Genomic DNA, 55,570 nt, shown 5'->3' with positions numbered 1-55,570 from the left:
ACCCGTCGGCGGTGTTCTACATGAACAAGATCGCCGTCGGCCCGGCCGCGAAGGGCGCGATCGACATCAACCAGTCCACCGAGTGGAACATCAATTCGGTCGCCGCGGCCAAGGGCATCGACGTCGCCGACCTGACCGTCGTCGTCCTCGACCGTCCCCGCCACGCCGAGCTGATCCACGAGATCCGTGAGGCCGGCGCCAAGATCCGGCTGATCTCCGACGGCGACGTGGCCGGCGCCATCGCCGCCGCCGGCGATTACAGCACCGTCGACATGCTCATGGGCATCGGCGGCACCCCCGAAGGCATCATCAGTGCCGTCGCGATGAAGTGCATGGGCGGCGAGATCCAGGGCAAGCTGTGGCCCAAGGACGACGCCGAACGCCAGAAGGCCGTCGACGCGGGCCTGGACCCGGACATGGTCCTGACCAACGACATCCTGGTGCGCGGAGAGAACTCCTTCTTCTGCGCGACCGGCGTCACCAACGGCGACATGCTCCGCGGCGTCACCTACCGTCCCAACGGGGCCACCACCCGCTCGCTGGTCATGCGCTCCAAGTCGGGCACCATCCGGACCATCGAGGCGGTCCACCAGACGTCCAAGCTGCGCGAGTACGCGCGCCTGGACATCTGATCCCCGCGATCGACCCCCGCGATCGACTGACCCCGGCCTCGCACCGAGGACCGACGATGCCCCTCGACTCCATGAGTCGAGGGGCATCGGTGCGTTCGGTGGGGAACGGCAGCGGTGTCAGACCCCGACACCGGCCAGCAGGGCGCCGTCCTTCATCTCCAGCACTCCGTCCACCCCGGTCACCGTCTGCAGATCGTGCGTCACCAGCAGGGAGGCGATGACGCGGTCTCGCGCCAGTTCGGTGAGCAGTTCGACGATCTGCGTTCCCCGTGTCGAGTCGAGCGCGGAGGTGGGTTCGTCGATCAGCAGCACCTGCGGTCCGTTCATCAGCGCCCGGGCGATGTTGACCCGCTGCCGCATTCCGCCCGAGAGCTGTCCGGGCCGGCGTCCGAACGCTCCGTCGAGCCCGACGGCCGAGAGGAGTTCGCGGGCCTGGGCGCGGTGCCGCGACGGCCGGCGACCGGCCACATGCGCCGCGAGCAGCAGTTGTTCCTCTGCGGTGAGTCCGGGTACCAGGTTGTCGTTCTGGAAGATCAGTCCGATCCGTTCGCGCCGGACGCGGGCCAGCGCCTCCGCGTCGAGGCCGTCGAGGCATCGGTCGCCGATCCGCACCGTCCCCGAGTCGGGCCGGATCAGTGCGCCGGCCACCGCGAGCACGCTCGACTTCCCGCATCCGGAGGGGCCGGTGAGCGCGACGGTGGTGCCCGGCTCCACGTGCAGGCTCACCCCGCGCACCGCGCGCACCACGCTGTCGCCGTCGGGGTAGGTCAGATCGATGTCGGTGAGTGTCAGTCCCGTGTCAGTTGCAGATCCCATGTCAGTTCCCATCAGTAGTCATCGGTCGGATCGGAGAAGTGTCAGCGGTTGAGGGCGACCAGCGGGTCCACCTTCACCAGGGGCCGCAGCGCCAGCGCCGCGCCCACCAGTCCCAGGACGGCCATGCCTGCGAGGACCGTCGCCCCGGCCGCCGGGTCGACGACCACCGGCGCCTTGCCCGACAGCAGCGAGGCGAAACCGACCGCCAGTGCCGCGCCGAGTGCCAGGCCGACCACCAGGACCGAACCGGCTTGGGCGAGGCCGTCGCGCAGCAGGTACCAGCGTCCCGCGCCCATCGCCCGGACCACCGCGAGCGAGCCGATGCGCTGACCGGTCCACACGGCGAAGAATCCGCAGACGACGACCGCCGAGATCACCACGAGCAGCCCCTGGATCAACAGCAGCGACATGTGTTCGGACGAGAAGCCCGGGACCAGGTCGGGCAGATCGGCGTGCGCCACCCGGACCAGGCCCGCCGGAGCCGCACTATCGGAGTCGACGATCAGTGCGTTCACCGAATCGCGGTGCGTCACCTCGCGCCATTCGCCGACCGGCATGGAGATCACCTGCTGATGGGCGTACTGACCGACGTCGGCCACGCGGTCGACCCGCACCGTCGTGGATCCGAGCTGGATCGAGCCGCCGGGGACCACGCCCAGCGTCTTCGCGATGTCCGGCGACACCACCACCTCGTGAACGTCGCCGCGGCCGAACACCGCGACCGTGGAGTTGGCTCCGTCATGGCTGGCACGCAGCGTCGCCACCCCCAGTTCGGTGCCCTCACCGGCGGTGCGGGTGATCTCGCTGTCCGACAGCAGCGCGGGCTTGTCGCCGTCCTCCTGCACCAGCAACGCGGCTCCGGGGAGCTTCTCCACGGCCGACACCGACTGCTGGCGGAGCCCCTCGGTCAGCGCCGACAGCGCGACCACCATGAACGCGAGCAGTGTCACCACCCCGACGACGAGCGCGAACCGCCCTGCTGCAGCGCGGAACTCCCGCAATCCCAGATACACGCGTCCTCCTGTGAACAGCGGTGCGAAACCGCTCGACCAACGTGCTTCCAGCCTGTCGGGAATCGGGCGCCGGAACATCGTCTGGGCACCTCAGATCTGCATCCATCCGGCGGCGCGCGGGCATCCATCGAAAGTTGTAGACGCCATGGTCGGTGGCGGCGGGGCGGTGATACTGGAGGCTATGACGCACGATCGACCGGCCGAGCGCTATGCGGAATGGGGCGGCCACATCCTGTTCCTGGCGCTTCTGCTCGCCGGAATGGCTCAAGCTCTGGCCGGCTCGGCGCCCATCGTGTTCGGCGGGGCCGCCGCGGTGATCGCCGGTGTCGCCGTCGTCGGCGGGTGGTACCTGCTCGGCGTGTGGTCGCACACGCGCGGCCGGGGCCTCGACACGGGCATCTGGGTGGTGATCCTCACCCTGCTGTGGGTCGCACTGGTGCTGCTCTCCCCCGGGTTCGTCTGGCTGGCCTTCGTCCTGGCCATGCTGTGCTGGTACTTCCTCGAACCGCCGGTCTCGGTGGTCGCCGAGGTGGTGATCGTGACGACGTCGATCGGCTCCACGCTGCTCCACAGTCCCGAGCTGATGGTCGGCGGCATCATCGGTCCGGCGTTCGGCATCGCCACCGCGGTCGCCGTGACTGAGATCTTCCGTCGGATCATCGCGATGGTGGACGAGCGCGACGAGCTCGTCGCCGATCTCCTCGCAACCCGAGAACTTTTGGCCGCCAAGGAACGTCAGGCCGGGATCCTCGCCGAGCGGGAGCGCCTGGGCGGGGAGATCCACGACGGCACCGGGCAGAGCCTGGCGAGCATCGTGCTGCTGCTGCGCTCGGCCACCAACGATGAGACCCCGGGCGATCAGCGCGACGTCCAGGTCCGCACCGCGCTCGACACCGCACAGAAGGCGCTCACCGAGTCGCGACGCTTCCTTCGCGGGCTCGACGGGCCGGACCTGCGCCCGGACGGCCTCACCGACGCCCTGCGCGAGGAGGTGGATCGGGTCTCCCAGAGCGGGTTGCCGGCTGAACTGCGAGTGCACGGCGACACCGTCGCGCTCCGGCCGGAGACCCGCAACACGCTGCTGAGAACGGCGCAGGAGGCGCTCACCAACGCCGCCCGCCACGCCCACGCGACCCGGGCCACCGTGACCCTGACCTATCTGCCCGACGAGGTGCATCTCGACGTCGTCGACGACGGAGTCGGCTTCCCGGCCGGCCGGCGACCCCCGCGCAGGTCCGACGGCTCGGGCTTCGGCCTGCGCGCCATGCAGAATCGGGTGTCGGAGGCGGGCGGGAGCGTCAGCGTCGAATCGGAGCCCGACGACGGTACCGTGATCCACGCCCGGCTCCCGATCGGAGGGCAACCGTGATCCGCATCATGCTGGTCGACGACCACCCCGTGGTCCGCGCAGGTCTGCGCGCCGTCCTGGGCGCCTCCCCCGATCTCGACGTGGTGGCCGAGGCCGGTACCGCCGACGAGGCGATCGCCCTCGCCGGCGAACTCTCCCTCGACGTCGTCCTGATGGATCTGCGCCTGCACGGGACCGAGACGCACGACGCGGACGGCGTCTACGCCACCCAATCGATCCGCCGGCTGGCCGATCCGCCTCAGGTGCTGATCCTCACCACCTACGAATCCGATGCCGACATCGTCCGATCGGTCAGTGCCGGTGCCGTCGGCTACCTGCTCAAGGACGCCGCGCCCGAGACCCTGATCAGCGCCATCCGGTCGGCTGCCGCCGGCGAGACGGTCCTCGGCCCAGCGGTGGCGGCGCGACTGCTGACCCGCGTCACCGACAGCAGGCCGGCCCTCACGGCACGAGAGCTCGAGATCGTGGAGCATCTCGACCTCGGCCTCAGCAACCGCGAGATCGCCAAGCGTCTGTTCATCTCGGAGGCCACCGTCAAGTCGCATCTGGTGCACATCTTCGACAAGCTCGGCGTCTCGAGCCGCAGCAAGGTGGTTGCCGTCGCACGTCAGCGCGGACTGATCGGCTGAGCGCACCCGCCGGACGGGATCGCCGGTTCCGCGTAGCGTGACTCGCATGAGCCTCACCACGTTTCCCACGGACTGGTCCACCGCCCTCGTGCTCGTCGCACATCCCGACGACCCGGAGTACGGGATGGCCGCGGCCGTCGCGCGCTGGACATCCGAAGGCAGACGCGTCGTCTACGGCCTGGCGACCAGCGGAGAGGTCGGCATCGAGGGGATGGCCGCGGCCGAGGCCGGGCCGCTGCGAGAAGGTGAGCAGATCGCCTCGGCCGCCGTGGTCGGCGTCGATGAGGTGGAGTTCTGGGGCTTCCCGGACAGCGAGTTGCAAAACACTCCGGAGCTGCGCGCGAAGATCACAGAGGCGATCGAGCGCGTGTCGCCCGACGTCGTCCTGGCGACGTACGGCGGCCCCGAGTGGGCGCCGGGCTTCCCCAATCAGCGCGATCACATGGAGTTCGCGGCGGCGGTGGTCGACGCCTACGACGAGCTCGCTGACCCGCCCTCGGGATTGTTCTGGAACGGCCCGCACCCGACGCACGCGGTGGACGTGACGGGCTTCGTCGAGGCGGCGGTCGAGTCGCTGTCGTGCCACCGCGTGTACCTCGAGGTGCTCAATCCGTCTACACCGGTGGCCGATCAGGCCCGCAATCAGGTGGAGTCGTTCACCGCCGCGATCGACGGGTTCGACGCCGCGCACGCCACGGGTTTCGAACAGATCCGGCCCCGCTGAACCGGCCTGTGGTGCCCCCGAGACAAGCGCCGGGGCCGCACGCGTCGTCGCATGCGGCCCCGGGTCCAACCGATGTGGCTTGGGTGCGTGTCAGCGCATCGCGCCGCTGAGCAGGTTCGGGATCAGCGTGGCGAGATTGCCCAGGACTCCGCCGATGAGATCGGCACCGGGCATCTTCTGCTCGGCCGGAGCCTCCTTCGGCGCGTTGACGTTGACGCCGATGGTGATCTTCGGGTTCTTGGCCGGGTCGAGCCACTTGAGGATCTCGACCATCTTGTCGCGGTCGATCGCGACGCAGCCCTGCGTCGGTTCGCCGTTGGTCACGTGCAGGAAGATCGCCGACGCGTCGCCCGGTGTGTTGGTCGGGTTGTGGTTGATGTTGACCGCGTAGTCGTACACCGGTCCGCTGTTGTACAGGTTCTCGCTGTCGCCGCCCGGGCTGGTGGCCGACTTGACGTGCGTGTTGTAGGTCGGCGACTTCTCGTTGGAGTCCCACCAGTCCTGCGTGGTCGCCTGGAAGTACGGCATCTTGGTCCCGGGATTCGCCTGGCGACCGAAGGCCTGGTCGAGTCCGAACGTGCCCTCCGGAGTCCGGTGCACGTTGTCCTGCGCCTTGCCCATGCCCTTCTCGCCGAGGAAGGCCTTGGTCGGGCCGATGACCGGCTTCCACTGACCTGCCGCATCCTTCTCGAACGCGGTCAGCGTCGCGGTCTGCGACGACGCCACCGGCGCCGTCACGACGATCATCTGGCTCGTCTCCTGCGCACCGGGCACGGCGGGGGTACCCGGTTCCTTCATCCCCTTGAGCAGGTTGTCGATCAACGTCGTGATGCTGTCGGATCCGGTCTGCGGAGACCCTGTCTGCGGCGCGGTCTGCGGGACCGCGGACGCCTGTCCGGCACCCACGACGAGTGCTCCGAGGAGCGCAGTAAGCGCAAACCCCACTTGCAACATTCGCCTCATCAGTAACTTCAGCACCATGCCAGTGTGCCAGTCGTTCGCTCGTGGCTGCCACACCTGGAGACCATCGTCACCTTTCCGCAACTGTTCTGTGAGCTGCCTGCGGAGGGTTCGCCGACGGCGTCCGCACCGAGGCCCGGCCCCGCACCCATGCCGCTGACCTGTGGCTCCGGCTACGGTGGAGGCCATGACCCCTGCTCCCCGATGGATCACCGACACCGCGCCCGGCCACAGTGAGTGGTACATCCAGCGATTCCGTGAGATGGCGGCGAACGGCGACGATCTGTTCGGGGAGGGTCGACTCATCGATGCGATGGTCGCCCGCTCGGCGCGGGTCCTGGACGCCGGTTGCGGACCCGGCCGGGTCGGCGGCTACCTGCACGGCGTCGGTCACCGGGTCACCGGCGTCGACGTCGATCCGAAGCTCATCGAGGCAGCGCAGACCGACTACCCCGGCCCCCGCTGGCGCGTCGCCGATCTCGCCGAACTCGATCTCCGCCGGCCGGACGGAACGCGCGAGCAGTTCGACGCAATCGTCTGCGCGGGCAATGTGCTGGCCTTCGTGGCGCCGAACACCGAGGCGGTCGTGCTGCAGCGCTTGTCCGACCATCTGCTGCCCGACGGCTTCGTCGCCGTCGGGTTCCATACGGCGAAACTGGCGGTGGAGACCTTCGACGCCGCCCTGACCGAGACCGACCTGTCGCTCGACCTCCGGCTGTCGACCTGGGACGTCCGCCCGTGGCACGACGACGCCGACTTCGCCGTGTCGATTCTGCGGCGCGCATGAGGTTGACGCCTGTAGACGAGGAGCAATCGATCCACACTCGCGCTCCCGCGCGGAGGAAACCCGGAACGCAGTTCCCGAAGTGCGCATCATCTGCGCATGAACGCGATCAGATCCGGGGTGTACCCGTACCGAGAGATCGAACGGATGATCGGCCGCGCCCGCTTGAACGACCTGATCCGGCGCGGCCACGCCGAACAGCTCCGTCGGGGCTGGTACCGAATCGGTGAGGCGCGCAGTGACGACGTCGCCGCGGTCCGCCGCGGCGGTGTAGTGAGTTGCATGTCGGCCCTCAGACGCCACGGCGTCTGGGTTCCCGCCGACGACCGGCTCCACGTCCGCGGCAACTCGTGGGCGGTGCAGCACCTTCGAGGACCGTTCTGCAGGCAGTTCGGGCGGCCCGTTCCGGAGGCCGACGCAGTCGACGACCTCCCGACCGCACTGCGACACGCGGCTCGCTGCCTCGATGCGGAGGGATTTGTGGTCGTTTGCGATTCGGTGCTGAACCTGCGACTGATGCACATCGAGGAGCTCGAGTACCTGTTCCGCGACGCTCCGAAGTCCGTCCGACTGCTGATCGATGAGTGCGATCCGAACGCCGAGTCAGGCCCGGAGTCGATGGCTCGCCGACGACTGCGCACTCACCGCGTCCCCGTGCGAACGCAGGTGAAGATCGACGGAGTCGGCCGGGTCGACCTCCTCATCGGCGACTACCTGATCATCGAGATCGACGGCTGGGAGATCCACGGCGACCGGCCGCACTTCCAGTCCGACCGGACGCGCGACGCGACCGCCTTCGACCTCGGCTATCACACGCTCCGCTTCACCTACGACGACATCGTCTTCCGATGGACGGCAACCCTCGCGAAGATCATCCGGGCCGTCCGCAACGGCACTCACATGCGTCCGGCGCAGCGCGCACAGCATTGACCGCTCACGCGTGTCGCCCGAACTTCTCGGCCGGAAGCCGCCGAATCGGTCAATGCTGTGCGCGAGCCAGGAGTCACACCCCGGCGCCCGGCGCGAACTCCTCCAGCATGTCGGTCACCAGCGCTGCGATCGGCGACCGCTCGCTCCTGGTGAGGGTCACGTGTGCGAACAGCGGATGGCCCTTGAGCTTCTCGATCACCGCGGCGACACCGTCATGGCGGCCGACGCGCAGGTTGTCGCGCTGCGCGACATCGTGCGTCAGCACCACGCGCGACCCCGACCCGAGCCGCGAGAGCACCGTGAGCAGCACGTTGCGCTCGAGCGACTGCGCTTCGTCGACGATCACGAAGGAATCGTGCAGCGACCGTCCGCGGATGTGCGTCAGCGGCAGAACCTCGAGCATGCCCCTCGACAGGACCTCGTCGACCACCTCGGTCGACACCAGTCCCTCCAGCGTGTCGAAGACGGCCTGCGCCCACGGCCCCATCTTCTCGGCCTCGCCTCCGGGCAGGTAGCCCAGTTGCTGACCGCCGACCGCGTACAGCGGGCGAAAGACGACCACTTTGCGCTGAGTGCGACGCTCGAGCACCGCCTCCAGACCCGCGCACAGGGCCAGCGCCGACTTGCCGGTGCCGGCCTTGCCGCCCAGGGAGACGATCCCGACGGATTCGTCGAGCAGCAGGTCGAGCGCCACGCGCTGTTCCGCCGACCGGCCGCGCAGGCCGAACGCCTCGCGGTCGCCGCGGACGAGCTGTACCTGTTTGGTCTCGGTGACGCGGCCCAGCGCACTCTGCCCGTTGCCGACCATCCGCACGCCCGTGTGGCAGGGCAGTTCCCGCGCCTCGTCGAGATCGATCAGCCCGTCGGCGAACAGGGCGTCGATCGCCGTGTCGGCGACGTCGATCTCGTCCATTCCGGTCCATCCCGAGACCACCACGTCCTGGGCGTGGTACTCGTCGGCGGCGAGGCCGACCGCGCCCGCCTTGACGCGCAGCGGGGTGTCCTTCGAGACCAGCGTGACGTCGCGGCCCTCCGCACGCAGATTGAGCGCGCAGGCCAGGATCCGCGAGTCGTTCGTGTCGTTGCGGAAACCGGCGGGCAGGACCGTCGGGTCGGTGTGGTTGAGCTCCACCTGCACGGTTCCGCCCTCGTCGCCGATCGAGATCGGCAGATCGAGACGTTCGTGTCTGACTCGCAGGTCGTCGAGCAGGCGAAGTGCCTGACGCGCGAACCAGCCGAGTTCGCTGTGGTGGCGTTTGCCCTCGAGTTCGCTGATGACGACCAGCGGGAGCACTACGTGATGCTCCGCGAAGCGGGTCACCGCCCACGGGTCGGACAGCAGGACGGAGGTATCGAGGACGTAGGTGCGAACGGTCACGTCGGACTCCTAGTCGCCCGTGCAGCCCCGCACGGAACGAGTTTGTCTGAGCAGCCGGTCGGCTCGTGCCTGCTCGATCTCCACCTGCCGGCGGTCAACCGAAGTCGGCGAGAGCCGGGGCCGGCCCTCTCGTGACACCTGTGTCGTTCACGAATCGAACCTCCCGAACGAACCGCTTCCCCGCGGCCCGTTAAGGCCCAACGTACGCTGCGTCACATCTCCGAGTGGCCAAGCGCAGTCGGCGCGTCGGTGAAGGTTGAGTTACCGAACGACGACGCCGAGCGATCTCTCGTCACACCACGGATCAGCGGCAACTTCAGCACCACGACAGCGGTCGACGGGCGTCGCGCCCGTCGACCGGTCACCAATGGTGGATCGACCGCCGCCGGGAGGTGCGGGGCGGTTCGCCGCGCGAAGCCTTACGGACGCGGGTGTCTGTGAATCGGCTCGGGCCGGGAACGACGATCTCCCGGACCCGATTCCGGGGCCTGCAGGGAGTCAGTGCCCGGCAGCCTTCGCGAGAATCCGGGCACGCGCGGACTCGGCCTCGGCGCTGAGCTCCTGAAGGCTCTCCAGCTTGAGCTCCGAGGCCAGCTTCGCCGCGATCGCGGCGTCGGTCGAGACGTCTTCGAAGTCCGAGATGAAATCGCGCTGCGCGTCGAAGTCGGCGATGTCGGAACCGATGTGCTCGATCCCGGCGAGCGCCTTGTCGACGGCCAGGACGGTGGACTCCTGGTCCGCTACCACGCCCGCCATCAGGAAGGCCTGGAACGTCGCGGCCTGCACGGCGTCGTCGGTCTGGATCTTGGTCAGGATCTGAGTCAGGTTCTCGTCGTCGACGTAGCCCAGCAGCTTCTCGATGAACGTGACGCACTGGTTCTCGTGGACCGCGAGCAGGGCCAGGACGTCCATCGGTCCAAGGTTCTCGATGGCCTCGGGCGACTGCCGCCAGCCGGCGACCACATGGATGCGACGACGGTTCTCGGCCTCCACCGGATCCACCGCCCGGGTCACCACCAGGTAGTCGCGCAGGACGATCGAGTGACGATTGTCCTCGGCGGTCCACACGCCGACCAGCTGTCGCCAATCGGAGAACGCGGGGAAGTGCATCGCGAGGACGCGATGGAACGAGGGCAGATTGTCCTTGGTGAGCAGCAGCGCCTGGAGTCCGGCCGCGGCGGTCTCGGGCAGCGTGGAATCGGACGGCACGTAGTCGTCACCGCCCAGGAAGGCGAAGTTGCGGCCCAGGTCCCAGGGGATCCAATCCGACGGCGTCCACGAGATGGCACCTTCGGCGTGCTCCTCCGCGATCTCCGGGAGCGCCTTCTCCAGCGCGTTGATCAACTCGTCATTGCTCAGTACAGCCACGACACCCACCCTAAACGACGGACGGCCCCCACCGAAACCAGGTCGACGCCGGCCGCTACGGGACCGGCGTCGCCTGGATTTCGGCTCGGATCAGGCCTGCGCGCTCATCAGACCCCAGTCCTCGAGGCCCTCGTACAGAGGCAGATCGAGAGCGAGCTTGCTGACGCGTGCACGAAGGGCCGAGACGTCGGCGCCCTTGCCCGCGGCGAGCGCGGTGCCGATGATGTCGGCGACCTCGGTGAACTCGGCGTCGCCGAATCCGCGCGTCGCGAGCGCCGGGGTGCCGATGCGCAGCCCGGAGGTCACCATCGGCGGGCGGGGGTCGAACGGCACGGCATTGCGGTTGACCGTGATGCCGACCTCGTGCAGCAGATCCTCGGCCTGCTGGCCGTCGAGGTCGGAGTTGCGCAGATCCACCAGCACGAGGTGGACGTCGGTGCCGCCGGTCAGGACCGAGACGCCGGCCTTGGTCACGTCGTCGGCCGTCAGGCGCTCGGCGAGGATCTTGGCGCCCGACAGGGTGCGGCGCTGGCGCTCGGCGAACTCCTCGCTCGCGGCGATCTTCAGCGCGACGGCCTTGGCCGCGATGACGTGCATCAGCGGTCCGCCCTGCTGGCCGGGGAACACCGCGGAGTTGAGCTTCTTGGCCCACTCCTGCTTGGCGAGGATCATGCCCGAGCGCGGACCGCCGAGAGTCTTGTGGACGGTGGTGGAGACGACGTCGGCGTGCGGCACCGGGCTCGGGTGCAGCCCGGCCGCGACCAGACCGGCGAAGTGCGCCATGTCGACCCAGAGGTGTGCGCCGACCTCATCCGCGATCTCGCGGAACGCGGCGAAGTCGAGGGTGCGCGGGTACGCCGACCATCCGGCGACGATCACCTTCGGACGGGTGTCGAGCGCGATCTTGCGCACCTCGTCCATGTCGACGCGGAAGTCCTCTTTGCTGACGCCGTAGAAGGCGTTCTCGTAGAGCTTGCCGGAGAAGTTGAGCCGCATGCCGTGGGTCAGGTGGCCGCCGTGCGCCAGATCGAGTCCGAGGAGCGTCTCCCCCGGTTCCATGAGAGCCTGCAGCACCGCGGCATTCGCCTGCGCACCCGCGTGCGGCTGGACGTTGGCGAAATCGGCGCCGAAGAGAGCCTTGGCGCGGTCGCGGGCGATGTCCTCGATCACGTCCACGTGTTCGCAGCCGCCGTAGTAGCGGCGTCCCGGGTAGCCCTCGGCGTACTTGTTGGTCAGCACGCTGCCCTGCGCCTGCAGGACGGCCCGGGGAACGAAGTTCTCCGACGCGATCATCTCCAGGGTGTCGCGCTGACGCGACAACTCGCCGTTCATGGCGGCGGCTACATCGGGATCCAGGTCGGCAAGGGACTGCGAAAACAGGCTCATGGCGCCCGATTCTACCTGCGTGTCTCCGCTCTCCACCGCGTCGGGTTCACGGGCGAACCGGCGGCCCGCTACGCGGCGAGTTCCCTGCGCAGCGACGCCGGGATCAGCGGCTCGTCCAGCAGTCGGCCGAACCGTGCCAGACGTTCCGGACCCGAGGGGCCGGCCCGATCGAGCCAGGTCTCGAGCAAGGCGTAGCCCTCGACGTAGGTGGAGATGTACGCGCGCCAGAGCGGCGAGGTGAGGAACCGGAGCATCTGGCGGGCCCGGTCAGGAGCCACGAGCAGCCAGCGCTGGAGGAAGGCCGCGACATCGTCGATGTCGTCGCCGCGATCGTGCAGCGCCAGGGCCGCGTCCTGACGCACCCGGATCAGACCGGCGGCCGCGGCCCCGACCGCGCGCGCCCGCTCGGGGTCGAAACGCAGCCCGAAGTCGGCGTAGATCTCCGCGGCCCACTCGTGCCACCCGGTGCCCTTGGCCGCCGCGAGCGCGTGGTCGGCGAGCCCCTCGGCCATCAGACACTGGGGCGTGTTGACCAGGAACACGGTGTGTTCGAGTTGTCCCGATCCGACCAGACCCTGTTCCTTGCGGCAGTGCTCGGTGTGGTGTCCCGGGTAGGCCTCGTGAGCGATCAGCCCCGGCAATGAGGACATGTACTGCGGCAGATCGGTGTTCACCGCGACCTTGGAACGGTAACCGCCCAGGTAGTAGTTGAAGCCCGACCACGGTTTGTCGCCGACCACTTCGAACTCGACGGTCTCCGCATCCGGCAGCGGGAAGGCGGTGCGCACCGTCTCGCGCAGACTGCCCGAGAACTCCGCGATCAGTTGCGCCACCGCGGCGGCCGGGATCTCGTCGGCCCGACGGTAGGCGGCGTACGCCTCGCGGAGCCGGTCGCCGGTCGCCCCCGGCACCCCGAGCGCCTCGGCCATCCCGGCGTGGGCCTCGCGGTAGACGGCCTCGTCGCCGGGCTCGATCCGGACGTCGAAGTACGCCTGGACCTCGTCGACGAACCCGACCTCCTCGCCCGCGAACTTGCGGGCCGAGCACTCGAGTGCACGCAAGTGGGCCCCGACGAACTCGGCCCGTTCGGCGGGCAGACCGGCCGGCAACTCGCGCTGCAGCGCGCGGGCGCGGTCCGCCAGCCCGGCCGGGTGCGGCGCGGGCGCGTTCTCGACCTCCACGCGCAATGCGGGATCACCGGTGTAGGCGTCGACGAATCCCTCTTCGAGGCGGTCGAACGCCAGCCCCAGCCGCAGGTACTCGGTCACCGGATCCGCGGACATGCCACCTGTCATGTGACCAACGCTACCGGCGACGCCCGGCTATCGTCTCCGCGACATCGGCGTCCCTGTAGCCTTACCCTCCATGGCGCGTCTATCCCACGACCGCGACCCCGGCCTGTACCTGGAACTCGACCGCAAGCAGTGGCGTGAGCTGCGGCAGTCGATGCCCATGGTGCTGAACGAGTCTGAACTCGACAAACTCGTCGGCCTCGGTGAGCAAGTCGATCTCAACGAGGTCGCTGAGGTCTACCTTCCGCTGTCCCGGTTGATCCACCTGCAGGTGGAGGCCAGACAGCGACTGTTCGCGGCGACGTCGACCTTCCTCGGCGAACGTCAGCGGAATCGACAGGTGCCCTTCGTGATCGGCATCGCCGGTTCGGTGGCCGTCGGCAAGTCGACCACCGCCCGCGTCCTGGCGACGCTGCTGTCGCGGTGGGAGACCCACCCGAAGGTCGACCTCGTCACCACCGACGGATTCCTACTGCCGACGGCGGAGTTGGAGCGGCGGGGCATCATGCACCGCAAGGGCTTTCCCGAGTCGTACGACCGCCGCGCGCTGCTGCGCTTCGTGACCGAGGTGAAGTCGGGCACGCCCGAGGTCACGGCACCGGTCTACGACCACGTCAGTTACGACATCGTGCCCGGCGTGGTGCACTCGGTGCGCCAGCCCGACATCCTGATCGTCGAGGGCCTCAACGTCCTCCAGACCGGTCCCACCCTGACCGTCTCGGATCTGTTCGACTTCTCGATCTACGTCGACGCGAAGACCTCCGACATCGAGAAGTGGTACATCTCCCGATTCCTGCAGATGCGCACCGGTTCGTTCGCCGACCCCGAGTCGCATTTCCACTACTACTCGTCGCTGACCGACGAGCAGGCGACGATCGCGGCGCGCGACATCTGGACCTCCATCAACCGCCCGAACCTGATCGAGAACATCCTGCCGACGCGACCGCGGGCCACCCTCGTGCTGCGCAAAGACGGCAACCACGCGATCAACCGGGTGCGGCTGCGCAAACTCTGACGCCGGCCCGATGCCGACGAGCGCGGCCTCAGGCCGTGATCGGCGCGATCTCCGCGTTCGTCGCGGTCACCAGGTCGGCGGGAGCCAGCCGGATCTCCAGGCCGCGGCGGCCCCCGCTGCACAGCACCGAATCCCATTGCAGCGCAGACTCGTCGACGACGGTCCGCAGCGCGGTCTTCTGGCCCAGCGGCGACACACCGCCGAGGACGTAGCCGGTGGAGCGGGTCACTCTCGCCGCCTGCGCCATCTCCGCCTTCGGCGCTCCGAACGCCTTGGCCACCGCCTTCAACGACAGTTTCTCCGGCACCGGCAGGATCGCCACACCGAGTTCGCCGCCGAGGTCCACCACCAGGGTCTTGAGGATCTGCGCGGCGTCGACGCCGAGGGTCGACACCGTGACGGCGACCGCCTCGTCGCCGTAGTCGCCGCGTCGGCGGTCGTGTTTGTACCGGTGGACCTCGAAGGGCAGGCCCGCGCGCTCCAGCGCCGCGATGGCCGGCGTCGCCGCTGCCATCAGCGCCTCGCCAGCCACTGATCGAAAGTCGTCTCGGTGATCGCATCCGGGTGGTCCGGGACCAGGCCGCCCGAGCGCAGACCGGGTCCGCCGTAGTTGACGCCGAACACGAATCTCGGCGAACCCTTCTGCGCGGCTATCGCTTTGGCGGCGTCGGCCAGATCCATGACGGCCGGTCCGGCCACCGTCACACGGGCCGGTCGCGCAGTGTCCAGCACGACGTCGGCGAACACCTCGGCCACATCCTCGACCGCCGCGGGACGGCTGAGCATCCGGGGTGCTGCACCGATCGGACCGAAGGTGAGCATCGAGAGGAACTTCTGCGCCAGTGAGTACCACTGCGTCGACAGCACCGCGGTGGCCGTGCCGCCGAGGGTCTCGGCGTACACCGTCTCCTGCTCCGCCTTGCCGCGGTAGTGCCCCATCTTCCTGTTGACGACCGGGTCGGACGCACCGTAGATCGACAGGAACACCACTGCCGCGCCCGCAGCCTCCGCGGCGATCGAGATGTTCCGGGCCACGGCACCGAAGAATCGCACGGATTCGTCAGCGCTTCGGGACAGCAGGCTGGTGGCGTCGACCACGACGTCGGCGCCCTCGCACGCCTGCGCCAGGCCCGAACCGGTGACCGCGTCCACGCCGGTCGCCCGATGCGCTCGGGTCACCTGCGCACCGCGGCGTTGCAGTATGTCGCTGAGCACCGAACCGAACTCCCCGCTGGCGCCGACGACGGTGACTCGCATGCTCTCAACCCTCTCGTGGATTCTCGCCGCCGATCGACTTCATTTGCCGAAGCGGCGGTTACGTGCCGTGTAGTCCCGCAAGGCGCGCAGGAAGTCGACGCGCCGGAACTCAGGCCAGTAGGCGTCGGTGAACCAGATCTCCGAGTACGCGGACTGCCAGAGCAGAAATCCGCTGAGGCGCTGCTCGCCCGAAGTCCGGATCACCAGGTCCGGATCGGGCGTCCCACTGGTGTAGAGGTGGGAGTCGATGCCCTCGACGGTCACCGCGTCCACCAGTTCCTCGGAGGACGCGCCCGCCGCCAGGGCCTCGATCAGCAATTGCTGTACCGCGTCGACGATCTCCTGCCGTCCGCCGTAGCCGACGGCCACGTTCACGGTCATGTCGGCCGCGCCCTCGGTGCGATCGGACGCCTCGCGCAGCCGTTGGGCGACCGCGGTCGGGAGCTGATCGAGGTTTCCGACGATCCGGACGCGCCAGTCGGCGTCGACGTCGGAGATCTCGTCCACGATGTCGGGGACTATCTCCATGAGCGCATCGAGCTCGTCCGAGTCGCGCGTGAGGTTCTCGGTCGAGAGCAGGTAGATGGTGACCGCTTCGATGCCCAGTTCCGAGCACCACCCGAGCATGTCGGCGATGCGCTGTGCGCCCACCCGGTGCCCGTGGCTGACGTCCTCGAAGCCGGCTTCCCGCGCCCACCGCCGGTTGCCGTCGCAGATGATCGCCACGTGCCGCGGAATGCGCTCGGGATCCATCAGCTGTACAAGCCGATGCTCGTAGACGCGCAGCATGCCTCCGCGTAGCCGGTCTGGGAGCAGTTTCACAGCCGTGATCCTACTCCGCCGGTAAGTTACCGGAGCGAAACTTACGGTACCGTAGGTTTCATGACGGACTCCTCGACGCCTACCAGGCCCGCAGGCCCCGCCGCCGGGGTCAAGCCCGTGCTGCGCGGAGTCATCCACACGTACGCCGCCTTCGTCGCGGCGGCCGTCGGCGTCGTGCTGATCGTCGGCACGGCGATGCACCGGAGCGCCCCCGCGGTGGTGGCAGTGGTCGTGTACGTGATCACCATCTGCGGGCTGTTCGGCACCAGCAGCGTGTACCACCGGATCGACTGGCGGACCCCCAGGGCGAGGATCGCCATGAAACGCGCCGACCATTCGATGATCTTCGTCTTCATCGCCGGCACCTACAGCCCGTTCTGCGTGATGGGTCTCGATTCGCCGACACGCTGGTGGGTGCTGGGCGTCGTGTGGGCCGGCGCCGTCGTCGGAGTGGCTCTCAAGATGATCTGGCCCGCCTCGCCGCGCTGGCTGGGAGTGGTGCTCTACATCGTGCTCGGGTGGGTGATCATCGCAGTCTCGCCGATGCTGGTCCACAACACCGGCGTCGCGGTCATCGTGCTGCTCGCCGTCGGCGGCGTGTTCTACAGCCTCGGCGGCGTTCTCTACGCCCTGCGCTGGCCCGAACCCTGGCCCGGAGTATTCGGCCATCATGAGGTGTTCCACGCCTGTACCGCCATCGCAGCGACCCTGCACTACATCGCCGTCTGGCTGGTGGTGATCGGCTGAGGCCGCCGGGCTAATCTGAGCGGGTGAACACGCCGATCCGCCTCTCGCGCCTGCGTGGCGCAGTGGTCGGCGGAACGTCCGCCGTCACCGGCGTGCTCGCCCACGCGACCGCGCAGGGCATGCTCCCCGAGACGTCGGTACTTCTGATGGTCGGAGCGGCCGCGGTGGCCGTGGGCATCGGCGTCCGCGCCGCGCCCAGCGTTCGGGCACTGCCCGCACTCGTGGCCGGCCAGGCACTGGTCCACCTGCTGCTCGTGCTCACCTCGGGTCATCACCATGACCTGTTCACCGCGCCGATGGCCGTCATGCACACCGCGGGCACCATAGCCGCACTGCTGCTGCTGTGCGGAGCCGAGATCCTGGTGCGGGCCGTCTCTGCGCTCGCCGTTCGCGCGAGCAGTCTGCGGCTGCGGCCCCGGACCGGCTACGCCGCCGTCGTCGTTCCCGCTCCCCCGCAAGCCGCACCGGCCGCGCTCGTCTTCCTCGGCGCCGTCGGACGCCGAGGCCCGCCCTTTTCGGTCTAGCAACCCACGTCATCACATCGCGTGCCGTCGACGGCGCGCGATGACTTCTGCTTGACCGAAAGGCACACCGTTGTCCACCACTCTGTCTTCGGCGACCCCGGAAACTCCGGACTCGCCGCCGAGACCCGCATCCACCCGCGCGACCCTCATCCGCCTCGTTCAGCGACTGCACTTCTACGCCGGCGTGCTGATCGCTCCGTTCCTGCTCATCGCCGCCGTCACCGGCGCTCTCTACGCCGTCTCCCCGTCGGCCGAGCAGTTGATCTACCGGCACCAACTGCACACGGACTCGTCCGGTCCGGCCAAGTCGGTCGCCGAGCAGGTCCGCGCCGCCCAGGCCGTACGCCCCGATCTCCAGGTCACGGCGGTGCAGCCGGCCACCGAACCCGGTGCCACCACTCGCGTGCTCTTCTCCGACCCGTCGCTCGGCGAGTCGGAGCGACTCGCCGTCTTCATCGACCCGGTGACCGGTGAGTCGCTCGGCCAGCTCGCGTCGTACGGGTCGTCCGGCGCGCTCCCGGTCCGTACGTGGATCGACCAACTCCACCGCAGTCTGCACCTCGGCGAACCGGGCAGGATGTACTCCGAGCTGGCCGCGTCGTGGCTGTGGGTCGTCGCGCTCGGCGGTCTGGTCATGTGGGCGGTCCAGGTCCGCAAGCGCCGCCGTGCGACCGGCAGTGGTTCCATGCTGCGCGGCCTTCCCCGCATGCGCGGCCGAGGCCGAACCATCAGCAGACACGGCGTCATCGGCACCTGGATCGCCGTGGCGCTGCTGTTCCTGTCGGCCACCGGCCTCACCTGGTCGACCTACGCGGGCGAACACGTCACCGAGCTGCGGTCGGCGCTGAATTGGACCACTCCGACCGTCGACTCGTCCCTCACCGGCACACCGCAGGCCGCCGGAGGCGAGCACGCCGATCATCAGATGAGCGGATCGGGCTCCATGTCCGGTGCCATGTCCTCGGCCGACGAGGTCGCGGGAATCGACGGCGCCATCGCTATCGCGCGCGCCAACGGCATCGGCGGGCCGGTGGAGGTGACGATCCCCGACAACGCCTCGACAGCCTTCGTCGTGGCCCAGAATCGCGTCCCGTGGCGGATGTCGACCAGCTCCATCGCCGTCGATCCGTCGCGCGACGCCGTGGTCGACGTCAACGACTTCTCCGACTGGCCGCTGGCCGCCAAGTTGTCCGCGTGGGGCATCCAGCTGCACATGGGGCTGCTGTTCGGCCTGGCCAATCAGCTCCTGCTGTTCGCGGTGATGATCGCGCTCATCGTCGCGATCGTGCTCGGTTACCGGTCGTGGTGGCAGCGGCGGTCGCGCACCCGCCGGATCGGTGCGCCCCCGGCACGTGGCGCGTTGCGGGAGCTCCCGTTGCCCCTCACGCTCGCGATCGCGGTGGCAGCGGTGGCCATCGGTTGGTTCATCCCGCTGCTCGGCTGGCCACTGCTGGCATTCCTGGTGGTCGACACAGTGATCGGCGCCGTCCGCACACGCGGTCTCGAATCAGCCGCATAGCTGATTCTCCGTCTACCCGGAACGGGCGAAAGGCGGCGAGGCATGGCGCGCCCGTACCCCGCTCCGGGTAGTCGCCGCTGAGGGTAGGGGTGCCGCTCGGCACCCCTACCGCGCGGCGCGCGCCAACCGGGCGAGCACTTCGGCCGACGCGTCCCATCCCATGCACTTGTCGGTGACCGACTGCCCGTACACCAGGTCGCCGCCGAGCGACTGCGCTCCCGGCACCAGGAAGCTCTCCAGCATCACACCCGAGAGCACCTGGTCCTCGCCCGCACGACGAGCCGCGGCGAACATCTCCGCGACCTCCACCGCGACCTCCGCCTGCCGCTCGTGATCCTTGCCCGAGTTCGCATGAGAGCAGTCGACCATCACCTTCGGCGACAGACCGGCCTCCGCGAGAGTCTGAACCGCGGAGTCCACCGAAGCCGCGTCGTAATTCGGGCCGGGCGTGCCACCGCGCAGGATGATGTGGCAGTCCTCGTTGCCCGAGGTGTGGACAACGGCGCCGCGACCGAAGTCGTCGACCCCGAAGAAGACGTGTTCGGCCGCCGCGGCCTTGACGCCGTCGATCGCGACCTGGACGTTGCCGTCGGTCCCGTTCTTGAAACCGACCGGCATCGACAGTCCCGACACCAGCTGGCGATGCACCTGCGATTCGGTGGTGCGAGCGCCGATCGCGCCCCAGGCGACGGTGTCCGCGATGTACTGCGGGCTGGTCGGCTCGAGGAATTCGCAGCCCACCGGCAGTCCCAGATCGATGACGTCGAGCAGCAGCGCGCGGGCCGTCCGCAGTCCGCGCTCGACGTCGAACGATCCGTCCATCCCGGGATCGTTGATCAGTCCCTTCCATCCCACGGTGGTGCGCGGCTTCTCGAAGTACACGCGCATCACGATCTTCAGCGCGTCGCGGTACTGCTCGGCGAGCGGCGCGAGGCGACGGGCGTAGTCGAGCGCGGCGACCGGATCGTGGACCGAGCAGGGCCCCACCACCACGATCATCCGATCGTCGTGGCCGGCGAGGATCGCCGCGATCTCCTCCCGATCGCGCTGCACGGCTTCGGCGCGACGCGCGGTCAGCGGAAGCTCACTGCGGAGAGCCTCCGGAGACGGGATCGGCGAGAACGCCGTCACCCGCCGGTCGGAGGTGGACGAACTCTGCCCACTGTCGGTGGTTGCGGCGTCGGTGGTGGTAGTCAAGGAAATGCCTTTCAGGTGTCATCCGCGAATCGGGCTGGTCCGCCGCTTCCGGATTCACGCCTGAGGCGCTCTGAGATACTCCCGAAACGACGAGAGCAGCGACCATCAGGTCACTGCTCAGGCTCCGGGAAGGTTGATGCGTGCGCGCGTTATCGCTTCATCTCGGCCCCACCCGGAGCCTTGATAAAGAAACGCCAATAGCGTGCGGACTGCATCACGCGACCGAGGCTAGCACAACCGCTTCCCCGGCCGCCAAATCGGCGGTCGGGGGTCACGGGATCGCGGCCAGCACGGTCTCCGCGTCGACGGCGGGCAGATCGCAGACGGTTCCGCGGCACACGTAGGCGGCGTCCAACCCGCCGACCGGTCCTCGATCCTCCAACAGCGGCAGCGAATCCCGTTCGCCGGCGACCACCACCACGCCGCCCGGCACGCCGCGCCGGATCTGCGCGGCGAGTTCGCCCGCGCTGTCGGCGGACTGAGCCACCGCCACCTGGACGGGCCCGGCCACTCGCGCGATCGCCACCGAAAGCCAATGCCCGGCCGAGCGCGGCGCCTTGGCGAGAATGAGTCCCGAGCGGCTCAGGGTCGCGTCGAGCAGTTCCCCGTAGCGTGCGGCATCGTCGACGGAGGGGACGAGAGTCGACGCCAGAAGCAACGCCTCGGCGGCCAGCGAGGCACCCGCCGGGGTGGCCCCGTCCACCGGATCGCGCGGACGGAGCAGCAGGCCGGTCGGATGGGCGTCGTACCAGGCGCCGAACGAATCCGGGTCGGCGAAGACCTCGATCATCTTCTCGATGACCGCCGACGCCGTTGTGCGCCAGCCGATCTCACCAGTCACCTGGTGCAGCGTCAGCAGCGCCGTCGCGAAGGCCGCGTAGTCGTCGAGACCGCCGAGGGGCGCCGCCGGCGTCCCGTCGAGCGACGACCGTCGCAACTCGTCCCCGACCAAGTGCACCTCGGCGAGGACCCGCGCGCATTCGGCGGCTCGCGCCACCCACCGCGGTCTTGCCAGCGCGGCGCCGGCCTCGGCCAAAGCCGTCACCGTCATCGCGTTCCACGCGGTCACCACCTTGTCGTCCCGGTCGGGCTGCGGTCGCCGGTCCCGTGCGGCGCGCAGACGCGACCGCACCGAGGCGTAACGGATCCGGTCGCCCGGGTCGCGGAGCAACTGCAGCGTGGAAGCCCCCTGCTCGAACGTCCCCCGATCGGTCACGGTGAACAGCGCCGCGGCCCACGCGCCGTCGTCGGGTCCGAGCACGTCGATGAGTTCGCCGGGGCGCCAGACGTAGGTGAGCCCTTCGACGCCTTCGGTGTCGGCATCGAGCGACGAGGCGAATCCCGACCCGGTCCACAGGTGCTCGTCGAGGAAGTCGGCGGTCTCCTCCGCCACCCGCAGCGCCAGCGCGTCACCGCGCCTCGCTAGATGGGCGTACGCGCGCAACAGCAGAGCGTTGTCGTAGAGCATCTTCTCGAAGTGCGGAACCACCCAGTCTGCGTCGACGGCATAGCGGGCGAAACCGCCCGCTAGCTGGTCGTATATGCCTCCGCGCGCCATCGCGTGGGCGGTGCGCGTGGCCACGGCACCTGCTTCGCCGAGACCCAGCAGTTCATCGGCGCGCAACAGTGCTTCCAGCAGGGCGGTGGGCGGGAACTTCGGCGCAGCGCCGAATCCGGACGAGCGCGGATCCTCGTCGGAACAGATCGCGCGGACCGCGTCGGCGAGCAGTTGTGCGTCCGGCGGCGGCCCGGTCGGCAGTGAGGCCGCGTTGGCGCGCAGGTGTTCTGCGATCTTGGTTCCTGCGACGATCACCTCGTCGCGCCGGTGATCCCAGGTCCGGGTGATCGCGTCCATCACCTCGGAGAATCCGGGCTGCCCGTTGCGGGGCGTGGGCGGAAAGTAGGTGCCGCAGTAGAACGGATCGGCGTCGGGTGTCAGGAAGCAGGTCATCGGCCACCCGCCCTGGCCGGTCATCGCGACCGTCGCGGCCATGTAGATCGCGTCGATGTCGGGACGTTCTTCTCGGTCCACCTTGATGCAGACGAAGTCCCGGTTCATCTGCGCGGCCAGCGTCTCGTTCTCGAAGGTCTCGTGCGCCATCACGTGACACCAGTGGCACGCGGCATACCCCACCGACAGCAGCACCGGGACGTCGCGGCGGCGCGCCTCGTCGAAGGCCTCCTCACCCCACTCCTGCCAGTGAACCGGGTTGGCGGCGTGCTGGCGCAGATAGGGGCTCGACGATTCACCGAGCCGATTACGAGCGCTATCCGCGGTCTGTGGATCCTCCACTGTTCTGGCCTCCATTGTCGTGGCCCGTGTTGTTCCGGTGTCCGTCACCGGCGCCGTTCTCGGCCTCGGCCGGTGTCGTCGACTCGGGTAGCCCGGCCGGGTCGTCGACTCGGTCGGTGCCGTCGTCGAAGGCCTGGTCCGGTGCAGGATTGTCGGCGTCGAAACTCTCGGGCAGCTTCTTGAGCTGCTTGTTCATCGACCGGATCAGCAAGAAGACGGCGATCAGCAGCAGGATGATGATCAGCAGGCCGATCGGCGACGCCTTGCCGAATTCCGGGCCTTTCGCCGGCTCGTCGGCCAGTAGCATCACCGCGTCAGAGGACAGGGACAGGACGTTCATTGCTGCTCAATTCCGGCGAAGAGATCGTTCTCCGGGAGGTCTGTGTGCACCCGGGTCTGCGCCAGCTCGAATTCTTCGGTCGGCCACAGTCGCTGCTGCCATTCCAGCGGGACAGCGAAGAAGAAGCCGTTGGGGTCGATCTGCGTCGCGTGTGCGCGGAGTGCGTCGTCGCGCTGCACGAAGTAGTCGCTGCACTCCACCTGGGTGGTGACGCGGCCCATCATGTCGCCTTGGTTACGGCGCCACTTGCTGAGCCATTCCTTGAACGGGTTCTCCTGACCGGCCTTCTCGAACTCGTCCGAGAACGCGAGGATCCGATCGCGGATGAAACCGTGCGTGTAATAGAGCTTGAGCGGCGTCCACGGATCGCCGGCCTCGGGGAACTGTTCCGGATCACCGGACGAGTCCCACGCCGCCATCGACACCTCGTGGCACTTGATGTGGTCGGGATGCGGGTAGCCGCCGTTCTCGTCGTAGGTGATGATCACGTGCGGACGGAACTCGCGGATCACCTTCACCAGACGCTCGTTGGCCTCCTCGAGCGGTACCAGCGCGAAGCATCCCTCCGGCAGCGGAGGCAGCGGGTCGCCCTCGGGCAGACCCGAGTCGACGAAGCCGAGCCACCGGTGCTGCACGCCGAGCGCCTTGGCCGCGGCAGCCATCTCGTCACGCCGGATCTGTGTGATGTTGTCCATCACTCCCGGGCGGTCCATCGCCGGGTTCAGGATGTCGCCGCGCTCCCCGCCGGTGAGGGTGACGACCATCACCTCGTGCCCCTGCGCTGCGTATTTGGCCAGAGTCGCCGCCGCTTTGCTCGACTCGTCGTCGGGATGTGCGTGCACAGCCATGAGCCGCAGCCCGTTCGCGCGTTCGGTCACGCTTCCTCACCTTCGCTTAGCTCCTACCCAACATGGTAGGTATTGACGCGTGAGCACATCAGACGGGGGCGCCGACCAGCAGAAGCCGCGCAGTGGCCCGCGGGCGACCTATCCGGCAGATCGGTCGCGGAGCAGCAAGCGCCGCTGGTTCTACGGGCTCGCCGTGCTCGTCGTCGTCGCGGGTGTCGGGATCGCATACCTCGGTTTCCGTCAGTTCGGCGATCCGGACGTCTCTGGACAGGCGACGGGTTACGAGCTCCTCTCGTCCGACCGCGTCGCCGTTCAGTACACCGTCAACCGCAACAGCCCGGACGACGCCGTCGTCTGCATCGTCCGCGCGCGCGCCAAGGACGGCGCCGAAGTGGGCCGCCGCGAGGTGCTGGTCCCCGCGGGCACCGAGGTGCAGGTCGGCGCCCGCACCGAGGTCGCGACGTCTCGGCCGCCGGTGATCGGCGAGGTGTTCGGCTGCACGCTCAACGTACCCCCCTACCTCTCCCCGAACGCATGACGCACGCCGGGCAGGCGGTCTTCGCCAAACTCGCCAGTCCGTACTACCCGGCGCTGACGGCGCTGTTCGTCGGCATCATGCTGATCAGCAACATCGCCGCCACCAAGGCCGTCGTCCTGTTCGACGACTGGCTGCACTTCGACCTCGGCCCTCTTCACGTCAACGGCCTGGTGACCGACGGGGCCTTCTTCCTGTTCCCGCTGAGCTACGTCATCGGCGACGTCATCAGCGAGGTCTACGGGTTCCGCGCGATGCGCCGGACCATCGCCTCCGGTTTCGCTGTGATCGTCCTCGCGTCCCTGTGCTTCTGGGTGGCGATCGAACTGCCCGCCGCAGACTTCTACGACGGCCAGTCCGGGTTCGAGTCGGTCCTCGGCACGGTTCCGCGGATCGTCGCCGCCGGGCTCGCCGGTTACGTCGTCGGCGAGCTGCTGAATTCCTTCGTGCTCGTGAAGATGAAGGAGCGGGCCGGGGAGCGGCACCTATGGGCCCGGCTGATCGGGTCCACCGTGGTCGGCGAGTTCTTCGACACGCTCGTGTTCTGTTCCATTGCCGCCACGGCGATCGGAATCAGCACGTGGTCGGACTTCATCAACTACGTCGTCATCGGTTTCGTGTGGAAGACGCTGGTGGAAGTGGTCGTCATGCCGATCACGTACGCCGTGGTCCGCTACCTCAAGCGGGCCGAGCCGAGCTATGCCGAAGCGCTCGCCGATGTTAGCCGAGTCACCTCGGATGTGCCTTAGAACACAGGCGCTGCTATCATTGGCTGTGCACGGCTCCGCGAGGGGCCGTGTTGCTGCATTTAGAGCAGTCCAAGCGGACAGATCGTCCAGTAGCGGACAGCAAAGGAGACCACAATGACCGATGCGGGTGTGACTTGGTTGACGCCGGAGTCGTACGAGCGCTTGAAGGGTGAGCTCGATTCGCTTATTGCGAATCGGCCGGTCATTGCCGCCGAGATCAACGAGCGCCGCGAAGAGGGCGACCTCAAGGAGAACGGCGGCTATCACGCAGCGCGCGAGGAGCAGGGCCAGCAGGAAGCGCGTATTCGCCAGCTGCAGGATCTGCTCAACAAGGCGAAGGTCGGCGAAGCCCCGAAGCAGTCGGGTGTGGCGCTCCCCGGCTCGGTCGTGACCGTCTACTACGACGGCGACGAGTCGGACAAGGAGACTTTCCTCATCGCCACCCGCGAGGAGGGTTCGGGCGACATCGAGATCTACTCGCCGAGCTCCCCGCTGGGCGCGGCTCTCATCGATGCGAAGGTCGGAGAGACTCGGACGTACACGGTCCCCAGCGGCGCCGAGATCAGTGTGACGCTGGTCAGCGCAGAGCCGTACCAGCCGTAAGTTCAGGCCGGAAAGGGCCGATCCGCACAGCGGATCGGCCCTTTCTCATGTCTGGACCCACTCCGAGGGAACGTCAGTACCGCCGGCCCGGAAAGTCGTCTGGGCGGGGCTCATCAGGCCGGTCGGGCGTCGTCTCGTCCGACTGCGCGAACTCATCCGCCAGCAGCCTCAGTAGCTCCGCCTCGACGTCGGAGAGCGCGTGGTTGGTCTCCTGCTCGGCCGCCCGCATCCCCGGCCGCGTATCAGCGCCGGGCATCAGATAGGTCGGTGGAACGTCGAGCGCCCGAGCGAGGCGGTACACCGTCGACATCAGCGGGTCGGCGATCCCCGACGCGCTGTTGCTGGTCGCTCGCTCCAGATTCGATACCGCGTTTCGGTGCAACCCGCACCGCTCCGCGAGCTCTTCCTGGGACAGGCCGCGCGCCTTCCGGACGGTCACCAGACGATGACCGAACGCGAACGCATAGGTATCCCACTCGAGGGATCCACGGTCGGCCGACAGCACAACAACCAATCTGACGACTGCACACCAGAATGTCCGCACACCACCGTGTGCGAGTGCCGTGACCTGCGGCTACGCGGCGAAATTGGTTGTCACAAAGGCATTTTCGAGATCGTCGCGCGAGTGAAGGCCAGTGCACGGTCGCAGATCTCGGAGGGCGGCGGCGGGGTGGGCCCGACGTACATTGCGACGGTGTGGACGCCTGCTCGACCTGACTGCACGTACGTATCGCAGTCAGCGAGTTGTGCTGAGCGATGCAGTCCGACAACCCGTCCGTTGATTGAGAGGTCGGCCAGCCAAATGTCATCCCCCGAACGGAACTTGGCTTTGTCCGCTGCGAGACTCGCGGAGTTGCCAACGAACTGTGCGATCGACCAACCACTGTGTTTGCCCGTGATGTACCGCCATCGACAACCCCTCAGCGTCTGACCGTCAGTCCCGGCCGCATCGGTAGCCGTCGTTGGATCAATGCTCAATCGCGCAAGTTCTTCGAGCCCGACCGCTGTGCATGGCTCGAATACCGTTCCGTCGTTCGCGCCGTTCCATCGCCGCGAATGGGACGTCTGGAAAGGCAACGTGCGTCCTGAATCATCGACCTGCCTTACTTTGCTGCTAAGCGCCGAAGGAACTACCGGCTGTCCATCTTCATGGGTCGCACATCCTGCGAGTAGGGCTAAGACCAGAGGCACCAATGGAAGTACGCTTCGTATCTCACTCGCCAATGCTCGGCGGTGTCAACTCGTGGAAGCAACGTTGTCCTTCAGTAGGCGTTCGAAGACTTCCCGTGGAGTGTAGAAGCCCAGGCACTGCCGTGGCCGCTCGTTGAGCTCGCGGGCGATCGCTTCGAGGTACAGCTGATCGGATGGGATTTCGGTGCCCTTGGGCAGGTACTCGCGGATCAGGCCGTTGGTGTTCTCATTCGTCGGGCGTTCCCATGGCGAGCGGGGATGAGCGAAGTAGATCGGCAACTCGGCGGCCACGGTGACGCTGGCGTGCTCGGCCATCTCGGTGCCTTGATCCCACGTCAGGCCCTGTCGCATGAACTCCGGCAGTCCTCGCAGGTGATCGATCAGCACATCAGCAACGCCGGGTGCTTTCTTCCCGTCCGGCAGACCCAGGATCAGCGTGTACCGGCTGGTGCGCTCGACCAAGGTCACCGCCGCGGACTGGCCGGCCTTCCCGACGATCAGATCTCCTTCCCACCAGCCCGGCACCCGCCGATCGGCCGCGGTCTCGGGGCGGTCGTCGATGCTGACCATGCCCACGATCCGCGCCGACCGCTCACCGACTGACTTGCGGGGTTTACGCGCGGTGCGCTTGGACTGCAACAGGATGCCCTGAGCAGCCAACTCTCCCTTCGGAAGAGCATAAATCCACCGATAGATCGACTCGTGTGACACGCGGCGGCCCTGCGCGTTCGGTGAACCCGTCATGGGATCCACTGTGGGGTCTTGGGCCTCGAGCTTCAACCTCCCCGCGATCTGGCGCGGCGTCCGCGACCTGCGCAGGTCGGACCGTACCCGGTCGGCGAGCACCGAGTCAGCATCGATCGCCCTCGTCTGCGGACGGGCCCGCCGTGCGCGGGCGTGCTTGTCGGCGTGCACCACCTGATACGCGCCCGTCTTGGTGGCATTGCGTTTGATCTCGCGAGACACCACCGACTTGTCGCGCCCGATCTGCTCGGCGATCGCCGTGACCGTCATCCCCGCACGCCGTCCGACCGCGATCTCCGTCCGGTCCGCCACCGTCAACATCATCCGTCCCAGCCCCACCCAGGGTCTCCTACCGCGCTACCCGCAACCCCTCGTGGCCTGCAGTGTTGCTACGACGGTATGACACCGCCCTCTCCTCCGCATCAGCAGCCTCCATCTCCGCGATCGCATGCTCGGAGGCAGTCGCGAGAGACGCGGCATCGGTAGAGCTACGCGCAAGTGATCTACTGCCACCACGCAGGACTCTAGTCAGAGCGTCGAATAGGAGATCCCCTTCGACACACCCGCTGCCGAAGTAGTTCGCCCTCAGGACGTAGTTGAGCGCCGTCGCCAACTCCCCCAACTCATCGGCGCACTCTTGCGCGACCTCCGCCCGTTTTCGCCAGAGTTCCTGCACGTAGACGAGTTCGCTCACTATGCCCTCCGGTACGCCGACGCGATGGAACGACATTCCGTAGCGGAGACCGTCACCCCCCAAATCGAGACGGTCTCCGCTCCGGAATCCCCTTCGCCATCAAGTCTGTTTTCGTGTTCATGAATTAGACGCACCAAACGCCCGATCGGTTCCACTTTTGCGCGAGAATTCTTTTCCAGCAACCGTTTTCGCTGGTCAAGAGACCAGCCAGAACAGCACCGGCGTGTCGGCGCACGGCTACACTGCGTACCCATGGCCTACGACCTGCAACCGTTCGACGAGTTCTACTTCGACACCGCGCCGATGAAGTACACCATCGATGTGCACATCCCCGTCGCTCCCGAGACCGCGTGGGCCGAGTTCACGCGCCAGAACACCCTGGACTGGTGCCGTGCACTGAACTCGGTCACGTACACATCGCCCGCGCCGTACGGCGTGGGCACCACACGCTCGGTGGCACTCGCCCCGGGCGTCGTGAAGATGGACGAGTACTTCTTCCTGTGGGACGAGGACTCCGAGACGTCGACGTACAAACACGGCTTCCACGGCGTGCGGGCGAACATCCCCGGACTCAGGAAGTTCGGCGAATACACCGAGGTGTCGCCGACCGAGCACGGCTCACGCCTTGTCTGGAAGTTCGCGATGGAACTCGGCGGCACCGGGCTGCCGCCGTTCCTGTCCGGTCCCATCGCCAACGGCGCCTTCGGCACGGTGAAGACCGACACCGTCAAGCATTTCGCGACCTTCAACGGCTGACACCGCGAGCCGTTCGCCACGGCTCACGGCGTCGTCCCCGTTACGCGAGCGCCTGGCGCACGTCCTCGAGAAGATCGTCGGCGTCCTCGATTCCGACCGACAGTCGGACGAGGTTGTCGGGCACCTCGAGCAGAGAGCCGGCGGTGGACGCGTGGGTCATCGCTCCCGGATGCTCGATCAGCGACTCGATGCCGCCGAGCGATTCGGCGAGGGTGAACACCTTCGTCCGCGCACAGAAGTCGAGCGCAGCCTCACGACCACCGGTCAGCTGAACGGAGATCATGCCGCCGAAGCGCCGCATCTGCTTGGCCGCGACCGCATGCCCCGGGTGGTCGGCCAGCCCCGGATAGAGCACCTTCTCGATCTTCGGATGCGCCGAGAAGAACTCGACGAGCTTCTCGGCGTTGTCGCAGTGCCGGTCCATTCGCACGGCGAGTGTCTTGATGCCTCGCATCGTCAGGTAGGCGTCGAAGGGCCCCGGAACTGCGCCCGCGCCGTTCTGGAGGAAGGCGATGTCGGAGTCGAGCTGCTCGTCGTTGGTGACGATCGCTCCGCCGACCACGTCCGAGTGTCCGCCGAGATACTTGGTCGTCGAATGCACGACGGCATCGGCGCCGAGCGTCAGCGGCTGCTGCAGGTACGGAGTCGCGAAGGTGTTGTCCACGACGAGCTTGGCGCCGGCCGCGTGCGCGACCTCGGCGACAGCCGCGATGTCGCCGACGTTGAGAAGCGGATTGGTGGGCGTCTCGACCCAGACGAGCTTGGTCGCGGGGGTGATCGCCGCACGGATCGCCTCGACGTCGACGACCGGCGCCACCGAGTAGGTGATACCCCACTCGGTGAATACCTTGTCGATCAGCCGGAAGGTGCCGCCGTACGCGTCGTTCGGGATCACGAGGTGGTCGCCGGGACGCAGCGTGGCGCGCAGCAGCGCGTCGGTGGCCGCCATGCCCGACGCGAACCCGCGACCGAACCGTCCGGCCTCGATGGCCGCGATATTGGCCTCCAGCACCCGTCGGGTCGGGTTGCCGGTACGCGCGTACTCGAACCCGTCGCGCATCCCGCCGACCCCGTCCTGCGCGAACGTGGAGCTCGCGTAGATCGGCACGTTCACCGCACCGGTGCGCTCATCCGGATCCCAGCCCGCGTGAATTGCCTTGGTCGAAAATCCCTGCTCGGACACTACTTCTCCTCCTGCTGACGGATGGCGATCGGGTGCGTGCTCGCGAAGGCGAGCAGGTCGTGCCGGGTGATGACGCCGACCGGCTTGCCGTCGTCCACCACCATCAACGCGTCGGAGGTGCTGAGAGCTTCCATCGCGGCCGAGACGGGCTCGCCCGCACCGATGAGCGGAAACGCCTCGCCCATGTGCGCCGACACCGGGTCGGCCAGATTGGCGCGCCCCTCGAAGACCGCGCTGAGCAGGTCCCTCTCGGACACCGCGCCTGCGACCTCGCCGGCGGTGATGGGCGGTTCGGCGCCGACAACCGGCATCTGCGAGACGCCGAACTCGCGAAGAATCTCGATCGCGTCGCGGAGCGTCTCCTGGGGATGCGTGTGCACCAGATCAGGCAGCGTGCCGCCCTTTCCTCGGAGCACATCGCCGACACGCGATTCCGTGCGCGGAGTGCCGTCGAGCGGCGTGCGCAGGAACCCGTAGCTGCTCATCCAATCGTCGTTGAAGATCTTCGACATGTAGCCGCGACCGCCGTCCGGAAGCAGCACCACGACCACGGCGTCCGGCCCCTCACGCTCGGCGATCTTCAGCGCGGCCACCACCGCCATACCGCACGAGCCGCCGACCAGCAGGCCCTCTTCACGCGCCAGCCGCCGGGTCATCTCGAACGAGTCGGCGTCGGACACCGCGACGATCTCGTCGGGGACGGTGGGGTCGTAGGCGTCCGGCCAGAAGTCCTCGCCCACGCCCTCGACGAGGTACGGACGCCCCGATCCACCCGAATAGACCGAGCCTTCGGGGTCGACGCCGACCACCTTCACGCGCCCGTCGGAGACCTCCTTGAGGTAGCGGCCGGTTCCGGTGATGGTGCCGCCGGTGCCGACGCCTGCGACGAAATGGGTCACCTTGCCCTCGGTGTCGCGCCAGATCTCCGGACCGGTGGTCTCGTAATGACTCAGCGGGCCGTTCGGATTCGCGTACTGGTTCGGCTTCCACGCTCCCGGGATCTCCCGGGTGAGGCGATCGGAGACGTTGTAGTAGCTGTCGGGGTGCTCCGGCGGGACGGCGGTCGGGCACACGACCACCTCGGCACCGTAGGCGCGCAGCACGTTGCGCTTGTCCTCGGCCACCTTGTCCGGGCAGACGAAGACGCATTTGTAACCGCGCTGCTGCGCGACCAACGCGAGACCCACACCGGTGTTGCCCGACGTCGGCTCGACGATGGTGCCACCGGGCTTGAGCTCGCCGGATTCCTCGGCCGCGTCGATCATGCGGGTGGCGATGCGGTCCTTGGAACTGCCGCCCGGGTTGAGGTACTCGACTTTGGCGGCGACCAGGCCGGACCCCGGCTGCACGACCTTGTTGAGCTTGACGAGCGGAGTGTTCCCGACCAGGTCTACAACGTGATTGGCGATGCGCATACCGTCCATGGTCCCATCTACGACCACGCCCCGCCCGATCGGGCGGTCAATGGATCGTCCGAAATGCGCAGTGACGCCCTGGAGTAACGTGGCGCACATGTCTGAAGCTGTCATCGTCTCCACCGCACGCTCCCCGATCGGCCGCGCCGGCAAGGGCTCTCTGAAGGACGTTCGTCCGGACGAGCTCGCTCGCCAGATGGTCGCCGCCGCACTCGCCAAGGTTCCCGAACTCGACGTCGCCGACATCGAGGACATCCACATGGGCATCGGTCAGCCCGGTGGCCAGGGCGCCTACAACATCGGCCGCGTGGTCGCCGTCGAGCTCGGTCTCGACCACGTCCCCGGCGTCACCGTCAACCGCTACTGCTCGTCGTCGCTGCAGACCACTCGCATGGCGTTCCACGCCATCAAGGCCGGCGAGGGCGACGTCTTCATCTCCGGCGGCGTCGAGAGCGTCTCCAGCTTCGGTGTCTCCGGCGGCGCCGACGGGGCACCCAACTCGAAGAACCCGGTCTTCGACGAGGCCATCGCTCGTACGGCCAAGGCCTCCGAGGGCGGCGCGGGAAAGTGGCACGATCCCCGCGAGGACGGGCTGCTCCCCGACGTCTACATCGCGATGGGCGAGACCGCCGAGAACGTCGCCTCGTACACCGGCATCTCCCGCGAGGATCAGGACCGCTGGGGCGTCCTGAGCCAGAACCGTGCCGAGAAGGCCATCAACGACGGCTTCTTCGCCCGCGAGATCGACCCGGTCACGCTGGCCGACGGCACCCAGGTCACCACTGACGACGGCCCGCGCGCCGGCACCACCTACGAGAAGATCTCGCAGCTCAAGCCGGTCTTCCGTCCGGACGGCACGGTGACGGCGGGCAACGCGTGCCCGCTGAACGACGGCGCCGCCGCGCTGGTCGTCATGAGCGATGACAAAGCGAAGGCGCTCGGTCTCAAGCCGCTGGCCCGCATCGTCGCGACCGCGGCCACCGCCCTGTCGCCCGAGATCATGGGGCTGGGCCCGATCGAGGCCGTGCGCAAGGTTCTCCGCGTCGCAGGCATGTCGATCTCCGACATCGATCTGTTCGAGATCAACGAGGCATTCGCCGTCCAGGTCCTGGGTTCGGCGGCCGAGCTCGGCATCGACCATGACAAGCTGAACGTCTCCGGCGGCGCGATCGCCCTGGGTCACCCGTTCGGCATGACCGGCGCCCGGATCACCACCACCCTGCTGAACAACCTCAACACCTACGACGGTCAGTTCGGCATCGAGACCATGTGCGTCGGCGGTGGCCAGGGCATGGCGATGGTGCTCGAGCGTCTCTGACGGCGAGCCCTCACACGACCGCGAACGGGCGGGTCCGGAGATCTTCTTCGGACCCGCCCGTTCTGCGTCCGCGGGGCCGCTCGCAGTTCAGCGAACGTCGACCGTCGCGAATCCCGGTGTGACGACCCCGCCCGCGGCCATCAGCGTGACGACGATCCGGCCCCGCCCGGTGTGCAGCACCGCCTGCGCCGGGTGGTCGTTGAGCCCGGCCGACATCCGTGCGGCGCCGGTCGCGCCGGTCGCCGTGTTCAGCCACCACACGCGCCCGAACGGCAGACAGCCCCACCGTTCGGAGAGGGTTCCGGTCACGGTCACCTGGCCCGCCCCGGGGCCGCTCTCGAGCCCGCAGTGGATGGGCGGCACATCGAAACTGCCGTTCGGGTTCCCGAAGGATGCCGGCTGGATCGCGAACGGCTGTACCGGCGCCGCCGAGGCGGTCCCCGCGCCCACCGTCGCCGCCACAACCGAGCCCGCGACCGCCGCCGCAAGCGTCAACCGCCGCCGTAGACCTTGTTCGATCATGTCCGACTCCCGTCGTCGCGCCTGTATCCACCGAACAACAAAGAGCCCGGTGATGCAACCGATCTCTCGGTGCACACCGGGCTCTGAGCCGACCAGCCAAGTCTATTGACTAGTCACTGTTGAAGTAGCTCAGCAGTCGCAGGATCTCGACGTAAAGCCAGACCAGGGTGACGGTCAGCCCCAGCGCCACACCCCATGCCGCCTTCGACGGCGCGCCGGCGCGGATGAGCTCGTCGGCCTGGTCGAAATCGAGCAGGAACGAGAAAGCCGCGAGGGCGATGCAGACCAGCGAGAAGATGATCGCGATCGGTCCGCCGCTCCGCAGGCCGCTGTCGACGCCGAACAGTCCGAGGACCAGGTTGCCGAGCATCAGGACGAGCACACCGACCATGCCCGCCATCAGCATGCGGGTGAATCGGGGGGTGACGCGGATGGCGCCCACCTTGTAGACCACCAGCATGCCGACGAACACACCGAGGGTGCCGAGGACCGCCTGCCCGATCAGCGCACCGGCCGAGGTGTCATCGCTGATGACCCAGTTACCGAACACATACGAGATCGAACCGACGAACAGTCCCTCGAATGCCGAGTAGGTGAGGACGATCGCGGGGTTGTCCTGTTTGCGGCCGAAGCTCGCGATGAGGACGAGGATCAGACCGCCGATCGCACCGACAGCCATCAGCGGCGCGGCGAGCGAGGCCTGCTGCGAGATCGCGAAGTAGGCGCCGGCGGCGACGACGATCAGGACGCCGAGCGTCATTGCGGTCTTGGTGACGACGTCGTCGATCGTCATCGGGCGGGTGTCGGCCTGAGGCACGTATCCCTGGGTGTACTGGTCGGTGTACTGCTGCTGGCCGGTCGCCATCGACGCCTGGCCGGCGCCCGCCAGTCCCTGACCGAAGGAGGCGTAACCGCCCGCCTCCTTCTTATTGTCACGGACCACGCCACGCATGATCGGGTTACTGCTCTCTCGCACTGGTGCTCCTTTAGAAAGTTGTGCGCATCAGTTGACTTGGCTGATTCACGGGTTCAACGATCCTCGAGCCGATTCGGTTCCGACTTTACCTATTCTTGACCGAGGCCGTTGCACACAGCGCGCAGCGCCGACTCCGCCAGCTCGTATCCCTCACCCCACGGCAGGCCCGGCTTGGCGATCATCAGCGATGCGAGACCGTGCGCAGTGGCCCAGAGCGTGAGGACCGTCTGCACGGTGTCCGCACGTGGAATCAGTCCCTGGTCCATCATCTCTTCGACGGTGTCGGAGAAGTGCACGAACGCCGACGAGAGCAAGACCTCGTCGGTGAGCGTCGGCTCCCCCGGCGGGGTGACGCGGGCGAAGGTGATGCGGTACATCACGGCACTGTCGATGGCGAACCGGACGTAGGCCAGCCCCTGCGCCAAGCCGCGGTCGAAGAGGTCGTCGATCCCCTCCGACGCCCGCATCATCACCTCGTCGAACTGCTCGAAGAATCGGGCGCATACGGCGTCGAGCAGCGCTTCCTTGTCCTCGAAGTGCAAGTAGATCGACGGAGGCGTCACCCCGACACGGCCCGCGACCGCCCGGATGGACACCTTCTCCTCACTGCCCGACTCGATGAGCAGGTCGGTGGTGGCCGAGATGATCTCCTCGGCGAGCTGATCGCCCGATCCTCGCGGTGAGCGCGGACGGGGCGACACATGATCGTTCATGACCGCAGTTCACTCCTCCTTGAATCCGAACCGATCGTGCAGCGCACGAAGCGGTGCCGGCGCCCACCAGTTTCCCACTCCCATGATCCGCATGAACGCGGGAACCAGAAGCATGCGGATGAACGACGCGTCCATCAACACTGCGATGGTGAGACCGACTCCGAACATTCTCATGAACGACACCTCCGACGCGGCGATCCCGGCGAAGACGATGCTCATCAGCAGGGCAGCTGCCGTGACCACGCGCCCGGTTCGGGCGATGCCGACGGCGACGGCGTGGTCGTTGGCTGCTCTGGTCCGATCGGATTTGAGCCACTCCTCCCTGATTCTGCCGAGCAGGAACACCTCGTAGTCCATCGAGAGCCCGAAGGCGATGCAGAACATCAGCACGGGCATCGTCGCCACCAGGTAGCCGGTCGACGTGGTGCCGAGGCCCCCGAGGTGACCGTCCTGGAAGATCCAGACCATCGCGCCGAACGTGGCCGACAGCGACAGCACGTTCAGGACGACGGCCTTGAGCGGTAGCACCACGCTCCCGCTGAACAGGAACAGCAGGACATACGTGAGCACGGCGATCACACCGAGCACCCACGGCAGATAGGTGAGCAACGCCGCGACCACATCGTGGTTGAGTGCGGCGAGGCCGGTCACCTGGACCACTGAACCCTGCGGGGCCGGGACCGCGCGCAGCGCCGACACCTGATCTTGACCTGCCTCGCTCAGCGGATCGACGTCGCTCGACGCCGTCACCACCGAGTACTCGCCCGACCCGGCCGAGGGGTCGCCGGGCGCCACCTGACGCCCTTCCAGGAATACGCCGACCGGGGCTGTGACGGCGCCGACCCCGGTGACTCTCGACAGTGCCGCCGCGTAGTCCGACATCGCGTGGTCGGAGACCGCCCCCTCGACCACCACGGTCGCCGTGCCGCCCGAGTCCTGGTCGTACTCGTCCCGGATCTCCTGCTGCACCGAGTGGGCGGTGGCCGTCGACGGCAGCACGCGGTCGTCGGGGAAGCCGAACTTGATGCCGAGGAAGGGTGCTCCGAGGAGCAGCAGCACTGCGGGAACGATGATCGCGACGGGGACGGCGCGTCGCAGCACCACCGTCGCCATGCGGTACCAGCCCGTCTGCTCGATCGGCTTCGGTTCCGGCTCGGGACGGCCGCGCCGCCGCCGGATCCACGCCCGGACGTCGAGCGCGTCGACACGATCGCCGAGAACCACCAACAGTGCGGGCGTGATGATCAGGGCCGCGGCCACCGCCACGACCACCACACCGACGCCCGCATAGGCGAACGAACGGAGGAAGTACATCGGGAAGATCGCCAGCGCCGCGAGCGACAGTCCGACCGTGATGCCGGAGAAGAACACCGTGCGCCCGGCGGTGTCCATCGTTCGGAGCACGGCGTCGCGACGGCTCAACCCGCGATCGACCTCCTCGCGGTATCGGGTGACGATCAACAGGGTGTAGTCGATCGCCAGCGCCAGCCCCATCGCGGTGGTGAGGTTGAGCGCGAAGATCGACACGTCGGCGAATCCCGCAATGACCCGCAGTAACGCCATCGTTCCGGCGATCGCCGCCACGCCGACCAGAATCGGCAGTGCCGCGGCCACCGCCCCGCCGAACACCACGATCAGGAGCAGGAAGCTGATCGGGATCGCGATGGCCTCCGCCACCGCGAGATCCTTCGACGTCTGCTGATTCACCTGGCTGTACATCAACCCCTGGCCGCCGACCTTCACCTCGAAGCCGTCGATTCTCCCGGTGAGCCGATCGGACAGTTCGGCCGCGTGCTTCGGAGCCAGTTCGTCACCGCCGTCGAGGCCCGCGATGATCTGCGTGGAGGTCTTGTCCCTGCTGAGGAGTTCTCCGGCCAGCCCCGGATTCGACCAGATCGAGAGGATGGGCTTCTGTACGTAGCCCGCCGCCTCGAGCTCACCGACGATCTTCCGGCCGACCTCCGCGGCCGCGCCGCTCGTCGCCATATCGGTACCCGCGGGCCCGTCGATCTTCACCACCACGTCGGCACCACCCCGATGGAACTCCCGATCGAGGACGTCGCGGGCCTGGGACGACTCCGCATGCGGGTCGTCGTATCCGCCGGCGAGCATCTTGTCCGCGGCACCGAGCCCGTAGAAGCCGCACAGCGCGAGCAGCACCACCGCTACTCCCAGTACCAGTCTGGGCGCGCCGACCACACGTCGTGTCAATCCAGTGAGCATCTCCGAGTCCCCTGATCGCGATCACTTATCAGCGTTAAGTTAGCAACTGGGCGTCCATTCGAGGAAGCCCCGGCCGCCGCCGAGTGATTCACCACACGTTTGAAATAGAACGTGTTTCAATCGACATATGGCGGATGCGATCGATCACGAAGGCAGCGCGCAGGTGGCACGACCGAGCGAATCCCGGCGCGATCCGGACTGGCTCCGCGAACGACTCGGTCACTGGTTGCGTCGGCAGGAGGGTCCCGATGCACGTGTCACGGCCGTGACGGTGCCGGAGTCGAACGGGATGTCGAGCGAGACGCTCCTCGCCGAAGCGTCGTGGGGAGGTCAGGAGCGGTCCCTGGTGATCCGCGTGGCGCCGCAAGCCGAGAGCGATCCGGTCTTCCCCTCCTACGACCTCGACGGGCAGTACCGGCTCATTGATCACGTCCGCACTCATTCCGACATTCCGCTGCCCCGGCTCTGGTGGTCGGAGACGGGATCGGCGGCGCTGGGCGCACCGTTCTTCGTGATGGACCGCGTGGACGGACAGGTGCCGCCGGATGTCATGCCGTACAACTTCGGCTCCTGGGTCACCGAGGCCACGCCCGAACAGCGATCGTCGATGATGTGTGCGACGGTCCGAGTCCTCGCCGAGATCCACCGCGTACCGGTGCCGGACGTGTTCATCGCGCAGCCCGCCGCCGGCGAGTCTCCGCTCGCCGCACACATCCGGCGCCTTCGCGACTTCTACCGCTGGGCCAGCGCAGGCCGGGCGGGGTCGCCACTCATCGAACGCGCCTTCGCCTGGGTCGAGCAGAACAGGCCGGAGCCGACCGAGAACGTGCTCACCTGGGGAGACGCCCGCATCGGCAACATCATGTACCGAGATTTCGAACCGGTGGCCGTTCTCGACTGGGAGATGGCCGCCCTCGGCCCGAGGGAACTCGACATCGGGTGGATGATCTTTCTCCACCGCTTCTTTCAGGACCTCGCGGAGATGGCGGGAATCGAGGGACTGCCCGACTTCCTGCGACGCGAGGACGTCGCCGCCGAATACCGGCGGCAGACCGGACACGCACCCGCCGATCTGGACTTCTACACCACGTACGCGGCCCTGATCCACGCGGTGGTGATGTTCCGAATCCAATGTCGCGCGATCCATTTCGGTCTAGCAGCCGAACCCGCCGATCCCGACGAACTGATCATGCACCGGGCGACTCTCGAAGCGATGCTGGCCGGTACCTACTGGGAACAGGTGAAATGATGCTCTCGGAGATGGACGACTACCCGATTCACCAGGTCGCCGAGGTGATCCGTCACGTCGGCACCTCCGACCGCAACTTCTACGATCGCTACTACTTCAACTGCCATCACGGCGATCCCGACGACCCGTGGCTGATCGTCGGACTCGGCGTGTATCCCAATCTCGGCGTCACCGATTGTTTCGCCGTGGTGCGGTATCGCGACGAGCACATCGTGGTGCGAGGATCACGGGCGCTGGGCGCCAACCGCAACGACCTGCGCGTGGGCCCCTTCCTCGTCGAGGTGGTGGATGGTCTGCAGAAGCTGCACGTGCGACTCGCGCCGGGCCACGGAGACCTCTCCTTCGATCTCGTCTTCGACGCCGACTCTCCTGCTGCTCTGGAGCCGCGCCACTTTCAGCGACAGCTCGAACGCGTCACCTTCGACACCATGCGATTCGTCCAGACCGGCCGATGGACCGGATCGATGACAGTGGACGGCACTCATTTCGCGGTGGAGCCGCACACCTGGCGCGGCAACCGCGACCGGTCGTGGGGTGTGCGCCCGGTCGGCGAAGCGGAGCCGCCGGGGCGACGCGCCGCCGAGACCGATGCCGCGTCGTTCTTCTGGATCTACTCGGTGATGCGGTTCGACGATTACGCGGTCACGGTGATCGTGCAGGAACTGCGCACCGGCGAGCGGGTCTTGGGCGATGCGCGACGGATCTGGAACGATCCGGCGCGCGAGCCGGAATGGCTCGGCCGCGTGGAGCACGACGTCACGTTCGTCTCGGGCGGGCGCGAGCCGGCGTCGGCCATCCTGCGGTTCATCCGCCCCGGAGGCGAGGAGATCGTGGTGCGCTGCGCGCCACGGCTGGCGAACTTCATCGGATTCGGCACGGGCTACGGACTGGAACAGGACTGGCGGCACGGCATGTGGCAGGGCGAGGAGAAGGTGGAGTCGCTGCACCTGAAGGTCTCCGAACTCGACGCGACCATGAAGCTGTTCTGTCCTGCCGACCATCTCGCGACCTTCGAACTGTCGGAGGGGGATCGCACCGTGCGGGGCGATGGCTTGTTCGAGTTCTCCGTCATCGGTCCGCACGATCAGTACGGATTCACCGACTACACGGATGTGGCGCCGTAGACGACGGCACAGACCAGATCAGTCCTGTGGGACGGCACAACCCTCGGGACCGCAGGCGTCGCCGTCGGCGAGCACCGTCGGAGCAGGACGGTCGTCCCATGCCCTGTTGAGGACTTGGGTGAACAATTCCGCCGGCTGCGCCCCGGACACCGCGTACTTGCGGTCGAAGACGTAGAACGGCACTCCGTTGACGCCGAACTCCTGCGCCTGCCGTTCGTCGGCGCGGACCAGGTCTGCGTATCGGTGCTCGTCGGAGAGAACCTCTCGCACACTCGTCTCGTCGAAACCGGCACCGACTGCGACCCGGACGAGGCGCTCGGTGTCGCCGAACAACGGCTCGCTCTCCGCGAAATTGGCCAGGTACAGCGCGTCCAGCATCGCCTCCTGCCGATCCAGTTCCTTCGCCCAGTGAAGGAGCCGGTGCATATCGAAGGAGTTGCCGTAGTCGCGCCCGTCGGTGACGTACTCCAGCCCGGCCTCCTGCGCCGCGTCGCCGAGCCGTCGCTCGCCTTCCGCGGCCTGCTCCAGGGTGCGCCCGTACTTCTCCGCCAGATGCTGCACTACGTCGCCCGAGGTTCCCGCGGGCACCGTCGGGTCCAGTTCGAACGAGCGGTGCACCACCTGCACCTGCTCGGCGTGGTCGAACTCGGCCAACGCGTCGTTGAATCGCTTCTTTCCCAGATAGCAGAAGGGACAGTTGACGTCGGTCCAGATCTCGACCTGCATGAGCGCGCCTCCAAGAATTGATGTCGTCTCGGTCCAACACCAGCGCCGGCGTCGATGTTCCTTTCGTGCCTCAGGCCCGGACACCTTCGTGCCGGACAGTGGGCGCCGGCACCGAGGCTCGGCCCGGGAGCAGCAGCGCCAGCACACCGCCCGCGACCGCCAGGCCGGTGGCCCACCAGAACGAGTAGCGGAACCCGATGGTCATGGTGGCGCCGGCGGTCAGGACGACGGCGATCACCGCCGTCCCGAATGAGCCGCCGACCTGCTGGAACGACCGCGTGACGACACTGATGTCGTTGCGTTCCGAACCGTCGGCCCCCACGAAGCCCGCCGCCATCAGCGGACTCAGCAGTGTTCCCAGCCAGACCGCGAACGAAGAGCGCGACCATCAGCCACACCAGATTCGTCGAGGCGTCCGCGAGCGCGAACGGGACGGTGGCCACGGCGACGATGCCGCAGCCCGCAACAGCGATCCAGCGAGCCCCGATGCGATCGGTCAATGCACCGGCGAGGGACCGAGACATCAGGGCACCCACTCCCTGCGGAATGAGGACGAGGGCGGCCATGAGCACCGACTCGTCACGTTCGCTCTGCAGATACAACGGCAGCGCGAGCATCGCACCGAACGAGACCACGCTGAAGAAGAACAGCCCGATCGACGACGCCGACACCGCGCGCCGGGCCAGCACCCGCACGTCGACGAGCGTGGCTCCAGTGGCATGAGCGGAGCGGAACGCGAAGACGGCCAGGAGCACGACACCGGCGAGCATCGGGAGCAGGACGTCGGTTCGCATCACACCGCGGTGGGTGTTCGAGAGACCGAGGAGCACTCCGACCAGACCGGGTGCGAGCAGGCACAGGCCGATCACGTCGAGACGGGCGCGGTCGGAGTCGGGCGCACGGTCGTCCGGGATCCGGTGCGAGAGCGCCAGCGCGACCAGACAGACCGGGACGTTCACCACGAAGAGCCACTGCCAGTCGAGCCAGTGCAGGATCACGCCGCCGATCACCGGACCCAGAATCGGGCCGAGCGCGGTCGGCCAGACTCACCAGTGCCACGAGCCGGCCCATCGCGCGACCACCGCCTGCCGCCACCAGAATCGACGTCATCAGCGGGAACAACAGCCCACCGCCCTCACCGGCTCGCGCACATCCGATCACATTCACGGTAGAGCAGATGCCACCGTGGCAAGCGACGCGAGCCGGTGCGGACCTGTCACCGGTACTTGTAGAAGCCTTCGCCCGCCGCGATCCCCAGCTTGCCCTTGTCGATGTAGTTCTCCTTGAGCCAGGCGGCCAGCTGCTGGGCGTGCTCATCACCGTTGGCCATGATGTTGTACGGCGTGTTGAGACCGATCACGTCGTACATCTGGAACGGCCCGATCGGTGCTCCGGTTGCGATCCGCCAGGTGTTGTCGACGTCCTTGGGTTCGGCGTAGTCGCCCGCCGCCAGTTCGAGCGCCGCGTTGAGGAAGGGAACGAGCAGTGAGTTGAGCACATAGCCGGCCTTCTCCTTGTGGATGGGGATGGCCACCATGCCTATCTCGCCCGCGAACTCGACGATCGTGTCGAAGACAGTCGGCGAGGTCTGTGCGGTGCCCATCACCTCGGCGGTGTTGAACTGCCACACGCGGTTGGCGAAGTGCAATGCCAGGAACCGGTCCGGGCGGTCGGTGGACCCCACGATGTCGCTGGGCAGCAAGGTCGACGAGTTGGTCGCGAAGATGGTCTTCTCCGGCGCCACGGCGGACAGCTTCTGATAGATGTCGCGTTTGAGGTCGAGCACCTCGGGAACGGCTTCGATCACCAGATCGGCGTCGGCGACGGCCTCTGCCAGATCCGAGGAGTACGCCAGCCGGGCCAGGGCGGCCTCGGCCTTCCCGTCCGCGGCGCCCGGCACCTCGTTCTTGTAAGTCTCGACCAGTCCGGCGAACCGCTCCTTCGCCTTGGCGAGGGCGTCGTCGTCGATGTCGTAAGCGGTGACCTCGAACCCGCTGTAGGCCGACTGGAACGCGATCTGCGATCCCAGCACGCCCGTTCCCAGTACCACTACCTTCTTGATGTCGGACATTGTCAGTTCCTCTCATCGTGATCGGCTAAGAATCCATCGACGATCTGCCGGAGTTGCCTGCGCAGATCGGCGGGGTCGGAGGGGGCGTCGGACTCGGGGTCGTCGAGTGTCGCGGCGCTGCGCGCGACGTCGAGGTGGACCGCGGCGAAGACCGAGCGGCCGGCGGCGCGCACCGCGTCCGCGGATGTGACGATGCCCCGTCGGCGCGCCTCCGCGGCGAGCACGTCCGCCAGCGCCGCCTCGGTCTGTCGAACCAGGCCGACGCCCTCTGCTCGATATCGTTCGGATCGGGTTCCGAAGACCAACTCCCGCTGGTAGGCGGCCGCGTTCTCCGGCCGCACGGCGGCGCTCCGGAGTATGGGCGCGACCACCGCGAGCAGCGCGTCGACCACGTCGTCCGACTCGGCGGAACGTTCGACGCCGGTTTCCAGTGATCGACGGAACTGCTCGTTGTAGACCATCAGCAGCAGTTCGACCTTCGACGACGCGTACCGGAACAGGGTCCCGGCGGCGACGTCGGCACGTTCGGAGATCTCGCGCGTGGTGACGGCGTCGTATCCCTTCTCGGCGAACAGTTCCGTCGCCGCGCGGAAGATACGGTCGCGCTTCTGACGCATATTGCGGTCGCGGCGCCCGCCGGCAGCCGTCTCGTTCTCGACCACCTGCCACCTCCCGCAATCGTCGATCACGCCCATTAATGAGCGTACTCCGTTTCTGCGGCAGGCGCCATGGTTGAAGTCCGGTTCCACCGGTTCGGCGGAGACCGGCAGACACCCGGCCTCCGGCGGCCTGGCATGCTTGTCACGCGCCCCCATAGCCCAACGGCAGAGGCATCGGACTTAAAATCCGCTCAGTCCGGGTTCGAATCCCGGTGGGGGCACCCGATATTCGCGGTCACATCCGCAGTTGCAGAGATCAGTACGCACACCTCCGGCCGACCGAACGACAACGTCGGCGCAGGCTGTCGCCTGCGCCGACGTCGCGTCCACGGTCCACCGCGACCGTGGTCACCGGCCGGGGGTGACTACCGGCCGGGGGCCATTGTGATCATCTTTCCGTCGGAGATCAGCGTTCCAGTTCGCACATAGGTGGAGCGGTCGTGGCGCAGCGTGCCGTTGGGCATCACGAAGAACCGCTGCATGATGCACTCGTTGCCGCGCGCCATGTCCTGGCCGAGTGTCCACAGCACCTTGCCGCTCGGCGAGAGCGTGGAGGACTCGGGCATCGGCCCGAGCGGGCTGGTGCCGGTCTGCGCATTCGGCAGCGCGCGGAGTGTGCCGTTCGAATTGATCGCGAACACGCTGATGAACGTCGACGCCAGATTCGGGACGTACATGAATCGGCCGTCGGGAGTCACGCTGGCCACATGCGGGAACAGACCCGTCGGCATCGGAGCTTGCCCGGTCGGCACCAGTCGCCCATCACCCAGGATGTTGTAGCCGGACACGCTGTTGCCGGTCTCGTTCATGATGTACACGTGCCGGCCATTGGGCGTGATGACCGGGAAGATCGGGCCCGACTGCGTCGGCACGCGCTGCCGCACCGGGGTGAGGGTGCGGTCCGCCTTGATGTCGAAGCGGAGCAACTCGTGGCGCAGGTAGCTGCCGACGATGAGATGGCGGGTGTTCGGCGTCACCATCACCGTCGTGAGACCGTCGAGCGGCTGCCCCACCGGAACCCGCCGGCCCAACGGCCGCGCCGAGCCGTCGTCCGTCATGCGGTACGGCTGAATCGTGGCGTTGGCGACGCCCATCGTGAGATAGAAGTTCTTACTGTCCGGAGTGAACTCGAGACCGACCGGAATGTCCGGTAGCGGCGTCTCCTGCCGCAGGTGCAGTCGGCCGACGTTGTCGATGTCGTAGTTGCGCAGGACCGCGGGCACACCGGATGCGACGAGCAGATGCCTGCCGTCGGGCGACGCTGTCTTCGGCCACGAGCCCATTCCCGCGACGGGGTTGCCGCCGATCTTGCGCACCGGCCCGTGGTCGGTGACCCGGTAGCCCACGGTCGGCGAACTCAGGAAGCCGTGCGTGTACAGGTTGTACGGCTTCGACCCGGAGACGCCGCCCGACGGGGGCGGATCGGCCATCGACGGCCCCGCGGCGCTTCCGCTCCCGACGAGGGATGCGGCGGCGACGCACAGTGTGACGAGTGCTACACGGATTCTCATGGACGTCAATTTAGGGCCGTATGAGAGTTGCCGACTGTTCGATTTCTTGGACACTCCCGCCGCATCATCGGCTCGAGCGTTCGACTAACGTCGAACGGTGTGAATGAGAACGGTCCCGTACGCTCCCCCGCACTGCGTCGCGTGACCCGCGGGTTACTGGGCCTCTTCGCGGTGCAGCACATCCCGGGCACCATCCGGCCGGCACTCGTCAAGGCCGCGATCACCGCGACGACAGTCCTGATCTGCTGTGCGCTCTTCGGCCCTGAACTCGGCATCTTCGGGATGCTCGGCGCCTTCGTCACGTTCTGGGAGACCGATCGCCCGCTGTGGCCCCGGGTGCGCAACACCCTTCTGGTCACGGCGCTGATCGTGGGATCCATGTCCTTCGGTGTGGCGATCGCGCCGCACCGCTGGGCCTTCGTTCCGGCGGCGGTACTCATCGTGGTGGTCTTCTCGATGCTGTACAACACCTTCATGCTCGGCCGGGGGCCGTCACCGGTGCTGCCGATGTACGCGGGCATCGTCGGCGCGTTCTTCGGTGTCGACCAGCACCTCGGCTGGAGTCTGGTCGGTCTCACCGCACTGGCCGGAACCATCACGGCGGCATTGCTCACCGTCCCCCTCCTGTTCGAGCCGCACGGGCCTGAGGAGCGTGCGGTGGCGCGAGCGAAGGCAGCGGTGGCCGCGTACGTCGGTCTGCCCGACGACGTCCCGGACGAGATGCGCCGCCAGATCCGGAACACCGCCTTCGCGGCGTGCGACAGCGCCCTCGTCACTCTCCGATCAGCATGGCCGGCGACCCGCAACGCACGGCACCACGAACTCGCGGACACACCGTACGAGGCGCAGTCAGCGTTGTACTCACAGATGCTGACCCGTCTCGGGGAGGACCCGACGCCGCGCGACGACGTCCCCCGCGCCGCGCTCGTCGAACGCAGGCCCGCCACTGCGTACCTCGCCTCCCACGCGTTGCACTGGACCTCGGTGGAGTGGTTCACGTCATGGCGAATGGGCTTCGTCGCCGCCCTCGGCGGACTGGTAGCGCTCAGCACCGGCGCCGGACACCCGTACTGGGCGATCCTCACCGGCGTCATCATCCTGAACCAGTGGTCCCACCGCGCGACGTCGATCCGGCGAGCCGGTCAACGCACCGTCGGGACGCTGATCGGCGTCGGTGCGACGTACCTGCTCTCGCTGCTGCACCCGAACGAGTGGTGGTCGATCGTGATCGTTCTGGCGTGCATGACCGGCATGTACGCGCTGCTCGCGCTGAACTACGCGATCGCCCTCATCTTCATCACGCCGATGGCACTGGTGATGGTCAAGTCGGTCACCGGTGCCGGAGCCGAACTCGTGTCCGCCGACCGCTTCCTCGACACCATCGTCGGCGCGCTCGCCGCGCTCGCCGTCACCTGGCTCACCTCGTACCGGTTCCCGAGGAAGCTCGCTCTGACCCAGTCGCGGCGAACCGCCCGAGCCATCGACGCCGTCGACGCCGTCAACCGTGCCGGCCGGGCCTTCGAGCCCGACGGCCATCGCGCGCGCGTGGCTCTCCACTACGAGCTGTCTCAGCAGCTCGCCGTCGTCGAACGAGCGGTCAACGACGATCCGCAGCTAGCCGATCTGCGCGCATCGGAACACGCGTTGTCCGAGCGCGGGTACCGCGCGCTCGCGCGGTCGTGGCAACCGACCGTCTGAGATTCGGCGAGCGGCGTCGGCTCCGACGCGCAAGAATGCAGAGATGAGTTCCGTACTGGCCGTCATCTCGGTGATTCTGTGGCTTGCGCGCCTCGGCATGTTCGCCGGGCTGCACATGGTTGCGAGCCCCTACAACGCGATCGAGCACGCGGTCAGCGATTACGCCGTCGGTCCCACCAAGCGACTCTCCGCCGCGATGACCTGGACCACCGCCCTGGGCTGGCTCACTCTCGCAGGCGCGGTGTGGTGGGGCCTGACCGACTGGCCCGACCGCGGTCTGACGGTCGTCCTCCTGCTGATTCTCACGGCGATCTTCACTGTGCTTCCGCTGGTCCCGACCGACGTCGAAGGCCAGACGATCACGCGTATCGGCATCGTCCACTACGTCCTGGCGATCGCCTGGTTCGCCATCGCGTACTCGCTCACCGGGAACTTCTCCCGCTGGATGACCGACGCGGTCGGCGGCAGCCTGGCGGTCGCCGGACAGGTCCTTCACATCGTCACGCTCGTCGCCCTGATCGCGGCGATCGCGGCGTTGGTCATCACACCCCTGCGTCGCAGACTCTTCGGCACGGCCGAGCGGGTCTTCCTGGTCGCCGTCACGCTGTTCTACCTTCTGGTCGCGATCGCCCTGTTGGGTGCGTGACTGGGCCGGTTCCGGCCGCGGTTCTCGTCGGCGCTACTCGCGCAGTGCGCCGGCCACCATGTGCAGCGCCGCGGAGGTGGCGAGCCGCCGCACCGCACCGCGGTCGCCTGGGAACTTCCGCGTGACGGTGACGGTCGGGCGACCGTCGATCGCCAGGCCGAAGCACACCGTCCCGACCGGCTTTCCGGGACGTTCTCCGCCGGGCCCGGCGATTCCGGTGGTGGAGACGGCGATGTCGGAGCGCAGGACGCGCCTCGCGCCCTCGGCCATCGCAGCGGCGACGGGTTCGCTCACCGCCCCGAGCTCGGCGATGAGGTCTTCGGGGACGCCGAGCACGCCCGACTTCACGTCGTTCGCGTACGAGACCACGCCGCCGAGCATGTAGGCCGAGGATCCCGCACGGTCGGTGAGCGCCGCCGCCACCATTCCGCCGGTGCACGACTCGGCCGTACCGATGGTGCGTGACCCGAGCAGCCGCGCGAGAACCTCGTTGATCGGCTCGCCGTCGGTCGAGAACACGCGGTCGCCGTGCCTGGTCAGGATGAGTTCTTCCAGATCCCGATACGATTGCGCGGCACTGCATTCGAAGCGGGTGACGATCTCGAGTTCGCCGCCTCGCATGCACGTGGTGATCTCGAGCTCGTCGAAGCCTTCGACCACTCCCTCGGCGCGTCGCAACGACACCGCCAGGTCCGCCTCCGACAGCCCGTACGCGAGGATCGTGTGCTGGTCGTACGAGTCGCGCCCGGCGATCGCGTCCTCGACGGCGGAGGTCGCGAGGGCTGCCGGCCACATCCCGTGCACCTCGTGCGGCGGGCCGGGCAGGACCAGGATCGCCGGAACGTCGTCGGTGGCGGCCACCGCCACACCCGGCGCGGTGCCGACAGGCGCAATCGCCTCCGCGCCCGCCGGGATCAGCGCCTGCTTGTCGATCGCCGCCACCACTGCGTCGGGGAGCACGTCGTCGTACTTGCGCCAGCCGCGGATCACCGACTCGATGGTCTGTCGCATCACCGGATCGGCGACGAGGTCGCGGCCGGTGAAATCCGCGACCGCGGCCACGGTGAGATCGTCGGCGGTGGGTCCGAGCCCGCCGGTGGTGACGATCAGATCGACGCGCTCATCGGAGAGGAATCGGAGTTGCGCGGCGAGATCGCGCGGGCGGTCGCCGCAGACGGTGATGTGCGCGACGTCGACTCCGATCTCCAGGAGTCGCTGCGAGACCCACGGACCGTTCCGGTCGGTGATTCGGCCGCTGAGGACTTCGGTGCCGGTGACGACGATTCCTGCGCGAATGCTCACACAGACGAGGTTACGTCGCGAGTGCACACCCGGCCATGAACCCGGCTTCCCGGACCAGCACGCCGTTGCGATGACTCGGTTCGTCTCGTTTACGGTTGGCACATGCGCGGTTCGACTCTTCTGGGCACCTTCGCGAGGGTTCTCGGCTTCTCCCTCCTCGCCGGCATCGTGTTCCCTGTCTTCATCATCGTCTACCTGGTGGTCCCGAGCCCGCCGCTGTGGATGCTGATCGTCGGCGTCATCGGGCTGGTCGACGTCGTCGTCATCGCGACCTTCATCGCCCTCAAGCTCCACAGGTCGCATCCTCCGGTCCAAGAGCTCGACGAGCCCGGGGTCCCCGGCATCGGCACCATCGCGCACGTCGCCGACACCGCCACCGAGATCGGCGGCCACCGAGTGATGGCCTTTCGACTGGAGATCCGCGGGCCGCGGATCGACGAGTTCACCACCGAACTCAAGACCGTGGTACCGACCGCTTCGGTGGGCTCGCTCGGCCGCGGGCTGGTCGGCGTGACTGTCGGCGCCGACGGCCGGGTCGTGATCGACTGGCACGCCACCGCGCTGTACACGGGTGCGGTGCCGGCCCGGTTCGTCTCGGAGGACGACGGTCGCACCCACGACCTCACGGGACAGGCTGAACCTCTGCTGCGGATCGTCGACGCGCTCAGCAGACACGGCGTCGCACTCGGCCCCACGCTCGACATCCGGAGCCATCCCGAGGTCCGCTCCGAGATCCAGACGATTCTCACCGAGCACGAGGCGTCTCGACCCGCGACCGCCGACGGCCGGTCGACTTCGCAGCGACTCGACGAACTCGCCGGGCTGCTCGACGGCGGGCGGATCTCGCGCGAGGAACACGATCGGCTGCGCCTGAAGATCCTCGACGGTCTCTGACGCGGTGAGCGCGGATCGAACCGCCGGCCTCGGGCGCCACGCGGACGGAGGTCGGAGGCCGCGCCTCTCCGGCCTCGGTGGACTTAGTCTGATTTCATGACTTTCGAGCCAGACGGCAAGGATTGGACCTGGGTGACGAGGCAGCGATGCCCCGCGTGCGGATTCGATCCCGCCACCGTCCGGCGGGAGGACGTCGCCGACCGGATCGCCGCGTCGATCACCGGATGGAACACCGTTCTGGCTCGTGCCGACGTGCGCGTGCGGCCCGACGACCACACGTGGTCGGCGCTCGAGTACGCCTGTCACGTCCGCGACGTCGGAAGCGTGATGACCGAACGCCTCGACGAGATGCTGCGCACGCAGCCGGTCTGCTTCGATGACTGGGATCAGGACGCCGCGGCGGTGGAAGCCGACTACGGGTCGCAGAGTCCCGACGCGGTGAGCAGCCAACTCACCGCGGCGGTGGCGGGCTTCGCCGAGATGTACCGGCTCGTGCGAGAGGACGATTGGTCGCGCGAGGGACTGCGCGGAGACGGCACCGTGTTCACGGTGGAGACCTTCGCGATGTACGTCCTGCACGAACTCGAACACCACCGCACCGACGTCGGGCTTCCCGCGCGCGAGTGATCGCACCCACTCCCGTGCCGCCCGACCTATCGTGGAGTCGAGGAGGTGGGGCGATGACCACGGGTTTCGTACTGTCCGGCGGCGCGAACCTCGGGGCGATGCAGATCGGTATGCTCCGCGCTCTCGCCGAACGGGAGGTGCAGCCCGATTTCCTGGTCGGTACCTCGGTGGGTGCGTTGAACGCGGCGTACGTGGCGGGCCGAGGGTTCGGTCCACGCGTCGTCGACGAACTCGGCGACATCTGGCGCGGCTTGCACACGTGGCAACTGTTCCCGCCCAGTCCACGGCACATCGTCAGCGGTCTCCTCGGGCATCAGCCCGCGCTCTTCGGCGACCAGGGACTGCGCAACCTGACCGACCGGTATCTCGACTTCGAGCAGATGGACGACGCGGCCATTCGGCTGACAGTGGTCGCGACCGACCTGCTGACCGGCGACGAGGTGAACATCGATCACGGCCCCGTGGCCGAGGCAGTCCTGGCCAGCACCGCGATCCCCGGACTGCTTCCACCCGTCGAGTGGAACGGCCGGCTGCTGATCGACGGCGGCGTCGCCGACAACACCGCGATCTCGCAGGCGCTCTCCGCACGGGCGGACACCGTCTACGTCCTTCCCTGCGGGTATCCGTGCGCGTTGACCGAACCTCCCACGGGTGTGGCGGGAACGCTGATCCACACGATGACCCTTCTCATCCACAAGCGGCTGATTCGGGACATCCGGGAGTACACCGGCGACGCGGAGCTGATCGTGCTGCCGCCGCCGTGCCCACTCGACATCGGCCCGATGGACTTCTCGCGCGGCGACGAGTTGATCGTCCGCGGCTACGAGTCGGCCGTCGACGCTCTCCGGGTCGACGGCGGCCGCCGCGCGTCTCCCGCGGACCACATCGACATGCATTGGCACTGAACGGACCTCGCGCCTGCACACCGGTCGCCCGGCCCGCCGGCGGCGCCCTCACCCCCGGCGGCGGTCAGCCGCGCACATCGCGAGGGCTACGATGCCAGTCGTGAGTGAATCAGCCTCAGCCCCCGAATTCCTCTACTCCGACCTGCTGCCGATCGGTGCCGACGAGACCCCGTACCGTCTCGTCACCACCGAAGGCGTCTCGACCATCGAGGTCGACGGCCAGACCTTCCTCAAGGTGGCACCCGAAGCGCTCCAGAGACTGACCGCCGAGGCGATGCACGACATCAGCCACTACCTGCGGCCGGCGCACCTGCGGCAGTTGCGGAAGATCATCGACGATCCCGAGGCCTCGGGCAACGATCGCTTCGTGGCCCTCGACCTGCTGAAGAACGTGAACATCTCGGCCGGCGGCGTGCTTCCGATGTGCCAGGACACCGGCACCGCCATCGTGATGGGCAAGAAGTCCGAAGGCGTGCTGACCGGCGTCGACGACGGCGAGTGGATCTCGCGCGGCGTCTACGACGCGTATACCAAGCTGAACCTGCGGTACTCGCAGAACGCTCCGATCACCATGTACGAGGAGCGCAACACCGGCACCAACCTCCCGGCTCAGGTCGAGATCTACGCGACCGAGCAGGGGCCCAAGGGACCGGAGTACAAGTTCCTTTTCATGGCCAAGGGCGGCGGCAGCGCCAATAAGTCGTTCCTGTTCCAGGAGACCAAGGCGATCCTGAATCCCAAGCGGCTGCTGGAGTACCTCGATGAGAAGATCCGCTCGCTCGGCACCGCGGCGTGCCCGCCGTACCACCTCGCGGTGGTCGTCGGCGGCACCTCCGCAGAGTTCGCATTGAAGACCGCGAAGTACGCCTCCGCGCACTACCTCGACACCCTGCCCACCGAGGGCGACCTCTCCGGGCACGCCTTCCGCGACCCGGAACTCGAGGAGGAGGTGTTCAAGCTGACCCAGTCGTTCGGGATCGGCGCGCAGTTCGGCGGCAAGTACTTCTGCCACGACGTCCGGGTGATCCGGCTGCCGCGCCACGGAGCGTCGCTGCCCGTCGCGATCGCCGTCTCGTGCTCCGCCGACCGTCAGGCTCTCGGCAAGATCACCGCCGACGGCGTCTTTCTGGAGCAGTTGGAGACCGATCCCGCGCAGTACATGCCGGACGCCGGCGTCGCCGAGGACATCGCGGGCGGCGAGGTGGTCGAGATCGATCTGAACCAACCGATGGACCAGATCCTGGCCGAGCTCACCAAGCACCCGGTCAAGACACGGCTGTCGCTGACCGGTCCGCTGGTGGTGGCCCGCGACATCGCGCACGCCAAGATCAAGGAACGACTCGACGCGGGCGAGCCGATGCCCGAGTACCTGAAGAACCACCCGGTGTACTACGCCGGTCCGGCCAAGACCCCGGAGGGCATGGCGTCGGGATCGTTCGGTCCCACCACGGCCGGCCGGATGGACAGCTACGTCGAGCAGTTCCAGGCCGCCGGCGGGTCGATGGTGATGCTCGCCAAGGGCAACCGGTCCAAGCAGGTCACCACCGCGTGCGATACGCACGGCGGCTTCTACCTCGGATCGATCGGCGGCCCCGCCGCTCGTCTCGCGCTCGACTGCATCAAGAGTCAAGAGGTCATCGAGTATCCCGAGCTCGGCATGGAAGCCGTGTGGAAGATCGAGGTCGAGAACTTCCCCGCCTTCATCGTCGTCGACGACAAGGGCAACGACTTCTTCACCGATCCGGGCGGCACGGTCAGCGTGCCGCTGAGCGGTGTGCGCATCCGCTCGAAGGAGCGGTAGGTCGCCCAGGTGACGCCGGGAGCGGGGAACGTCTACCGTTCCCGCTCCAGGTTCGCCATCTTGAGGACGTCGAGCCGCCGATCGAGTTCCTCCTCCGACAGCCGGTCGCCGAGGAGCCCGCGATCGATCACCGTCTGCCGGATCGTCTTTCCTTCGCGTAGCGCCTCCTTGGCGACGGCGGCGGCCTCCTCGTACCCGATCGCGGAGTTGAGCGGGGTGACGATCGACGGTGACGATTCGGCGAGCGTCCGCAGGCGGTCCTCATGTGCCACCAGCCCGCTGATGCACCGGTCGGCGAACAGTCGGGAGACGTTGGCGAGCAGAGTCACCGATTCGAGGACATTGCGCGCCATCATCGGGATGTAGACGTTCAACTCGAAGGCGCCATTGCCGCCGCCCCAGGTGACGGCGGCGTCGTTGCCGATCACCTGCGCCGCCACCTGTGTGACGGCTTCGGGAAGCACCGGGTTCACCTTGCCCGGCATGATCGAACTCCCCGGCTGGAGGTCGGGCAGCGCGATCTCGCCGAGCCCCGTGAGCGGCCCCGACCCCATCCAGCGGACGTCGTTGGCGATCTTGGTCAACGACACGGCGATCGTCTTCAGCTGTCCCGACAGTTCCACCAGCCCGTCGCGCGCGGCTTGAGCCTCGAAGTTGTCGCGCGCGAGGCGCAGATCCTCGACACCCGTCAGTCGGACGAGTTCGGCCACCACGAGCGACCCGAACCGGTCGGGCGCGTTGAGCCCGGTCCCGACGGCGGTGCCGCCGATCGGGAGTTCACCCACGCGAGGCAACGTCGATCGGAGGCGTTCGACGCCGGCTTCGACCTGCCGCGCATATCCGCCGAACTCCTGGCCGAGCGTCACCGGGACCGCGTCCATCAGGTGTGTGCGGCCCGACTTGACCACCGACCGCCACTGGTCCGACTTCTCGGCGAGGGCGCCCCGCAGATGCTCCAGCGCCGGAATGAGGGTGCGGACGACGGCCTCGGTGGCGGCCACGTGCGTGGCGGTCGGGAAGGTGTCGTTGGAACTCTGCGACATGTTCACATCGTCGTTCGGATGCACGGTCACGCCGCCGGCCGCCGCGATCGACGCGATCACCTCGTTGGCGTTCATGTTCGACGACGTCCCCGACCCCGTCTGGAAGACGTCGATCGGGAACTGGTCGTCGTGCAGGCCGTCGGCGATCTCCCGCGCCGCTGCGATGATCGCATCGGCCTTGGCCTCGTCGAGCAGCCCGAGATCACGGTTGACCTGTGCGGTCGCCGCCTTCAACAGTCCGAGCGCACGGATCTGAGTGCGTTCCAGCGGACGGAAGCTGATCGGGAAGTTCTCGACGGCCCGCTGCGTCTGCGCACGCCACAGCGCATCGGCCGGGACCTTCACCTCGCCCATCGTGTCGTGTTCGATTCGGTACTCACCAGTGTCTTCAGCCATGTTCTGTTCAACCTCTCCGTCTCGACCGATGTTCCGCTGGCCTGTTCCGTCTGTCCGACCATCCGCGGGCGGACCGAGCAGTTCCGCCCGTCATCCCTTCATCGCCACTCCCTCGCGCCAGTACCCCATGAAGGCGACCTGCGCGCGCGGAATCCCCAGGTCTTTGACCAGTCTGCGCCGCAGCGTGGTGACGACGCGACTCTCGCCCGCGATCCAGTAGTACGCCTGCGCCGCCCTCCCGTCACGACCCGTCTCGTCATGGCCCGTCCCGTCATGGCCCGAACCGGCATGGATCTCCTCGCCGAGTCCGGAGAAGGTCGGCGTCTCCCAGACCAGCGCGTCCGTGTCGGGTGCGTCGACGGCACCGTCCAGGTCGCCCGCGGACTCACCCAGATGACCCAGGACAGCCGCATGCAGCCGCACTCCCTGTCCCGCTCCCTCGCGCGGGAGCCAGTGCACCGCGACGCCCTCGGGCGCATCGATCGGCAGCGCGTCGTCGGGCTCGGGGATCTCGATGTAGGCCGCTCCCGCCAGATCAGCGGGCGCGTCCTCAAGAATGCGGGCGATCGCGGGCGCGGCCGTCTCGTCGCCGGCCAGCAGCACACGTTCGGCCGCGCCCGGCATGTACTCCACTCCGCCGCCGTCGAGTCGCCCGCGGCGCGGTCCCACGATCAGCAACTCGTCTCCCACCGCCGCCGCTGCCGCCCACGACGAGGCCGGTCCGGTCTTGTCGGGCGCCAAGTGCAGGACGAAGTCGACGTCGAACTCCGTCGCGCCGCCGTCGTCGATCCGGAGGTCACGGATCGAGTACGTGCGCATCGCTCCCCTCCGGTCCTCGGGAATCGCCAGCCAGTCCTGATACCAGGTGTCGGAGTCGGACAACTCCGGGAGCTCACCGGCGGCCGGAGGGAAGATCAACTTCATCCGCTGGTCGAATGTGGCGCCGGGATTGCCGAACCCGGTGAGGCCGGCCCCGGTGAACGTGATACGGACGAAGTTCGGCGACAGCCGCTGCACGGCGCCGACGGCGGCACGCGTGACGCACAGCGGCGGCAGCGGGGTGGTCTCGGCGACAGGCATGGATCTCCAATCGGTGCGGTCGGCTACATCGACGAGCCGGCGCGGTTGACACGGATGAGCAGGTAGATGAGGAAGGGCGCACCGAGGACACCGGTCACGACACCGACCGGATAGCGGTGGCCGAGCGCGTATTGACCGACCAGGTCGCCCGCCAGTACCAGGGTGGACCCCACCAGCGCCGACGGGATCAGCGGTGAGGAACCGGGGCCGACGAGCCGGACCGCGATGGGGCCGGACATGAACGCGACGAAGGAGATCGGACCGGCCGCCGCGGTTGCGAATGCCAACAGCAGCACGGCTCCGAGGATGAAGACCAGACGCGCGGCATCGACGCGAGTGCCGAGACCTGCGGCGGAATCGTCACCCAGGGTGA

55 protein-coding genes, 1 tRNA gene and 1 pseudogene (2 of these 57 cut by a window edge) are annotated in these 55,570 nt (G+C 67.8%); 24 read left to right on the top strand and 33 right to left on the bottom strand.

The window, feature by feature from the left end:
• Positions 1-632 carry the 3' portion of a class II fructose-bisphosphatase gene (gene glpX / locus ACK8HH_RS05350; protein WP_006898025.1) on the top strand. Its footprint begins 355 nt before the window's first position, so only the last 632 of its 987 coding nucleotides appear in the window; its start codon lies beyond the left edge, outside the window; its stop codon occupies positions 630-632.
• A gap of 117 nt (positions 633-749) precedes the next feature.
• Here glpX and ACK8HH_RS05345 read toward each other — a convergent pair whose 3' ends face one another.
• Positions 750-1,448 carry an ABC transporter ATP-binding protein gene (locus ACK8HH_RS05345; RefSeq protein WP_062367126.1) on the bottom strand — a complete coding sequence of 233 codons (699 nt, stop codon included), beginning with the start codon at positions 1,446-1,448 and terminating at the stop codon, positions 750-752.
• Positions 1,449-1,489: 41 nt separating this feature from the next.
• Entirely contained in the window at positions 1,490-2,461 is a 972-nt protein-coding gene (locus tag ACK8HH_RS05340) for an ABC transporter permease (protein ID WP_412475594.1), read from the bottom strand.
• A 181-nt stretch (positions 2,462-2,642) separates the two neighbouring features.
• Here ACK8HH_RS05340 and ACK8HH_RS05335 point away from each other — a divergent pair, with 181 nt between their 5' ends.
• From ACK8HH_RS05335 to ACK8HH_RS05325, 3 genes are read left to right on the top strand one after another with little or no spacing between them, the layout of a single operon-like run.
• Positions 2,643-3,830 (top strand): sensor histidine kinase, encoded by a 1,188-nt coding sequence (locus ACK8HH_RS05335; protein WP_039868099.1) that lies wholly within the window; start codon positions 2,643-2,645, stop codon positions 3,828-3,830.
• Positions 3,827-4,459 (top strand): response regulator, encoded by a 633-nt coding sequence (locus ACK8HH_RS05330; RefSeq protein ID WP_006898029.1) that lies wholly within the window; start codon positions 3,827-3,829, stop codon positions 4,457-4,459. The genes ACK8HH_RS05335 and ACK8HH_RS05330 overlap by 4 nt, the downstream gene beginning before the upstream one ends.
• 46 nt (positions 4,460-4,505) lie before the next feature.
• A complete protein-coding gene (locus ACK8HH_RS05325) occupies positions 4,506-5,183 on the top strand; it encodes a PIG-L deacetylase family protein (protein ID WP_412475593.1) in 678 nt (225 codons plus the stop codon).
• A gap of 90 nt (positions 5,184-5,273) precedes the next feature.
• On the opposite strand, the gene ACK8HH_RS05320 is transcribed toward ACK8HH_RS05325, so the two are convergent.
• Positions 5,274-6,137 carry a L,D-transpeptidase family protein gene (locus ACK8HH_RS05320; protein ID WP_045539659.1) on the bottom strand — a complete coding sequence of 288 codons (864 nt, stop codon included), beginning with the start codon at positions 6,135-6,137 and terminating at the stop codon, positions 5,274-5,276.
• A 193-nt stretch (positions 6,138-6,330) separates the two neighbouring features.
• On the opposite strand from ACK8HH_RS05320, the gene ACK8HH_RS05315 reads away from it, so the two are divergent.
• Together ACK8HH_RS05315 and ACK8HH_RS05310 are read left to right on the top strand one after the other, a co-directional pair.
• Positions 6,331-6,930, top strand: coding sequence for a class I SAM-dependent methyltransferase (locus ACK8HH_RS05315; RefSeq protein WP_006898032.1), 600 nt, complete (start codon positions 6,331-6,333; stop codon positions 6,928-6,930).
• Between the two features lie 96 nt (positions 6,931-7,026).
• Complete coding sequence (locus ACK8HH_RS05310) at positions 7,027-7,857, top strand: DUF559 domain-containing protein (protein ID WP_039868091.1); 831 nt, start codon at positions 7,027-7,029, stop codon at positions 7,855-7,857.
• Positions 7,858-7,930: 73 nt separating this feature from the next.
• On the opposite strand, the gene ACK8HH_RS05305 is transcribed toward ACK8HH_RS05310, so the two are convergent.
• From ACK8HH_RS05305 to ACK8HH_RS05290, 4 genes are all read right to left on the bottom strand, one after another.
• On the bottom strand, positions 7,931-9,235 hold the full coding sequence (locus ACK8HH_RS05305) for a PhoH family protein (RefSeq protein ID WP_006898034.1): 1,305 nt from the start codon (positions 9,233-9,235) through the stop codon (positions 7,931-7,933).
• A 498-nt stretch (positions 9,236-9,733) separates the two neighbouring features.
• Positions 9,734-10,603 (bottom strand): acyl-ACP desaturase, encoded by an 870-nt coding sequence (locus ACK8HH_RS05300; RefSeq protein ID WP_006898035.1) that lies wholly within the window; start codon positions 10,601-10,603, stop codon positions 9,734-9,736.
• Positions 10,604-10,693: 90 nt separating this feature from the next.
• Positions 10,694-11,989 carry a serine hydroxymethyltransferase gene (gene glyA / locus ACK8HH_RS05295; RefSeq protein ID WP_006898036.1) on the bottom strand — a complete coding sequence of 432 codons (1,296 nt, stop codon included), beginning with the start codon at positions 11,987-11,989 and terminating at the stop codon, positions 10,694-10,696.
• A gap of 68 nt (positions 11,990-12,057) precedes the next feature.
• The gene (locus ACK8HH_RS05290; protein ID WP_375002449.1) at positions 12,058-13,284 is read right to left on the bottom strand and encodes a DUF885 domain-containing protein; all 1,227 of its coding nucleotides are present in this window, start codon (positions 13,282-13,284) and stop codon (positions 12,058-12,060) included.
• Between the two features lie 70 nt (positions 13,285-13,354).
• Here ACK8HH_RS05290 and coaA point away from each other — a divergent pair, with 70 nt between their 5' ends.
• Positions 13,355-14,296, top strand: coding sequence for a type I pantothenate kinase (coaA, locus tag ACK8HH_RS05285; RefSeq protein WP_006898038.1), 942 nt, complete (start codon positions 13,355-13,357; stop codon positions 14,294-14,296).
• Positions 14,297-14,324: 28 nt separating this feature from the next.
• Here the strand turns inward: coaA and ACK8HH_RS05280 are convergent, their stop codons facing one another.
• The 3 genes from ACK8HH_RS05280 to ACK8HH_RS05270 are packed head-to-tail and all read right to left on the bottom strand — an operon-like array spanning position 14,325 to position 16,375.
• Positions 14,325-14,810: an aminoacyl-tRNA deacylase gene (locus tag ACK8HH_RS05280; RefSeq protein ID WP_062367179.1), complete on the bottom strand. Its 486-nt coding sequence runs from the start codon at positions 14,808-14,810 to the stop codon at positions 14,325-14,327.
• On the bottom strand, positions 14,810-15,553 hold the full coding sequence (locus tag ACK8HH_RS05275; RefSeq protein WP_375002452.1) for an SDR family oxidoreductase: 744 nt from the start codon (positions 15,551-15,553) through the stop codon (positions 14,810-14,812). Before ACK8HH_RS05275 ends, ACK8HH_RS05280 begins: the two co-directional genes overlap by 1 nt.
• A gap of 39 nt (positions 15,554-15,592) precedes the next feature.
• A complete protein-coding gene (locus tag ACK8HH_RS05270) occupies positions 15,593-16,375 on the bottom strand; it encodes an isoprenyl transferase (RefSeq protein ID WP_006898042.1) in 783 nt (260 codons plus the stop codon).
• A gap of 60 nt (positions 16,376-16,435) precedes the next feature.
• Here ACK8HH_RS05270 and trhA point away from each other — a divergent pair, with 60 nt between their 5' ends.
• The 3 genes from trhA (at position 16,436) to ACK8HH_RS05255 (ending at position 19,165) form a co-directional block, all read left to right on the top strand.
• Positions 16,436-17,122 (top strand): PAQR family membrane homeostasis protein TrhA, encoded by a 687-nt coding sequence (trhA, locus tag ACK8HH_RS05265; protein WP_062367143.1) that lies wholly within the window; start codon positions 16,436-16,438, stop codon positions 17,120-17,122.
• Between the two features lie 23 nt (positions 17,123-17,145).
• Positions 17,146-17,646 carry a hypothetical protein gene (locus ACK8HH_RS05260; protein ID WP_006898044.1) on the top strand — a complete coding sequence of 167 codons (501 nt, stop codon included), beginning with the start codon at positions 17,146-17,148 and terminating at the stop codon, positions 17,644-17,646.
• Between the two features lie 70 nt (positions 17,647-17,716).
• A complete protein-coding gene (locus tag ACK8HH_RS05255) occupies positions 17,717-19,165 on the top strand; it encodes a PepSY-associated TM helix domain-containing protein (RefSeq protein ID WP_375002455.1) in 1,449 nt (482 codons plus the stop codon).
• 105 nt (positions 19,166-19,270) lie between these two features.
• Here the strand turns inward: ACK8HH_RS05255 and ACK8HH_RS05250 are convergent, their stop codons facing one another.
• The 4 genes from ACK8HH_RS05250 to mca form a co-directional block, all read right to left on the bottom strand.
• The gene (locus ACK8HH_RS05250) at positions 19,271-20,362 is read right to left on the bottom strand and encodes a 3-deoxy-7-phosphoheptulonate synthase (RefSeq protein WP_006898046.1); all 1,092 of its coding nucleotides are present in this window, start codon (positions 20,360-20,362) and stop codon (positions 19,271-19,273) included.
• 271 nt (positions 20,363-20,633) lie between these two features.
• Complete coding sequence (locus ACK8HH_RS05245; protein ID WP_375002457.1) at positions 20,634-22,670, bottom strand: thioredoxin domain-containing protein; 2,037 nt, start codon at positions 22,668-22,670, stop codon at positions 20,634-20,636.
• The gene (locus ACK8HH_RS05240; RefSeq protein WP_006898048.1) at positions 22,630-22,995 is read right to left on the bottom strand and encodes a hypothetical protein; all 366 of its coding nucleotides are present in this window, start codon (positions 22,993-22,995) and stop codon (positions 22,630-22,632) included. The genes ACK8HH_RS05245 and ACK8HH_RS05240 overlap by 41 nt, the downstream gene beginning before the upstream one ends.
• Entirely contained in the window at positions 22,992-23,843 is an 852-nt protein-coding gene (gene mca, locus ACK8HH_RS05235; RefSeq protein ID WP_045537340.1) for a mycothiol conjugate amidase Mca, read from the bottom strand. The genes ACK8HH_RS05240 and mca overlap by 4 nt, the downstream gene beginning before the upstream one ends.
• Before the next feature lie 79 nt (positions 23,844-23,922).
• On the opposite strand from mca, the gene ACK8HH_RS05230 reads away from it, so the two are divergent.
• The 3 genes from ACK8HH_RS05230 to greA all read left to right on the top strand — a co-directional run bounded on the left by ACK8HH_RS05230 (position 23,923) and on the right by greA (position 25,730).
• Positions 23,923-24,381, top strand: a complete 459-nt coding sequence (locus ACK8HH_RS05230) for a DUF4307 domain-containing protein (RefSeq protein ID WP_006898050.1) — start codon at positions 23,923-23,925, stop codon at positions 24,379-24,381.
• A complete protein-coding gene (locus ACK8HH_RS05225; protein WP_375002460.1) occupies positions 24,378-25,127 on the top strand; it encodes a queuosine precursor transporter in 750 nt (249 codons plus the stop codon). The genes ACK8HH_RS05230 and ACK8HH_RS05225 overlap by 4 nt, the downstream gene beginning before the upstream one ends.
• A 114-nt stretch (positions 25,128-25,241) precedes the next feature.
• On the top strand, positions 25,242-25,730 hold the full coding sequence (gene greA, locus ACK8HH_RS05220) for a transcription elongation factor GreA (RefSeq protein WP_006898052.1): 489 nt from the start codon (positions 25,242-25,244) through the stop codon (positions 25,728-25,730).
• A 73-nt stretch (positions 25,731-25,803) separates the two neighbouring features.
• On the opposite strand, the gene ACK8HH_RS05215 is transcribed toward greA, so the two are convergent.
• The 3 genes from ACK8HH_RS05215 to ACK8HH_RS05205 form a co-directional block, all read right to left on the bottom strand.
• Positions 25,804-26,235: a helix-turn-helix domain-containing protein gene (locus tag ACK8HH_RS05215; protein ID WP_006898053.1), complete on the bottom strand. Its 432-nt coding sequence runs from the start codon at positions 26,233-26,235 to the stop codon at positions 25,804-25,806.
• A gap of 89 nt (positions 26,236-26,324) precedes the next feature.
• On the bottom strand, positions 26,325-26,921 hold the full coding sequence (locus tag ACK8HH_RS05210; protein ID WP_412475716.1) for a DUF3558 family protein: 597 nt from the start codon (positions 26,919-26,921) through the stop codon (positions 26,325-26,327).
• Positions 26,922-26,966: 45 nt separating this feature from the next.
• Positions 26,967-27,989 carry an IS30 family transposase gene (locus ACK8HH_RS05205; protein ID WP_412475205.1) on the bottom strand — a complete coding sequence of 341 codons (1,023 nt, stop codon included), beginning with the start codon at positions 27,987-27,989 and terminating at the stop codon, positions 26,967-26,969.
• A 622-nt stretch (positions 27,990-28,611) separates the two neighbouring features.
• On the opposite strand from ACK8HH_RS05205, the gene ACK8HH_RS05200 reads away from it, so the two are divergent.
• Positions 28,612-29,115: an SRPBCC family protein gene (locus ACK8HH_RS05200; protein WP_375002462.1), complete on the top strand. Its 504-nt coding sequence runs from the start codon at positions 28,612-28,614 to the stop codon at positions 29,113-29,115.
• 40 nt (positions 29,116-29,155) lie between these two features.
• Here ACK8HH_RS05200 and ACK8HH_RS05195 read toward each other — a convergent pair whose 3' ends face one another.
• Complete coding sequence (locus tag ACK8HH_RS05195) at positions 29,156-30,298, bottom strand: cystathionine gamma-synthase (RefSeq protein ID WP_006898057.1); 1,143 nt, start codon at positions 30,296-30,298, stop codon at positions 29,156-29,158.
• A complete protein-coding gene (locus ACK8HH_RS05190; RefSeq protein ID WP_006898058.1) occupies positions 30,298-31,713 on the bottom strand; it encodes a cystathionine beta-synthase in 1,416 nt (471 codons plus the stop codon). The genes ACK8HH_RS05195 and ACK8HH_RS05190 overlap by 1 nt, the downstream gene beginning before the upstream one ends.
• 97 nt (positions 31,714-31,810) lie before the next feature.
• On the opposite strand from ACK8HH_RS05190, the gene ACK8HH_RS05185 reads away from it, so the two are divergent.
• The gene (locus ACK8HH_RS05185; RefSeq protein ID WP_062367153.1) at positions 31,811-33,031 is read left to right on the top strand and encodes an acetyl-CoA C-acetyltransferase; all 1,221 of its coding nucleotides are present in this window, start codon (positions 31,811-31,813) and stop codon (positions 33,029-33,031) included.
• Positions 33,032-33,118: 87 nt separating this feature from the next.
• Here ACK8HH_RS05185 and ACK8HH_RS05180 read toward each other — a convergent pair whose 3' ends face one another.
• From ACK8HH_RS05180 to ACK8HH_RS05165, 4 genes are all read right to left on the bottom strand, one after another.
• A complete protein-coding gene (locus tag ACK8HH_RS05180) occupies positions 33,119-33,553 on the bottom strand; it encodes a hypothetical protein (RefSeq protein WP_006898060.1) in 435 nt (144 codons plus the stop codon).
• 109 nt (positions 33,554-33,662) lie between these two features.
• Positions 33,663-34,529: a Bax inhibitor-1/YccA family membrane protein gene (locus tag ACK8HH_RS05175; RefSeq protein WP_006898061.1), complete on the bottom strand. Its 867-nt coding sequence runs from the start codon at positions 34,527-34,529 to the stop codon at positions 33,663-33,665.
• Positions 34,530-34,618: 89 nt separating this feature from the next.
• Complete coding sequence (locus ACK8HH_RS05170; protein WP_006898062.1) at positions 34,619-35,242, bottom strand: TetR/AcrR family transcriptional regulator; 624 nt, start codon at positions 35,240-35,242, stop codon at positions 34,619-34,621.
• Positions 35,243-35,251: 9 nt separating this feature from the next.
• Positions 35,252-37,465, bottom strand: coding sequence for an MMPL family transporter (locus ACK8HH_RS05165; protein ID WP_222111282.1), 2,214 nt, complete (start codon positions 37,463-37,465; stop codon positions 35,252-35,254).
• A gap of 127 nt (positions 37,466-37,592) precedes the next feature.
• On the opposite strand from ACK8HH_RS05165, the gene ACK8HH_RS05160 reads away from it, so the two are divergent.
• Positions 37,593-38,714 (top strand): phosphotransferase family protein, encoded by a 1,122-nt coding sequence (locus ACK8HH_RS05160; RefSeq protein WP_412475592.1) that lies wholly within the window; start codon positions 37,593-37,595, stop codon positions 38,712-38,714.
• Positions 38,714-39,838 carry a hypothetical protein gene (locus tag ACK8HH_RS05155; protein WP_278127406.1) on the top strand — a complete coding sequence of 375 codons (1,125 nt, stop codon included), beginning with the start codon at positions 38,714-38,716 and terminating at the stop codon, positions 39,836-39,838. Before ACK8HH_RS05160 ends, ACK8HH_RS05155 begins: the two co-directional genes overlap by 1 nt.
• Before the next feature lie 18 nt (positions 39,839-39,856).
• Here ACK8HH_RS05155 and ACK8HH_RS05150 read toward each other — a convergent pair whose 3' ends face one another.
• From ACK8HH_RS05150 to ACK8HH_RS05130, 5 genes and pseudogenes are all read right to left on the bottom strand, one after another.
• Entirely contained in the window at positions 39,857-40,564 is a 708-nt protein-coding gene (locus tag ACK8HH_RS05150; protein ID WP_222111284.1) for a DsbA family oxidoreductase, read from the bottom strand.
• A gap of 70 nt (positions 40,565-40,634) precedes the next feature.
• Entirely contained in the window at positions 40,635-40,901 is a 267-nt protein-coding gene (locus ACK8HH_RS05145; protein WP_278127477.1) for a hypothetical protein, read from the bottom strand.
• 79 nt (positions 40,902-40,980) lie between these two features.
• Positions 40,981-41,562: pseudogene (locus ACK8HH_RS05140) on the bottom strand (MFS transporter); the annotation flags it as partial.
• A gap of 218 nt (positions 41,563-41,780) precedes the next feature.
• On the bottom strand, positions 41,781-42,635 hold the full coding sequence (locus ACK8HH_RS05135; protein ID WP_222111285.1) for a 3-hydroxyacyl-CoA dehydrogenase: 855 nt from the start codon (positions 42,633-42,635) through the stop codon (positions 41,781-41,783).
• 2 nt (positions 42,636-42,637) lie between these two features.
• Positions 42,638-43,297: a TetR/AcrR family transcriptional regulator gene (locus tag ACK8HH_RS05130; protein WP_412475591.1), complete on the bottom strand. Its 660-nt coding sequence runs from the start codon at positions 43,295-43,297 to the stop codon at positions 42,638-42,640.
• Between the two features lie 145 nt (positions 43,298-43,442).
• Between ACK8HH_RS05130 and ACK8HH_RS05125 the strand changes: the two genes are divergently transcribed.
• A tRNA-Leu gene (locus ACK8HH_RS05125) sits at positions 43,443-43,515 on the top strand.
• 144 nt (positions 43,516-43,659) lie between these two features.
• On the opposite strand, the gene ACK8HH_RS05120 is transcribed toward ACK8HH_RS05125, so the two are convergent.
• A complete protein-coding gene (locus tag ACK8HH_RS05120; protein ID WP_222111286.1) occupies positions 43,660-44,805 on the bottom strand; it encodes a lactonase family protein in 1,146 nt (381 codons plus the stop codon).
• Positions 44,806-44,904: 99 nt separating this feature from the next.
• On the opposite strand from ACK8HH_RS05120, the gene ACK8HH_RS05115 reads away from it, so the two are divergent.
• Positions 44,905-46,503 (top strand): FUSC family protein, encoded by a 1,599-nt coding sequence (locus tag ACK8HH_RS05115; protein WP_278126505.1) that lies wholly within the window; start codon positions 44,905-44,907, stop codon positions 46,501-46,503.
• 43 nt (positions 46,504-46,546) lie between these two features.
• Complete coding sequence (locus ACK8HH_RS05110) at positions 46,547-47,149, top strand: DUF998 domain-containing protein (protein ID WP_222111288.1); 603 nt, start codon at positions 46,547-46,549, stop codon at positions 47,147-47,149.
• Between the two features lie 33 nt (positions 47,150-47,182).
• Here ACK8HH_RS05110 and ACK8HH_RS05105 read toward each other — a convergent pair whose 3' ends face one another.
• Complete coding sequence (locus ACK8HH_RS05105) at positions 47,183-48,451, bottom strand: competence/damage-inducible protein A (protein WP_346075900.1); 1,269 nt, start codon at positions 48,449-48,451, stop codon at positions 47,183-47,185.
• A gap of 102 nt (positions 48,452-48,553) precedes the next feature.
• On the opposite strand from ACK8HH_RS05105, the gene ACK8HH_RS05100 reads away from it, so the two are divergent.
• The 4 genes from ACK8HH_RS05100 (at position 48,554) to ACK8HH_RS05085 (ending at position 52,678) form a co-directional block, all read left to right on the top strand.
• Complete coding sequence (locus ACK8HH_RS05100; RefSeq protein ID WP_346075898.1) at positions 48,554-49,345, top strand: hypothetical protein; 792 nt, start codon at positions 48,554-48,556, stop codon at positions 49,343-49,345.
• 96 nt (positions 49,346-49,441) lie between these two features.
• Entirely contained in the window at positions 49,442-49,972 is a 531-nt protein-coding gene (locus tag ACK8HH_RS05095) for a DinB family protein (protein ID WP_006897535.1), read from the top strand.
• A gap of 53 nt (positions 49,973-50,025) precedes the next feature.
• A complete protein-coding gene (locus ACK8HH_RS05090) occupies positions 50,026-50,877 on the top strand; it encodes a patatin-like phospholipase family protein (protein WP_006897536.1) in 852 nt (283 codons plus the stop codon).
• A 100-nt stretch (positions 50,878-50,977) separates the two neighbouring features.
• Positions 50,978-52,678, top strand: coding sequence for a fumarate hydratase (locus ACK8HH_RS05085; RefSeq protein WP_006897537.1), 1,701 nt, complete (start codon positions 50,978-50,980; stop codon positions 52,676-52,678).
• A gap of 32 nt (positions 52,679-52,710) precedes the next feature.
• Here the strand turns inward: ACK8HH_RS05085 and ACK8HH_RS05080 are convergent, their stop codons facing one another.
• The 3 genes from ACK8HH_RS05080 to ACK8HH_RS05070 form a co-directional block, all read right to left on the bottom strand.
• Positions 52,711-54,117, bottom strand: coding sequence for a class II fumarate hydratase (locus ACK8HH_RS05080; protein ID WP_006897538.1), 1,407 nt, complete (start codon positions 54,115-54,117; stop codon positions 52,711-52,713).
• A 90-nt stretch (positions 54,118-54,207) separates the two neighbouring features.
• On the bottom strand, positions 54,208-55,197 hold the full coding sequence (locus ACK8HH_RS05075) for a siderophore-interacting protein (RefSeq protein WP_006897539.1): 990 nt from the start codon (positions 55,195-55,197) through the stop codon (positions 54,208-54,210).
• A gap of 23 nt (positions 55,198-55,220) precedes the next feature.
• A protein-coding gene (locus ACK8HH_RS05070) for a FecCD family ABC transporter permease (RefSeq protein WP_006897540.1) crosses the window boundary here: on the bottom strand, positions 55,221-55,570 show its 3' end. 694 nt of this gene lie beyond the right edge of the window; the window shows 350 of its 1,044 coding nt (coding positions 695-1,044); its start codon lies beyond the right edge, outside the window; the stop codon is at positions 55,221-55,223.

This window comes from Gordonia sp. LUNF6, assembly GCF_047041125.1.
GTDB lineage: Bacteria > Actinomycetota > Actinomycetes > Mycobacteriales > Mycobacteriaceae > Gordonia > Gordonia sihwensis.
Note: the sequence above shows the minus strand (reverse complement) of the source record. Positions and strands in the feature narration are given on the sequence as shown.

Excerpts from the sequence above, each read along its gene's own strand:
- ACK8HH_RS05345 (WP_062367126.1), bottom strand. The coding sequence starts at position 1,448 with ATGGGATCTGCAACTGACACGGGACTGACACTCACCGACATCGATCTG.
- ACK8HH_RS05200 (WP_375002462.1), top strand. The coding sequence starts at position 28,612 with ATGGCCTACGACCTGCAACCGTTCGACGAGTTCTACTTCGACACCGCG.
- ACK8HH_RS05190 (WP_006898058.1), bottom strand. The coding sequence starts at position 31,713 with ATGCGCATCGCCAATCACGTTGTAGACCTGGTCGGGAACACTCCGCTC.
- ACK8HH_RS05225 (WP_375002460.1), top strand. The coding sequence starts at position 24,378 with ATGACGCACGCCGGGCAGGCGGTCTTCGCCAAACTCGCCAGTCCGTAC.
- ACK8HH_RS05180 (WP_006898060.1), bottom strand. The coding sequence starts at position 33,553 with ATGATCGAACAAGGTCTACGGCGGCGGTTGACGCTTGCGGCGGCGGTC.
- ACK8HH_RS05075 (WP_006897539.1), bottom strand. The coding sequence starts at position 55,197 with ATGCCTGTCGCCGAGACCACCCCGCTGCCGCCGCTGTGCGTCACGCGT.
- ACK8HH_RS05090 (WP_006897536.1), top strand. The coding sequence starts at position 50,026 with ATGACCACGGGTTTCGTACTGTCCGGCGGCGCGAACCTCGGGGCGATG.
- ACK8HH_RS05315 (WP_006898032.1), top strand. The coding sequence starts at position 6,331 with ATGACCCCTGCTCCCCGATGGATCACCGACACCGCGCCCGGCCACAGT.
- ACK8HH_RS05080 (WP_006897538.1), bottom strand. The coding sequence starts at position 54,117 with ATGGCTGAAGACACTGGTGAGTACCGAATCGAACACGACACGATGGGC.
- ACK8HH_RS05160 (WP_412475592.1), top strand. The coding sequence starts at position 37,593 with ATGGCGGATGCGATCGATCACGAAGGCAGCGCGCAGGTGGCACGACCG.
- greA (WP_006898052.1), top strand. The coding sequence starts at position 25,242 with ATGACCGATGCGGGTGTGACTTGGTTGACGCCGGAGTCGTACGAGCGC.
- ACK8HH_RS05275 (WP_375002452.1), bottom strand. The coding sequence starts at position 15,553 with ATGCGAGTCACCGTCGTCGGCGCCAGCGGGGAGTTCGGTTCGGTGCTC.
- trhA (WP_062367143.1), top strand. The coding sequence starts at position 16,436 with ATGACGGACTCCTCGACGCCTACCAGGCCCGCAGGCCCCGCCGCCGGG.
- ACK8HH_RS05205 (WP_412475205.1), bottom strand. The coding sequence starts at position 27,989 with ATGATGTTGACGGTGGCGGACCGGACGGAGATCGCGGTCGGACGGCGT.
- ACK8HH_RS05165 (WP_222111282.1), bottom strand. The coding sequence starts at position 37,465 with ATGCTCACTGGATTGACACGACGTGTGGTCGGCGCGCCCAGACTGGTA.
- ACK8HH_RS05150 (WP_222111284.1), bottom strand. The coding sequence starts at position 40,564 with ATGCAGGTCGAGATCTGGACCGACGTCAACTGTCCCTTCTGCTATCTG.
- ACK8HH_RS05240 (WP_006898048.1), bottom strand. The coding sequence starts at position 22,995 with ATGAACGTCCTGTCCCTGTCCTCTGACGCGGTGATGCTACTGGCCGAC.
- ACK8HH_RS05320 (WP_045539659.1), bottom strand. The coding sequence starts at position 6,137 with ATGTTGCAAGTGGGGTTTGCGCTTACTGCGCTCCTCGGAGCACTCGTC.
- glyA (WP_006898036.1), bottom strand. The coding sequence starts at position 11,989 with ATGAGCCTGTTTTCGCAGTCCCTTGCCGACCTGGATCCCGATGTAGCC.
- ACK8HH_RS05135 (WP_222111285.1), bottom strand. The coding sequence starts at position 42,635 with ATGTCCGACATCAAGAAGGTAGTGGTACTGGGAACGGGCGTGCTGGGA.
- mca (WP_045537340.1), bottom strand. The coding sequence starts at position 23,843 with ATGGCTGTGCACGCACATCCCGACGACGAGTCGAGCAAAGCGGCGGCG.
- ACK8HH_RS05245 (WP_375002457.1), bottom strand. The coding sequence starts at position 22,670 with ATGGAGGCCAGAACAGTGGAGGATCCACAGACCGCGGATAGCGCTCGT.
- ACK8HH_RS05095 (WP_006897535.1), top strand. The coding sequence starts at position 49,442 with ATGACTTTCGAGCCAGACGGCAAGGATTGGACCTGGGTGACGAGGCAG.
- ACK8HH_RS05120 (WP_222111286.1), bottom strand. The coding sequence starts at position 44,805 with ATGAGAATCCGTGTAGCACTCGTCACACTGTGCGTCGCCGCCGCATCC.
- ACK8HH_RS05325 (WP_412475593.1), top strand. The coding sequence starts at position 4,506 with ATGAGCCTCACCACGTTTCCCACGGACTGGTCCACCGCCCTCGTGCTC.
- ACK8HH_RS05155 (WP_278127406.1), top strand. The coding sequence starts at position 38,714 with ATGCTCTCGGAGATGGACGACTACCCGATTCACCAGGTCGCCGAGGTG.
- ACK8HH_RS05280 (WP_062367179.1), bottom strand. The coding sequence starts at position 14,810 with ATGGCAGCGGCGACGCCGGCCATCGCGGCGCTGGAGCGCGCGGGCCTG.
- ACK8HH_RS05310 (WP_039868091.1), top strand. The coding sequence starts at position 7,027 with ATGAACGCGATCAGATCCGGGGTGTACCCGTACCGAGAGATCGAACGG.
- ACK8HH_RS05185 (WP_062367153.1), top strand. The coding sequence starts at position 31,811 with ATGTCTGAAGCTGTCATCGTCTCCACCGCACGCTCCCCGATCGGCCGC.
- ACK8HH_RS05290 (WP_375002449.1), bottom strand. The coding sequence starts at position 13,284 with ATGACAGGTGGCATGTCCGCGGATCCGGTGACCGAGTACCTGCGGCTG.
- ACK8HH_RS05110 (WP_222111288.1), top strand. The coding sequence starts at position 46,547 with ATGAGTTCCGTACTGGCCGTCATCTCGGTGATTCTGTGGCTTGCGCGC.
- ACK8HH_RS05170 (WP_006898062.1), bottom strand. The coding sequence starts at position 35,242 with ATGAACGATCATGTGTCGCCCCGTCCGCGCTCACCGCGAGGATCGGGC.
- ACK8HH_RS05145 (WP_278127477.1), bottom strand. The coding sequence starts at position 40,901 with ATGGCGGCGGGCTTCGTGGGGGCCGACGGTTCGGAACGCAACGACATC.
- ACK8HH_RS05100 (WP_346075898.1), top strand. The coding sequence starts at position 48,554 with ATGCGCGGTTCGACTCTTCTGGGCACCTTCGCGAGGGTTCTCGGCTTC.
- ACK8HH_RS05335 (WP_039868099.1), top strand. The coding sequence starts at position 2,643 with ATGACGCACGATCGACCGGCCGAGCGCTATGCGGAATGGGGCGGCCAC.
- coaA (WP_006898038.1), top strand. The coding sequence starts at position 13,355 with ATGGCGCGTCTATCCCACGACCGCGACCCCGGCCTGTACCTGGAACTC.